We start from the raw sequence: 48,148 nt of genomic DNA on the forward strand, positions 1-48,148 counted from the left end.
GATCGAGGGGTCGATCGCGCCGTCGACCGGCCACGCGAAGTCGGTCGACGGCTTCACATGGAGGATGGTCTCCACGGCGCGCGCGGAGGACGTGTTGCTCATGTCCGTGTAGCGGTCGCCCGCCACCTTGTCCGCGAGGGGTTCCAGCAGGGCCAGTTCCCCGTCGGTGAGCGTCAGCCTCGTCGCGGCGGTGTTCTCCAGGAGCCGGGAGCTCTTCCGCGTGCCGGGGATCGGGACGACGGACAGTCCGTGGACCTGCGCCCGCTGCTGCACCCAGGCGAGGGCGACCTGCGCGGGGCTCGCGCCGTGGGCGGCGGCGATGGTGCGGACGGGCTCCAGGAGCGCGGCGTTGGTGCGCGCGTTGTCGCCGTTGAAGCGCGGCTGGGAGCGGCGGAAGTCGTCCGCGCCCAGCTCCTTGCCGGCATCGGTGAAGGAGCCGGTCAGGAAGCCGCGCCCGAGGGGCGAGTACGGCACGACGGTGACGCCCAGTTCGACGGCGGCGGGCACGGCGCTGCGTTCGGCGTCCCGGCTGAAGAGCGACCACTCCGACTGGAGGGCGGCGATGGGGTGGACGGCGTGGGCCTCGCGCAGTTCGGCGCCGGTGACCTCGCTGAGCCCGAGCTGCCGGACCTTGCCCTCGCGGACCAGCTCGGCCATGGCCCCGACGGACTCGGCGAACGGGACGGCCGGATCGCGGCGGTGCATGTAGTAGAGGTCGATGACGTCGGTGTTCAGCCGGCGGAGGCTGTTCTCGACGGCCCGGCGGAGGTACGCGCGGTCGTTGCGCACGCCCCGGTACGCCGGGTCGTCGTCGCGGCGCTCGATGGCGAACTTGGTGGCGAGGACGATCTCGTCGCGGTGCGCCCCGACGAACGGCGCGAGGAAGGTCTCGTTGGCGCCGCTGCCGTAGATGTCGGCGGTGTCGAAGAGCGTGACGCCCGCCGCCAGGGCCGTCTCCAGGGTCTCGCGGGCGGCGGCCTCGTCGGTGTCCCCGTAGAACTCGCTCATCCCCATGCAGCCGAGCCCCTGGACGCCCACCTGCGGGCCGTCCGTGCCGAGCTGCGTGGTCGCGATCTTCTGGTCGGTCATCAGGCACAGGGCCTTTCCGGCGCCCGCCGGGCGCCTGCGTAGAACTCGATCTTGTGGTCGAGGACGGCGAGGGTGTCCTGGAGCTCCGCGATCCGCGTGCGGACGTCGCGGCGGGTCGCCTCCAGCAGCTCCTGCCGCTCCTCGAAGGTGTGCTCGCCCTCGCGGATCAGCTCCGCGTACCGGACCATGTCGGCGACCGGCATCCCGGTCAGCCGCAGCTTGCCGACGAAGGCCAGCCAGTCGAGATCGCGGTTGGTGAAGCGGCGCTGCCCGGTGTGCGAGCGGTCGACGTGGGACATCAGCCCGATCCGCTCGTACCAGCGCAAGGTGTGGGCGGTCAGCCCGGTGAAGGCGGCCACCTCGCTGATGGTGTAGCGGTCCTGGCCCTCGGGCCGGGGGTGCGCCTTGGGTGGCGCCACGCACAGGTCCGTCCGCGTCGAAGCCGTCCCGGCCCTCGTCTCCGTCTCCGTCTCCATCACCGTCATGACCACCACGCTAAATCCTTCGAGTGCACTCGAAGCAAGCGGATTCGGAGGCAGGTTTCGGCCATCGGCAGGGAACCCGATTCAGGCCCTACCCTCGTAGGCATGCAGAGTCTGGCACTGATCGAGAACTGGCCCGTCCCCACCGCGGCGGCGGCCGTCGTCCGAGCGGACGGGACGGTCGTCGGTACGCACGGCCCGACCGCGCACCGCTTCCCGCTGGCCTCCGTGACCAAGCCGCTGGCCGCGTACGCCGCGCTGGTCGCGTACGAGGAGGGCGCGGTCGAGCTGGACGAACCGGCGGGCCCCGAGGGCTCCACGGTCCGCCACCTCCTCGCCCACACCAGCGGCCTCGCCTTCGACGAGCACCGGGTGACGGCCCCGCCCGGCACCCGGCGGCTGTACTCGAACGCCGGCTTCGAGGTCCTGGGCGACCACATCGCGAAGGCGACGGACATCCCCTTCGCCGAGTACCTGCGCCAGGCCGTCCTGGAACCCCTCGGCATGACCGCCACGACCCTGGACGGCTCTCCCGCCCGCGACGGCGTCTCCACCGTGGACGACCTGATCCGCTTCGCCTCGGAGGTCCAGGCCCCGAGGCTCCTCGACCCGCGCACGGTCCTGGAGGCCCAGACCGTCGTCCACCCCGGCCTCAAGGGCGTCCTCCCCGGCTACGGCCACCAGAACCCCAACGACTGGGGCCTCGGCTTCGAGATCCGCGCCCACAAGTCCCCCCACTGGACCGGCACCCGCTCCTCCCCCGCCACCTTCGGCCACTTCGGCCAGTCCGGCACCTTCCTCTGGATCGACCCGGCGGCAGGCGCCGCCTGCGTCGCCCTCACGGACCGCGCCTTCGGCCCGTGGGCGGCCGAGGTGTGGACCCCGTTCACGGACGCGGTGCTGGCGGAGCTGGCGTCCTCGTAACCTCTCCGGCCGGGCCGGCGGCGGTCAGGCACTCGAACCACACGGTCTTCCCGCCGCCGTCCGGGCGCGGTTCCACGCCCCACTTGTCGGCGACGGCGTCCAGGAGCAGCAGCCCGCGTCCGTCCTCGGCCAGTTCGTCCGCCTCCACGAGCACCGGCAACCGCGGGCACGCGTCCGCCACTTCGACACGGATACCGGCGCCGCCGGGCAGCCGGAAGACGAAGGTCTGGCACCGCCGCCCCGGCACGTGCCGCACCACGTTGGCGATCAGCTCGGTCAGCGCGAGCCCGGCCGCGTCGACCAGTTCCGGCATCCCCCAGCCCTTGAGGTAGAGCCACAGGATGCGGCGCAGATGGCGGGCGGAGTGCGCTCCCATGGCGAACTCCGCGCGGTAGACGGGTTCTTCGTGGCCCTCGGACTCAACGTCCGGGTCAGTTACGTGATTCATGTCACCATCCTGCGAGCGGATGACTACGCTCGGCTACGTACGGAACCGAACGCCGCAAGGCGTTGCACACCGGAGGTCCGCCGTGGCCAACATCCAGACGCTCGATCCCTTCGCCTCTCCCCTGGACTACTACGGCTCCGAATTACGCCGTATCCGCGAGGCCCACCACCTCAACCAGACCCAGCTGGGCCAGGTGATCTTCTGCTCCGGCTCCCTCATCGGCCAGGTCGAGACGACGAAGAAGGTCCCCACCCGCGACTTCTCGGAACGCGTTGACGCGGCACTGGGGACGGACGGGCACTTCTCACGGTTGGTGGGGTTGGTTCTGCGGAGCCAGTTGCCCACGTGGTTCCAGCCGCACGCGGAGATGGAGGCGAAGGCCGCGTACATCTGCACGTACCAGGCCCAGTTGGTCTACGGCCTGTTGCAGACGGAGGAGTACGCGAGGGCCGTGCTGGCCACAGGCATGCCCGACGATCTGGACGCGCTGGTCGCCGCTCGCATGGAACGCCAGCGCATCCTGGTACGTGACCGGCCGCCGCTGATCTGGGTCATCCTGGACGAGGCGGTACTGCACCGGCCGATCGGCGGCCACAAGGTCATGCGAGCCCAACTGCAGCGACTGTTGGACGCGGGCGCGAAACGGTGGATGCGGATCCAGGTCCTGCCCTTTGCCACAGGTGAACACGCGAGTCTGGCAGGCTCGTTCACCACGATGCGCTTCGATGACGATCCGGATCTCGTCTACACCGAGGACCTCATCTCGGGCCATATGACCGCCAACCCCGACACGGTCAGGGAGGGCGCGCTCCGATACGCTCAACTGCAGGCAGCGGCCCTCTCCGTGGAGGAGTCGGCGGCTCTGATCGCCCGCGTGATGAAGGAGCGTTATGGAGATCCGTCCCTACCTGACAAGCGCGCAGTGGCGTAAATCCAGCTACAGCGGAAACACCGGCGGCGAGTGCGTCGAATGCACCGTCACCGGCGGCGCCACGTGGCGCACGTCCTCGTACAGCGGCAGCACCGGCGGCGAATGCGTCGAAGCCGCCCCCGGCGCTTGCCCCACCGTCCCGGTCCGCGACAGCAAGCTTCCGGACAGCCCGGTGATCCTGGTCGGGGCGGACGCCTGGCGCGGGTTCGTCAGCGGGTTGCGCGGGGAGTGAGGCGAGGCGGTCCGGGGCCGAGCCCCGGACCGGGCGGGACATCGCTGGGGACCGGGCCCCCGTCGGCCGTCGTCACGCCACGGCACCGCGCAGGGCCGCGAGGCGGTAGTCGCGGGGCGTGGTGCCGTACGCGTGGCGGAACGTCCGGCTGAAGGCGGTCGCGCTGGTGAAGCCCCAGCGGGCGGCGATGGACTGGATGGGCTGCCGGCGCAGATCGGGGCGGGCGAGATCGGCGCGGCAGCCCTCCAGCCGTCGGCGGCGGATGGTCGCCGCGACGCCCTCCGGCTCGTCCTGGAAGAGCGCGTGCAGGGAGCGGAGCGACAGGTGGTGGTGGGCGGCCACTGTCCCCGGGGTCAGGTCGGGATCACCGAGGTGGTGATCGATGAAGGCCCTGACCTGCCGGAGCAGGGCATGGGCGCGCAGTTCGGCGGTCGGCTCCACCGGGGAGCCGAGCTGTCCGGCCAGCGTCGAGGCGGCCAGGTCCACGGCCATCTCGCCGAGCCCGTTCAGCTGGTCGGGGGTGCAGTCGGGACCGCTGTCGGCCAGGTTCGTCAGGAACCCGGCCAGGACGGCGGCGAGACCCGTCCCGGTGCGGATGCGGCGGGCGAGGAGCCGCTCGACCCGCTGGGACGGGAGCGGCAGCCGCGCCTTCGGTATCTGGAGGACGAGCACGTCCACGTCCAGGCCGTCCGCCCCCGAGCCGGACTCGTACGGGCGCGAGGTGTCCCACACCGTCATCCCGCCGACGCCGAGTTCCGCTCTGCTCCCCTCCTGCCCGAACCAGGCCGTTCCCCCGGCCACCAGCGCGAGCTGGTACTGCTCCGGGTCCCCCTTCCTGATCAGCGCCGGGGTCCTGCGCGAGCGCAGCGGCCCGTAGCTGAACCGGGCCAGTCGCGCCCCTCCGAGATCGAGCATCCCGCCCCGCGCGTCGAACGCGCCGGGATCCTCCGCGCGGAACGCGGTCGGCAGGAGGACGTCGGACACCACCTGCTCGAACCACGCGAACCGGTCCCCCGGCGCCGCTTCCGCTGCCGTCATCGTCTGCCACACCGTCACAACTCCCCCATCACGGCCGGTCGTTGCCGGAAAGGGTCAGTTTCCGGCCGGATGCAGTCTGAAGGATCGGCCAAGATCACGCCAGCGACACCAGGGAGTGGCGCCCGTTCTTCCGCGTTCCGGCTCCGCCGTGAGCCGGCCCCGTCCCGTCCCGCGCGCATGGTCAACAAGGGCCGCACGCGATGCACACGCGGGCGCCCCGGCCGCGCCTAGGCTCCCCTGCGACGTCCGAGCGGTGCGGCGGCGCGTACCGGAATCGACCGGACGGTCCGGGCACCGGGCCGGGCACCGTACGGTGCTCCGGCGACCCAGAGGGGGATCCCGTGAAGAAGAGAACGGCCCGGCTCCAGATGTTCGGCGCGGTCCTGGGCATGGCTGCCCTGCTGATCGGCATGCAGGCCCCCGGCGCCGAGGCCCGGAGCGGCTACCGCTTCAAGGTCCTCCAGAGCCAGAAGGTCCTGGAGATCGGCGGCTGGGCGACCAACAACGGCGCCACGGCCAACCAGTGGGACGTGACCGGCGGCGCCAACCAGGAGTGGACGGCCTACGCGTACGACACCGGCATCTGGGACTACATCAAGAACGCGCACAGCGGGAAGTGCCTGGAGATCGCCGACTGGCGCACCGACAACGGCGCTCCCGCGCGCCAGTGGGACTGCCACGGCGGCGCGAACCAGCAGTGGAACCTCTACTACATCGGTGACTACGTGATGGTCCTCAAGAACCGCCACAGCGGCAAGTGCCTCGAAATCGCCGACTACTCCCAGTCCAACGGCGCGTCCGCCCGTCAGTGGGACTGCCACGCCGGTCTGAACCAGCAGTGGGTCATGGAGTAGCCGACGACTCCCCGTTGAACCCGCTGCTCCGGGGCGGCGGCGTCATGGCGACGCCGCCGCCCTGTCGGCGTCCCCGGCGTGACCGTCAGGCCGTCGCGATGCGGCCCGCGTAGCGCTGGGTCCAGTCCGGGACGGTGTCCGCGGTGAGGACGACGTCGTAGTAGCCGTGTTCGGTGGGCCAGTCGACGACGGCGGAGGAGCGGCCGGGGACGGTGAGCTTGCGGGTGCCGCCCGTGTAGTCGTGGGCCCTGAGGGTGTAGCGGACGGGGCGGCGGCCGTCGTTGTGGAGGTGGAGGCGGACGACGGGGCGGCGGCCTCGGACGAGCCGGGCCTCGACGCGGGGGACGGCGAGGTGGCGGGTGTCGGCGTCGTCAGGGAGGACGCGGCCGGCGAAGGTGCGGAGGAATCCGTCGGGGCCGTAGACGGAGAAGGCGTAGGCGCCGTCGGTGAGAGAGGTGTCCCAGGTGTACGTGCGGGGGGTCTGGGCGCTGACCGTGTGGGGGGTGTTGGTGAAGGGGAGGTGGCGGTCGGGGAAGACCTGGAGGCTGACGGCCTTGCCCTCGGGGCCGCCGGTGAGGGTCATGTGGGCGGTGACGGTGCCGGTGGCGCGGTCCTCGGTGAGGGTGGTGTGGGGGTGGAAGGAGAGGCCGCGGGGTTCCATGCGGTCGCGCGGCGGCTTCGGCGGGGTGCCGGTGACCGGGTCGGCGATGACGACCGGGCCGGGGCGCGGGTGGGCGAAGTCGATGGCGCTGGTGAGGTCACCGGCGATCGAGCGGCGCCACGGGGTGATGTTCGGGCAGGTGAACGGCTTGCCGAGGTGGGCGGCCCAGGTCTCCAGGAACTTCACGGTCGAGGTGTGGTCGAAGACCTCCGAGGCGACGTAACCGCCCCGGGTCCACGGCGAGACGAGCAGCATCGGCACCCGGGGACCGAAGCCGTACGGGGTGGTGCCGGCGTACTCGCCGGGGGTGCCGGACTCGGGGCGCGGCGGCAGGACGTGGTCGAACTTCCCGTCGTTCTCGTCGTAGGTGATGATCACCAGGGTGTGGTTCCAGATGTCCTCGTTGCTCTGGAGGGTCTTGAGGACCTTGTTCATGTACCGCTCTCCGTGCACCGTGTCGAAGCCCGGGTGCTCGCTCCACGCGGCCGGCATGACCACCCAGGAGACCTCGGGCAGCGGGTGCTCGGCGCCCGGTTCGCAGGCGGCGATGAGGTCGCGCAGGACGGCGTCGAGGTTGGCCTCGGAGTCGTCGTTGGGGGTCGTGGCGCCCGCGTAGACGAAGGAGTTGGCCTTCCAGATCTTGCCGGTGCCCGGCGCGAGGTCGGCCTCGCTCGCGGTGCGCGGGTCGAAGGCGGCGAAGCTGTTGGTGACGTTGCAGCCGTACTCGCCGACGTAACCGCTCTGGAGGCTCTTGCCGACGCCGTTGCCGCTGTTGTCGGAGTAGACCCGCCAGTTGATGCCGGCCTGTTCGAGCTGCTCGGGGACCGTGGTCCAGCGGCGGGTGTAGTTGTTCTGGCCCGCGTTGGTCGTCTCGCCGCCCGCCGCGCCGCTCATCAGGTAGTAGCGGTTGGGGATGGTGGGGCCGTGCAGGGAGCAGAAGTTCATGTCGCAGACGGTGTACTGCGAGGCCAGCGAGTACATCCACGGCATGTAGTCGGGCGTGTAGTACCACATGCAGTGGTCGCCCTTGTCCTTCACCCAGGTGTCCCACCGGCCCTCGTTGGCCCCGTAGAAGTTGTGCTTGTCGCTCCACGTGGCCGTCGAGACGGCGGGCGTCACGATCGTGCCGTCCGCGTCGCGCTGCTGGAAGACGTTCGTCCCGTCCTGGAAGGTCAGGACCTGCTTGTCGTCGTGGCCGCGCACCCCCTTCAGCTGGCCCAGGTAGTGGTCGAACGACCGGTTCTCCTGCATGAGGATCACCACGTGCTTCAGATCCGAGATGTCGCCCTTGTAGCCCGTGGGCAGGCGGTACTCGGCCGCACCCGCCCGCGCCCCGCCGACCGCGTCGGCCACCGGGCCCGCCGCGATCGCCCCGAGCGAGACGGCCGCCGTCCGCAGCATCCGGCGGCGGCTGATCCGGAACTCGTCGGTGACGGCATCGGGCCGTACGCCTGCCGACGCGTCGACGGGGGCGTCGGTCTCCGGCGTGGAGCACGGCTGTTCGGTGATCTGGAGAGTCATCGGGGCACCTCTGGGGGGAGAGCGATCAGGGAAGGAACGTCGGGGCGTGCCTGCGCAAACTAGGGCGCCGTGACGAACGGGAGGCGAACCGTGCGCGTATTCCTGAGGCACCGGAAGATTTCCACGCACCCGCCCCGAGGTCGAGCCGCCGCACGGTGATAGCCGAAACTCGCGCCCCGTTGGCCGGTGGGCCGGTCTTGCCGCCCGGCGGCGCACTCAGGCCATTCGACGCAACTCGTCCGGTAACTGCCCTTGTGCAGAAGGCGGTTAGGCTTGCATACGCCGTGGGCGGGGTGACGCCGCCCGCACCCGGAAGCCCGCCGTACGCACCGAGGGGGAAACCGTGCACGACGAGGACGTGGAGCCGTCCGTCTTCCGGAAACTGGAGGCGAACGATCCCGTGCGGCTCGGCGGGTACACCCTGGTGGCCCAGCTCGGTGCCGGCGGCATGGGCAAGGTCTATCTGTCCCACACCCAGGCCGGGCGCCCCGTGGCCGTGAAGGCCGTCCGGTCCGAGCTGGCCGACGATCCGGAGTTCCGGCGCCGCTTCCGGCGGGAGGTGGAGGCCGCCCGGCAGGTGCACGGCCTGTACACGGCAGCCGTCCTCGACAGCGACACCGACGGCACGCCCCCCTGGATCGCCACCGCGTTCGTGGAGGGGCCGACCCTGGCCACGGTGGTCTCCCGCCACGGGCCGCTGCCGGTGTCCGCCGTCCTGCTGCTGACGGCCGGCATCGCCGAGGCGCTGCTCGACGTGCACGCCAAGGGCCTCGTGCACCGCGACCTGAAGCCGTCCAACGTCCTGCTGGCCTCGGACGGCCCCCGGGTCATCGACTTCGGCATCGCCCGCGCCGCCGACGCCACCGCGCTCACCCGGACCGGGATCACCATCGGCACCCCGATGTTCATGTCGCCCGAACAGGCCGTCGACGGGAACGTCGGCCCGGCGACCGACGTCTTCTCGCTCGGTCAGGTCGTCACGTACGCCGCGACCGGCTCACCGGCCTTCGGCGCCGGCCAGCCCCACGGGGTGCTGTACCGCATCGTGCACGAGGAGCCCCGCCTGGCCGATGTGCCCGCCGCCCTGCTGCCGCTGCTCCGCCGCTGCCTGGCCAAGGAACCGGACGACCGGCCCTCCCCCGCCGAAATCATCCAGCTCTGCCGCGCCGCTTCCGAGGGCGGCACCCTCAAACGCTCGGGAGGCTGGCTACCCCAGGCCGTCAGCGCCGACATCACCCGGCACCGGCGCATCCCCACGGACACGCTGAAGGACGAGGGGCCGGGGCCGGGCGAGGGGCAGCGGCGGGGCGAGGACCGAGAACAGAGCCGACAGCCGAACCGGGGGCAGGGGCCCGAGCAGGCAGCCCCCGCCACAGCCCGGACCGCGCCCCCGCCCGAGCAGGCCGACGCCGACACCGAGTCCGCCGCACACCGGACCGCACCCCCGCCCAAGCGGCCCGACACCGAGTCCGCCGTGCACCCGGCCGGACCCCCGACCGCCGCGCCGGACGGCGCAGACGGTGCTGCGTCGGGGCCGTCCGTGTCCACCCGGAGGCCCCGGGCCGCCCGGAGGTCCCTCCCCCGCAGGTCCGTTCTCGGTCTCGGCGTCACGGCCGTGACCGGTGGGGCCGCCGCGCTACTGCTGCGGGACGAGGGAAAACGGACGGCGTCGGTGATGACGGGGCACACGAAGCCCGTGCTGTCCGTGGCGTTCAGCCCCGACGGCAGGACCCTCGCCACCGCGGGCGACGATCTCGTCGTACGCCTGTGGGACGTCGCGTCCGGAAAGACCGTGGCCAGGTTCACCGGCCACACACGCGGCGTCGGATCCGTTGCCTTCAGCCCGGACGGCAAAGTCCTCGCCTCCGGCAGCCTCGATCTGACGATACGTCTGTGGAGCGTCGGCACGGGCAAGGCGGCCACCGTCCTCACCAACCACTCCGGCCCCGTCAACGCCGTGGCCTTCAGCCCCGACGGCAAGTCCCTCGCCTCCGCCAACGACGACCACACGGCGCGTCTGTGGAACATGAGCACGGGCGAGATCACGCGAACGTACAGAGGCCACACGGGCATCGTCTCGTCCGTGGCCTTCAGCCCCGACGGCACGGCACTCGTCACGGGCAGCTACGACAGGACCGCCCGGCTGTGGGACCTGCCCCACGGGACGACCGCGGCCACGTTCAGCGGCCACGCGGACACCGTCACCGCCGTGGCGTTCTCCCCCGACGGCAAGACCCTCGCCACCGGCTCGCTCGACCTCACGGCGCGCCTGTGGGACACGGCCACGACGCGCGCCAGGGCGACCCTCACCGATCCCACGAGCGCTGTCGGCGCCGTGGCCTTCCACCCCGACGGCACCACCCTCGTCACCGGCGGCCTGGACGACATGGTCCATACGTGGAACGCGGCCACCGGCAAGGCCGTGCGCACCTTCCGCGGTCACACGGACACCGTCAACGCCGTCGCCTTCAGCCCCGACGGCAGGACCCTCGCCTCGGGCAGCGCCGACCGCACCGTAAGGCTCTGGCATCTCGACTGAGCGGCCCGGCTCCTCCCCCGTGCACGGGTGTGGTCATCCTCCTGCGGCGACCGCTACCCTCCCCGCCCATGACCGACATCGTCCGCGCCACCGCCTCCGACGTCCCCGCGCTGGCCGGTGTGCTCGCCAGCGCCTACGCCGAGGACCCCGTCTGGTCCTGGCTGATGCCGCACGACCGGGACCGCAGGCTGCGGTTGCTGTTCACCGCGCATCTCGCCCAGCAGGTCCCGGCGGGCCGGGTGTGGACCGATCCGGAGCGGACGGTGGCGGCGATCTGGGCGGAGCCGGGGCGGTGGAAGCTGCCGGCGAGCTACCTGCTGCGGAACGCGGGGACGCTGCTGCGCGCGGGGCGGGCCCAACTGCCGCGTACGGGGCTGCGGTTGCTCGCCATGGAGCACCGCCACCCGGCTGGTCCCGAGCACTGGTACGTCGAGTACATCGGCACCCACGCCGACGCGCGCGGCACCGGGCGAGGCTCGCGGGTGCTGGGCGCGCTGCTGGAACGGGCGGACGCGGACGGACGGCCGGTGTTCCTGGAGTCGAGCAACCGCCGCAATCTGACCTTCTACGAACGGCACGGGTTCACGCTCCAGGAGGAGATGACCTTCCGCTCGGGGCCCCCGATGTGGTCGATGTGGCGGCACGGCGCCGCGTCCTGAGCGGTGCCCGCCGCGACACCCCGTTCAGTCCGGCAGATGCCCGCCGGGGCGCCCGTTCAGTCCGGCAGCTCCCACATCAGCACCTCCGCCGCCTCCCCCGCGACCAGCTCCAGCCCCGACTCCCCGGTGATCCGGGCCGCGTCGCCGGGCGTCAGCCGTTCGTCGCCGAGGGCCACCGCGCCGCGTACGACGTGGACGTACACCTTCGGCGCGTCCGGCACCGCCGTGCGCTCGCCCTCGGAGAGCCGGCGCACCTGGAGCATGGCGCCGGACTCGGGGAGGGCGTAGGGGGTGGAGTCCGCGATGCCGGGGACCGTCGTGTACACCGGGTCGCCGCCCGGTTCGAGGGGGGCCAGCCACATCTGAAGGAACGTCAGCGGGCCGTCGCCGTCGTTGCGTTCGACGTGGCGCACACCGGAGGCCGCGCTGAGGTGCTGGACGTCCCCGGGCCGTACGACGGTGGCGTGACCGGCCGAGTCCCGGTGGGTCAGCTCGCCCTCCACGACCCAGGTGACGATCTCGGTGTGGCTGTGCGGGTGCTCCTCGAAACCGGCGCCGGGGGCCAGGCGCTCCTCGTTGCAGGCCAGGATCGGGCCGAAGCGGAGGTTGTCGGGGTCGTAGAAGGAGCCGAAGGAGAAGGAGTGCCGGGACTCGATGCCGGCCGCCCCGTCCCCGCCCCGGAACCGGTCGCCCGCGCGGTGTACGGATATCACCCGTCCACGGTAGCCCGCCGGGGCCGGGAAGGACTCCCCCGCGACCGGACGGCACGAGCCGCCGGCGGCGGGAACAAGCCCCCGCTGCCGGACGGTACGACCCGCCGCCGGCCCCCCGGCGGCCCCGCCCCTTCGGGCACCCGTCCGGATAGGGCAGTCTTGTCCCCGTGCCCCGACCCGATCCTGAGCAGCCCGCTGCGAACGCCGCCCATCTCCATGCCGCGACCCTGAAGCGGCTGGAGCAGTCCTCCGGCCGGCTGGCCGCGAACGCGATCGCCCGCATGGACGAGTCGCTGCCCTGGTACCGGGCGATGCCGCCGGAGAACCGGTCGTGGATCGGCCTGGTGGCCCAGGCCGGTATCGCCGCGTTCACCGAGTGGTTCCGGCACCCGGAGACCCCGCAGGCGATTTCGACCGATGTGTTCGGTACGGCTCCGCGCGAGCTGACCCGCGCGATCACACTGCGGCAGACCGTCGAGATGGTGCGCACCACGATCGAGGTCATGGAGGCGGCGATCGACGAGGTCGCCGCGCCCGGCGACGAGTCGGTGCTGCGCGAGGCGCTGCTCGTCTACGCGCGGGAGATCGCGTTCGCCACCGCGCAGGTGTACGCGCAGGCCGCCGAGGCACGCGGCGCGTGGGACGCCCGGCTGGAATCGCTGGTGGTCAACGCGGTGCTGTCCGGGGAGGCCGACGAGGGCGCCGTGTCCCGGGCCGCCGCGCTCGGCTGGAACTCCCCCGAGCACGTCTGCGTCCTGCTGGGCACCGCCCCGGACGGGGACAGCGAACTGACCGTGGAGGCGATCCGGCGGGCCGCCCGGCACGCCAAGCTCCAGGTGCTCACCGGGGTGCTCGGCAACCGGCTGGTCGTGATCGCCGGCGGCAGCGACAACCCGCTCCAGGTCGCCAAGGCGCTGATCGGCCCGTACGCGGCGGGGCCGGTCGTCGCCGGGCCCGTGGTGCCGGACCTGCTGGCGGCCACCCGGTCCGCGCAGGCGGCGGCGGCCGGGCTCCGGGCCAGCGGGGCGTGGCAGGACGCGCCGAGGCCCGTACTCGCCGATGATCTCCTGCCGGAGCGCGCGATGGCGGGCGACCCGGCCGCCCGGGATCAGTTGGTGGAGGAGATCTACAGACCGCTCGAAGAGGCGGGTTCGGCGCTGCTGGAGACGCTGAGCGTGTATCTGGAACAGGCGAGCAGCCTGGAGGGCGCGGCCCGGATGCTGTTCGTCCACCCCAACACCGTGCGCTACCGGCTCCGACGTGTGACAGACGTCACCGGATGGTCGCCGTCCGACGTCCGCTCGGCGTTCACGCTGCGGATCGCCCTGATTCTGGGGCGTCTGGCCGACAGGGATACGCAGTCCTAGACTTTTGTCGGACATCAACAATTCCCCCTACGGTTCTTCGTCCCTGTCCCCACGGGTCTTCCGGACCGTTCACAAGAGAGAGTGTGAGGGTGCTCGTACTCGTCGCTCCCGGCCAAGGCGCTCAGACGCCCGGCTTCCTGACTCCCTGGCTCGAACTCCCCGGTGCCACCGACCGCATCGCGGCGTGGTCGGACGCCATCGGGCTCGACCTCGCCCACTACGGCACGAAGGCCGACGCGGAGGAGATCCGCGACACCGCGGTGGCCCAGCCGCTGCTGGTCGCCGCCGGGCTGCTCTCCGCCGCCGCGCTGGACGCGTCGCCGGGTGTCGTGGCCGGTCACAGCGTCGGTGAGATCACCGCCGCCGCTCTCGCCGGGGTCATCGGCGACGAGGCGGCGCTGCGGTTCGTCCGCACCCGCGGGCTCGGCATGGCCGAGGCCGCCGCGGTCACCGAGACCGGCATGGCGGCCCTGCTCGGCGGTGACCCCGAGGTCACCGTGCCCCATCTGGAGAAGCTCGGGCTGACCCCGGCGAACGTGAACGGCGGCGGGCAGATCGTGGCCGCCGGCACCGCCGAGCAGATCGCCGCGCTGGCCGAGGACAAGCCCGAGGGCGTGCGCCGGGTCGTCCCGCTGAAGGTCGCCGGCGCGTTCCACACGCACCACATGGCGCCCGCGGTGGAGCGGCTCCGGGAGGCGGCGACGGCCCTGGAGGTCTCCGACCCGACCGTGACGTACGTCTCGAACGCGGACGGGAAGACCGTCGCCACCGGCGCCGAGGTCATCTCCCGGCTGGTCGGCCAGGTCGCCAACCCGGTCCGCTGGGACCTGTGCATGGAGACGTTCCAGGAGCTGGGCGTCACCGCGCTCATCGAGGCCTGCCCCGGCGGCACGCTGACGGGGCTCGCCAAGCGCGCGCTGCCCGGTGTGAAGACCCTCGCGCTCAAGACCCCCGACGACCTCGACGCGGCCCGCGCGCTCATCGCTGAGCACGCGAGCGCCTAAGGAGCCCGAGAGCATGTCGAAGATCAAGCCCGCCAAGGGCGCCCCGTACGCGCGCATCATGGGCGTCGGCGGTTACCGGCCGACGCGGGTCGTGCCCAACGAGGTGATCCTCGAAACGATCGACTCGTCCGACGAGTGGATCCGCTCCCGGTCCGGCATCGCCACCCGCCACTGGGCCTCCGACCAGGAGACCGTCTCCGCGATGTCCGTGGAGGCGGCGGGCAAGGCCGTCGCCGACGCCGGGATCACCCCGGAGCAGATCGGCGCGGTCATCGTCTCGACCGTCTCGCACTTCAAGCAGACCCCGGCCATCGCGACCGAGATCGCCCACAAGGTCGGCGCGGGCAAGCCCGCCGCCTTCGACATCTCGGCCGGCTGCGCGGGCTTCGGCTACGGGCTGACGCTCGCCAAGGGCATGATCGTCGAGGGCTCGGCAGAGTACGTACTCGTGATCGGCGTGGAGCGGCTGAGCGACCTCACCGACCTGAGCGACCGCGCGACGGCGTTCCTGTTCGGCGACGGTGCCGGTGCCGTGATCGTCGGCCCCTCGGACGTCCCGGCCATCGGCCCGACGGTCTGGGGTTCCGAGGGCGACAAGTCCGAGACGATCAAGCAGACCGTGGCGTGGGACACCTTCCACACCGACCGTCCGGAGAAGTTCCCGGCCATCACGCAGGAGGGCCAGGCGGTCTTCCGTTGGGCCGTCTTCGAGATGGCGAAGGTCGCCCAGCAGGCGCTGGACGCGGCCGGGATCGCCCCGGAGGACCTGGACGTCTTCATTCCGCACCAGGCCAACATGCGGATCATCGACTCGATGGTGAAGACCCTGAAGCTGCCGGATCACGTCACGGTCGCCCGTGACGTGGAGACCACCGGCAACACCTCCGCCGCCTCGATCCCGCTCGCGATGGAGCGGCTCCTGGCGACCGGTCAGGCGAAGAGCGGCGACACCGCGCTCGTCATCGGCTTCGGGGCGGGTCTCGTCTACGCCGCGACGGTCGTTACCCTCCCCTAGGCACACCGGGTCTTTTCGCCCGGCCGTCCGAACCCAGCAGATACATACCGATAGGAGCGCCGACATGGCCGCCACGCAGGAAGAGATCCTCAAGGGTCTCGCCGACATCGTCAACGAGATCGCCGGCATCCCGGCCGAGGACGTCCAGCTGGACAAGTCCTTCACGGACGACCTGGACGTCGACTCGCTGTCCATGGTCGAGGTCGTCGTCGCCGCCGAGGAGCGCTTCGACGTCAAGATCCCCGACGACGACGTCAAGAACCTGAAGACCGTCGGCGACGCCGCCGACTACATCCTCAAGCACCAGGACTGATCCAGTCGGTTCGTGTGTCGCCACCCGGCGGTGGCGCCGCTGATTCACGACCCTCTACACGTGGAGAAGATTTTCCAGTGAGCCCGACCAATCGCACCGTGGTCGTCACCGGTATCGGCGCAACCACTCCGCTGGGTGGCGATTCCGCATCGACCTGGGAAGGTCTGATGGCCGGCCGTTCCGGCGTCAAGCCTCTTGAGGGCGAACGTTTCGCCGAGCTGCCCGTCCGGATCGCGGCCCTGGCGGCCGTCGACCCGGCGGACGTCCTGCCCCGCCCGCTGGCCCGCAAGCTGGACCGCTCGGCGCAGTTCGCGCTGATCGCCGCGCGCGAGGCCTGGGCGGACGCGGGCTTCACCGCCAAGGCCGGTGAGGACGAGAACATCCGCCCGGAGCGGCTGGGTTCCGTCATCGCCTCCGGCATCGGCGGTGTGATCACCCTGCTCGACCAGTACGACGTGCTGAAGGAGAAGGGCGTACGCCGCGTCTCCCCGCACACCGTGCCCATGCTCATGCCCAACGGCCCGGCCGCCAACGTGGGTATCGAGGTGAACGCCCAGGCGGGCGTGCACACCCCGGTCTCCGCCTGTGCGTCGGGCGCCGAGGCCATCGGCTACGCCGTGGAGATGATCCGCAGCGGCCGTGCCGACGTGGTCCTCGCCGGCGGCACCGAGGCGGCGATCCACCCGCTGCCGATCGCCGCGTTCGCCAACATGATGGCGATGTCCAAGAACAACGACGAGCCCGAGAAGGCCTCGCGTCCGTACGACACGGACCGTGACGGCTTCGTCCTCGGCGAGGGCGCGGGCGTCGTGATCCTGGAGTCCGCCGAGCACGCCGCCGCGCGCGGTGCCCGCGTCTACTGCGAGGTGCTGGGCCAGGGCCTGTCCGCGGACGCCCACCACATCGCCCAGCCCGAGCCGACCGGGCGCGGTATCGCCGCGGCGATGCAGAACCTGCTGGACCAGACGGACCTCAAGCCGTCCGAGCTGGTGCACCTCAACGCGCACGCGACCTCCACCCCGCAGGGCGACCTGGCGGAGCTGAAGGCGCTGAGCAAGGTCCTCGGCGACGATCTGAACCATGTCGCGATCTCCGCGACGAAGTCGATGACGGGCCATCTGCTCGGTGGCGCCGGCGGTATCGAGACGGTGGCGACGGTGCTGGCGCTGCACCACCGCATGGCCCCGCCGACCATCAACATCGAGCACCTCGACGAGGCGGTGGAGGCGGACATCGTGCGCGACAAGCCGCGTCCGCTTCCGGAGGGCCCGATCGCGGCCGTGAACAACTCGTTCGGCTTCGGCGGACACAACGTGGTGCTGGCGTTCCGCACCGTGTGATCCCCCGGCCGGACACGACGGAAGCCCGCCTCCCCCACGGGGGAGGCGGGCTTCCGTCGTGTCCGGCCCGCGTCGCGGGGGCGGCTCAGACCACCTGGTGGAGCCAGCGCACCGGGGCGCCCTCGCCCGCATGGCGGAAGGACTCCAGCTCGTCGTCCCAGGGCTTGCCGAGGAGGGCGGCGACCTCCTCCGCCAGCTCGCTCTCGCCGCGCTGGGCGCGGGCCAGCGCGGCGCGCAGCCGGTCCTCGGGGACCAGGATGTCGCCGTGCATGCCGGTGACGGCGTGGAAGATGCCCAGCCGGGGCGTGGAGCTGTAGCGTTCGCCCTCGGCCGCGGGCGAGGGTTCGGCCGTCACCTCGAAGCGCAGGAGGTCCCAGCCGCGCAGCGCGGAGGCGAGCTTGGACGCCGTGCCGGTGCTGGCCTCCCAGGAGAACTCGGCGCGCCAGGTGCCGGGCGCGGCGGGCTGTCTGATCCAGTCGAGCTGGACCCGTACGCCGAGTACGCCCCCCACCGCCCATTCGACGTGGGGGCAGAGCGCGCGCGGGGCGGAGTGAACGTACAGGACTCCACGTGTCGTCACCGGACCTCCAGTGTGGGACGAGGTTCGCCTTCCCCAGCGGCCTCGTGCCCGTACCACCTCTCACCGGACGGGCCCCGAGGCTGTCATCATTTAACAGCATCGGGAGTTAATATCCGGAAAGGGACAGGAACTGACGTGACGTGATGCACGGAAGCCACCCGAGTGGAGCCGGACGGCCGAACGAGCCACTGGTTCGACGGGGAAAAACTACCGTGCCGCGCCGTCCGAGGTGTGACGTACCGTCGGTCCCGGGTCCATGATTCGCGCTCCCTTCACCCGACGGGGCGCGCGGGCCCGCCGACCGGTGCCGGACAGGTGTGCCGGGGGCATGGGACAGGAGGGGACGAGGACATGCCGGATCGCTCCGCACGGCTCCGCCCGCGCGCCGCGCTGGCCGCGCTGGCCGCCGCGTCGCTCCTCGGCAGCGCGGTGCTGACGGGGTGCGACTCCGGGCCCGGCGAGACGACGAAGGGGGCCGCGGCCGGGGAGGCCAGGCGCCCCGCGCCCGCCCCGCCGGTCTGGAACCGCAGTCCGGATTCGGTCGCCGCCGTGGGTGACTCCATCACCCGCGGTTTCGACGCCTGCTCGGTGCTGGCGGACTGCCCCGAGGCGTCCTGGGCGACCGGCACGGACCGGGAGGTGCGCAGTCTCGCGGTGCGGCTGCTCGGCACCTCGGGAGCGCAGGCGCACAGCTGGAACCATGCGAAGACCGGGGCGAGGATGGCCGAGCTGCCGGAGCAGATGGCGCGGGCGGCGGAAGAGGGCCCGGCACTGGTGACGGTGATGATCGGCGCCAACGACGCCTGCCGGGACTCCGTGCGGACGATGACTCCGGTGGCCGATTTCCGTACCTCCTTCGAGACCTCGATGCGCGCGTTGCGCAAGACGGCGCCGAAGGCGCAGGTGTACGTGTCGAGCGTGCCGGACCTGAAGCGGCTCTGGTCGACCGGGCGGGGCAATCCGCTGGGCAAGCAGATCTGGAAGCTGGGCATCTGCAAGTCGATGCTGGCCGACGCGGACGATCTGGGCCCGGCGGCGGTGGCCCGGCGGGCGGCGGTGCAGGACCGGGTCGTGGCGTACAACCGGGTGCTGCACGAGGTCTGCGCGAAGGACGCGCGCTGCCGGGACGACGGCGGGGCGGTTTTCGACTACCGGTTCACCGGCAGGCAGCTGAGCCAGTGGGACTGGTTCCATCCGGGGCGCGACGGGCAGGCCAGGCTCGCCGAGATCGCCTACCGCACGGTCACGGCGACGCGCCCTCCCGCGTAGAGTTTCCGATCATGGACACGAGTTCGACCACGGTCACGCGCACGGAGCACTTCGGCACCCTCGGGGACGGCACCGCCGTGCACCGCTGGACGCTGGAACGGGCCGGCACCCGGGTGCGCCTGCTGACGTACGGCGCGATCGTGCAGTCCGTCGAGGTGCCGGACCGGGACGGCGCCGTCGCCCCGGTGGCGCTGGGGCTGCCGGACCTGGCCTCCTACCTCCAGTACACCGGGCCGTACTTCGGCGCGCTGGTGGGGCGGTACGCGAACCGGATCGGCGGGGCCGCGTTCACGCTCGACGGGCGGACCCACCACCTCACCCGCAACGAGGGCCGCAACCATGTGCACGGCGGGGCGACCGGCTTCGACAAGCGGGTGTGGGACACCCGCGAGGTGCCCGGCGGGGTGGAGATGTCGCTGGTCTCCGCCGACGGCGAGGAGGGCTTCCCCGGGCGGCTGGAGGTGACGGTGGCGTACACCCTGGACGAGGACGGGGCGCTGCGGATCGGCTACCGGGCGACGACGGACGCGCCGACCGTGGTCAACCTGACGAACCACACGTACTGGAACCTGGCGGGCGCGGAGTCGGGCAGCGCGCTGGGCCAGCGGCTGCGGATCGCGGCCGGGCGGATCACGCCGGCCGACGGGGAGTCGCTGCCGACGGGCGAGTTCCTGCCGGTGGAGGGGACCCGCTTCGACTTCCGGGAGCCGCGTCCGGTCTCCAAGGAGTTCGACCACAACTTCGTGCTGGACCAGGACGTGGACGGTCCGGTCGCGGAGCTGTACGACGAGGTGTCGGGGCGCGTCCTGACCGTCACGACGACCGAGCCGGGCCTGCAGCTGTACACGGCGGACCACTTCGACGGCCGGCCGTTCGGCCCGTGCGCGGGGATCGCGCTGGAGACCCAGCACTACCCGGACTCGCCGAACCGGCCGGAGTTCCCGAGCACGGTGCTGCGGCCGGGCGAGACGTTCGCGTCGAGCACGGTCTACGGCTTCGCGGTGCGCTGACCCACCGGTCCACCGGTCCGCCAGACCACTGCTCCACGGTGGGCAGGAACGGTTCCACCTGCGAGAACGCCGCCTCGGGCGGCAACGCGGCAAGATCGTCGGTGGCACCTGCGGGTGATTCCGGGCGGATCTACGCGCGTTCGCGCAATGCGCCCCGTTCCGCGCCCCTCAGGGTGTCGGCATGACCAACGAACCCTCCGGACCGACGTCCGCCCTGCCCTCCCGCCGCACCCTGATCGCGGGGGCCGCCGCGGGCGCCGCGGCCGGTGCCGCCGCCCTCGCCACCACCGCCGCGACCCCGGCGGGCGCCGCCGTCCCCGCGGCTCCCGCCGCCCCGGTCGCGGCCCCCGGCTCCGACTGGAACGCCTGCCTGGGGGTCGCGCGCGCGATCCTCGTCCGGGACGAGCAGGACCGTTCACTCATCCCGCACTACCGCGACGTCCTGCTGACCAAGGGGCTGCCGCGCAGCCGCAAGGCGCCCAAGAAGGTGCTGGTCGTCGGCGCCGGCCCGGCCGGACTGGCCGCCGCCCGGCTGCTCCACGAGGCCGGGCACAAGGTGACCGTCATCGAGGCCAACGGCAACCGGGTCGGCGGCCGGATCAAGACCTTCCGCGCCGGCGGCCACGAGCACGCGAAGGCGCCGTTCGCCGATCCCCAGCAGTACGCCGAGGCCGGGGCGATGCGCATCCCGGACAGCCATCCGCTGGTCACCGGGCTGATGGACGGCCTCGGCCTCAAGCGCCGCCGCTTCCACCTCGTGGACGTGGACCCGACCGGGAAGCCCGTCAACCACACCTGGATCCACGTCAACGGCATCCGGGTCCGCAAGGCCGACTACGCGAAGAGGCCGCAGGCGGTCAACCGCTCCTTCGGCGTCCCCGCCGCCTTCGAGAACAAGACCGCGGCCACCATCGTGCGCGAGGCGTTCGCCCCCGTGCGCGCGGAGTTCGAGGGCAAGGAGGGCTCGGAGCTGGTCGAGGGCTGGGCCCGGGTCATCCAGCGCTACGGGCACTGGTCGATGTTCCGCTTCCTCACCGAGGCCGCCAAGCTCGACGAGCGCACCATCGATCTGATCGGCACCGTCGAGAACCTCACCTCCCGGCTGCCGCTGGCCTTCGTGCACAGCTTCATCGGCGCCGCCCTGATCAGCCCCGACACCGCCTTCTACGAACTGCCCGAGGGCACGGCGACGCTGGCCGACGCGATGTACGCGCCGGTGAGGAAGCTGGTGCGCCTGGACCGCCGGGCGGCCCGGATCAGCCACGGTGAGGACGGGGTGCGGGTCGAGACGGTGTCGGAGGGCCGCGACGGCACGGTGGTGCGGGAGACCTTCACCGGGGACCGCGCGATCATCACCGTGCCGTTCTCCGGGCTGCGCCACGTCGCGGTCGCGCCCGCGCTCTCGTACGGCAAGCGGCGGGCGATCACCGAGGTCCACTACGACGCGGCCACCAAGGTGCTCCTCGAATTCAGCCGCCGCTGGTGGGAGTTCGAGGAGAAGGACTGGAAGCGGGAGCTGGACGCGATCCGGCCGGGCCTGTACGACGACTACCGGCTCGGCAGGGCCCCGGCGGACGGCTCGCTGCTGGGCGCCCACCCCTCGGTGCCGGCCGGCCATCTGCCGCCCAACCAGCGCGTCCACTACGCCGCGTACCGGGCGACCGCGCGCAACCAGCCCGAGGCCGCCCACGTCATCGGCGGCGGCTCGGTCACGGACAACGCCAACCGCTTCATGTACCAGCCCTCCCACCCCGTCCCCGGCAGCAAGGGCGGTGTCCTCCTGGCGTCCTACAGCTGGGCCGACGACGCCCTGAAGTGGGACTCCCTGGACGACGACGAGCGCTACCCGCACGCCCTGGGCGGGGTGCAGGACGTGTACGGGCAGCGGATCGAGGTCTTCTACACGGGCGTCGGCGCCACCCAGTCGTGGATGCGCGACCCGTACGCGTACGGCGAGGCATCCGTCCTGCTGCCCGGCCAGCACACCGAACTCCTCGCCGACATCCGGTCGGTGGAGGGCCCGCTGCACTTCGCCGGCTGCCACACCTCGGTCAAGCCGGCCTGGATCGAGGGCGCGCTGGAGTCGGCGGTGCGCGCGGCCCTGGAGGTGCACGCGAGCTGACGCGCGGCTAGTCGCCCTTGTCCTCACCTTCGCCGTCGCCCGAGCCGTCCCCGGCCGCGCCCTCGCCCACCAGGTCGCGGGCGAGCAGGGTCGCTCCGGCGACGGCTCCGGGCATCAGGACGACGGCGACGAAGGGGACGAGGAAGGCGAGCCCGAGGGGGACGCCGAAACCGAGGGTCAGCAGCCGCCGGCCGCGCAGCAGGACGAGCCGCTCCTTGAGGGCCAGGCCCCGGCGCTGGAGGGCGACGGCGGTGAGCTCCTCGGCGAGGAAGTAGCCGGTGACGCAGAAGCCGATGACCGGGACGACGGTCTGGCCGGCGACCGGGACGAAGCCGCACGCGAAGAGCAGGACGGAGTAGAGGGCGACCCGGACGAGGACGCGCACGCTGTCCCGGGCCGAGATCCACAGCTCCCGCCAGAACGGCAGCCCGGACTCGGGGGCCTCGCCGCCCTCGGCCCGGTCGACCTCCTCGGACAGCGCCTCGTAGAAGGGCTGTCCGACCAGGAGCGTCACGGCGGTGAAGGTGATGACGGCGAGGAAGAGGCCGAGGGCGAAGACGAGCACGGTCAGCGTGGTGCGCAGCAGCGAGGTCCAGGGCGAGGACCAGTCGTCGGCGAAGGGGGTCGCCCAGCCCACCAGGTCGTCGGCCCCGTAGCCGAGGCCGACCAGGGCGCCCGCGTACAGGACCAGGGTGATCAGGCCGGGGAGCAGCCCGAAGCCGAACCAGCGGCCGTGCCGGGCGACCCAGCGCTGACCCTTGACCAGATAACCGAAGCCCGCCCCGAGATCACGCATGGGCGTCAGCGTAACGGGGCCCCGCGGGGCCCCGTCCGCCGCCCGTCAGGCCAGGCGGATCATGTTCCAGGACATCGGTTCCAGCACGGCGTGGAGCACGCCCGCCTCCAGGGTCGTGCCCTCGGCCGGGTGGGGCGCGACGCGCTCGGGCTCGTCGAGGGTGTTGCGGGCCTCGGGGTCGGCGTCGGCGAGGACCTGGTGCTCGGTGACCTCCGTCAGCTCCAGTCCGTGCAGGGCGATGTGGAGGGGCAGGGCGGTGTCCCGGCCCCGGTTGACGGCGAAGACGGTGACCGCGCCGGTCTCCGGGTCGTGGACGGCGGTGGCGTGCAGCAGGTCCGTCTCGCCGTACTTGGCGGTGTCGTACGTGGGCGAGTCGACGCGGACGTCGAGGACCCGGCCGCGTCCGTGGCGGGCCGTCAGGGCGAAGGGGAAGAAGGTGGTCTGACGCCAGGCGGGGCCGCCGGGTTCGGTCATGATCGGGGCGATCACGTTGACGAGCTGGGCCAGGCAGGCGACGGTCACCCGGTCGGCGTGGCGCAGCAGGGCGATGAGGAGGCTGCCGACGACGACGGCGTCGGTGACGGAGTAGTTGTCCTCCAGCAGCCGGGGGGCCTCGGGCCAGTCGAGCGGGTGGTCCTCGGCCTCCTGGAGGCTGCGGGTCATGTACCAGACGTTCCACTCGTCGAAGGAGAGGTTGATCTTCTTCGCGGACTTCAGCCGGGCGCCGACGTGGTCGCAGGTGGCGACGACGGCCTCGATGAAGGACTCCATGTCGACGGCGGAGGCCAGGAAGGAGTCGCGGTCGCCGCCGGTCTCCTCGTAGTAGGCGTGGAGCGAGACGTAGTCGACGAGGTCGTAGGTCTCGGCGAGCACGGTCGCCTCCCAGGCGGCGAACGTGGGCATGGCGCGGCTGGAGGAGCCGCAGGCGACGAGTTCGACGGAGGGATCGATCTGGCGCATGGCGCGGGCCGTCTCGGCGGCGGTCCTGCCGTACTCCTCGGCGGTCTTGTGGCCGGTCTGCCAGGGGCCGTCCATCTCGTTGCCCAGGCACCACAGCCGGATGCCGAAGGGGTCCTTGTCGCCGTGGGCGACGCGGCGGTCGGACCGTTCGGTGCCGGACGGGTGGTTGGCGTACTCCTGGAGGGCGAGGGCGTCCTCGACGCCCCGCGTGCCGAGGTTGACGGCCAGCATCGGTTCGGTCTGCGGGCCGGCCTTCCGGAGGAAGTCCATGTACTCGGAGAGCCCGAAGCGGTTGGTCTCGGTGGAGCGCCAGGCGAGGTCGAGCCGGCGGGGCCGCTCGTCTACGGGGCCGGTGCCGTCCTCCCAGCGGTAGCCGGAGACGAAGTTGCCGCCGGGGTAGCGGATGGCGGTGACGCCGAGTTCGCGGACGAGCGCAAGGACGTCGGTGCGCAGTCCGGCCTCGTCGGCCGCGGGGTGGCCCGGTTCGTAGATGCCGTCGTAGACGCAGCGGCCGAGGTGCTCGATGAACGAGCCGTAGAGGCGGGGGTCGACGTCTCCGACGGTGAACGCGGGGTCGAGCGTGAAGCGGGCGGTGCGGGTCATGACGTCCTTCGGGGTCCGGCGCACCGGGCGGCGCGCGTACGACATGTTCGAGATTTCGGATAGCGACCGTAACTTCGAACGGACCGTAGAATCGAAGCGCTTGCGCGTCAATGGCCCGCACCGGAATTCCGCCCCGGGAGTCCCGGGGCACGCGAAAGGGGGCCGCACCCCGTGGGGAGTGCGGCCCCCTTCACGGGCGGGCGCGGATCAGCCGAGAGTGACGATCATCTTCCCGGTGTTCTCGCCGCGGAGAAGTCCGGCGAAGGCGTCGAAGCCGTTCTCGATGCCCTCGACGACGGTCTCGCGGTACTTCAGCTCACCGGAGGACAGCCAGCCCGCCACCTCGCGGACGAACTGGTCCTGGAGGCCGTAGTGGTCACCGACGAGCATGCCCTGGAGGCGCAGCCGCTTACCGATGACGAGGGCGAGGTTGCGCGGGGCCGGGGTCGGCTCGGTGGCGTTGTACTGCGCGATCATGCCGCAGATGGTGGCCCGGCCGTGCACGTTGAACGAGGAGATCGCGGCTTCCAGGTGCTCGCCGCCGACGTTGTCGAAGTAGACGTCGATGCCGTCGGGGGCGGCCTGGCGCAGCTGCTCGGCCACGGGGCCGTTCTTGTAGTTGAAGGCCGCGTCGAAGCCGTACTCCTCGGTGAGGAGCTTGACCTTCTCGTCGGAGCCGGCCGAGCCGATGACCCGCGAGGCGCCCTTGATCCGCGCCATCTGGCCGACCTGGCTGCCGACCGCGCCGGCCGCGCCGGAGACGAAGACCGCGTCGCCCTCCTTGAAGGAGGCCACGTCGAACAGTCCGGCGTACGCGGTGAGGCCGGTCATGCCGAGCACGCCGAGGTAGGCGGAGAGCGGGGCGAGGGAGGCGTCGACCTTCACCGCGTGCTCGGCGGGCACCGAGGCGTACTCGCGCCAGCCGAGTCCGTGCAGGACGTGGTCGCCGACCTGGAAGCCCTCGGCGTTCGAGGCGACGACCTCGCCGACCGCGCCGCCGTCCATTGGGTGGTCGAGCTTGAACGGCGGGACGTAGGACTTCACGTCGTTCATCCGGCCGCGCATGTACGGGTCGACCGAGAAGTGCAGATTGCGCACGAGGACCCGGCCCTCGCCCGGGGCCGAGACCGGCGCCTCGCGCAGCGCGAAGTCCTCGGCCTTCGGCCAGCCGTGCGGACGGGCGACCAGGTGCCATTCACGGCCGGACGCGGGAAGGGTGAAAGACATCGCTCGGGGTCTCCTCGGAGTGCGGGGGTGGAAGCCGCGCCACGGGGGCGCAGAAGCTTCATGAGGTGAAACAACCATGCGCCCAGATATTTCATGTTGTCAAGTAACCAGGTATCCTGACCGGCATGGCGTCCCCCCGAACAGACCCGCTGACCCTCGAAGTCGTCGAGCTGATCGGCACCGTCGTCGCGCGCTACTACGAGGAGTACGAGCAGGCCGCGTCCGCGCACGGGCTCACCGGCGCACAGGCCCGGGTCCTCGGTCTCCTCTCCCTCGATCCGCTGCCGATGCGCCGGATCGCCCAGAAGCTGAAGTGCGAGCCGTCCAACGTGACCGGCATCATCGACCGGCTGGAGGCGCGCGGCCTCGTCGAGCGGCGCCCCGATCCGGCCGACCGCCGGGTCAAGCTCGCCGCCCCCACGGAGCTGGGCGCCCGCACCTCCCGGGAGCTGCGGGACTCGCTGGACTTCGCGGGCGAACCCCTCGCCGGTCTCTCCGAGGCCGACCGCGCCACCCTGCGCGATCTGCTGCGTCGGATGCTGGGACTGGACCCGGCCGCATCCCACTGAGGGCAGCGCGCCGGGTGCGGGCGGGCGGACGTCGATGCGCTGACGGTCCGCGCGCCGGTGTGCGAGCGTGGGGCCATGACCCCCGCCGCCCCCTTCGGCCCCCGTGAGTTCCAGCTCGTCCTGCTGCGCCGGATGGCCGACCACCAGCCCGGACTGGTCGAGGACGCCCGGCGGGCGCTCGGCGCCCCGCTCTCGGAGATGCGGGAGGCGAACCGCCGCTGGCAGGCGATGAGCCGGGCGCCCCGGGGGCGGGGCGCGCTGGGCCGCTACCGCTCGGTGCTGGGCGAGCCGGAGGTGTCCGAGCGGCGCGTGATCGGGGACCTGGAATGCGACGCGCTGCTGTGGCCGGTGCCGCTCTGGCCGGAGCTGCGGTTCGAGGTGATGGCCGCGCCGGGCGGCGCGGTGTGGAACGCGTGGCTGGTCCGGGCGCCCGGCGCGCCCTCCCCCGCCCTCGGCCCGGCCGCCTCGCTGCCGCCCTGGTCGTGCACGGTGGACGAGGTGGCCCGCGCCTTCGCCCCGGCCCGCCCGATGGAGGGCAGCGCGCCGACCCGCTGGGCGCTCGCGTTCACCGACCGCGCCACCGGCACCCCGTGCGTCGCGGAGTTCACCTGGGGCCTGTTCCAGCGACTGCTGCCCGGCCGCGCGGAGGGCCGATACGCGGGCGGCTGATCCGGGGACGGCTGATACGCGGACGGGCGATCCGGATCCGGACCCGGGCCGCCGCCACCGTCGTACGAGCGGACGATCCGAGACCTGTTCCGGGCGCGATCCCCAGGCCCGGTCCCCCGGCCGCCACCACAGCCGTACGGACGCCTGATCCGGGGCCTGACCCCGACCGCCGCCCCGGCCGCCCGACCGCCCGGAGCCGGGCCCGACACGCCGTCAGCTCCGTCCCTCCTCCGGCGTATCCCAGCGCGCACCACGCCCACGAACGGCGCACGATGCGAAGAGAACCGGCTGCCCGTCGGTTCCCCCTCAGCGCTCTCGGGAGAACCTGCCGTGACCGTCAGCCTTGAGCAGTTGCGCCGTTGCCATGTCGCCGTCGACCTCGGGGCCGCCCGGACCCGGGTGTACGTCAAGGGGCTCGGGCTCGTCGTGGACGAGCCGAGCGTCGCCGCCGTCAACACCCGTACGGGCTCGCTCATCGCGGTCGGCGCGCTCGCCGACCAGATGACGGGACGTACGCCCCAGTACATCCGGGTGGTCCGTCCGGTCTCCGGCGGCACCGTCGTCGACATCGAGATGGCCCAGCGCATGCTGCGCCATCTGCTGGGCGAGAAGCTCCGCCGCCAGCTGCGGCGCAAGCCCCGGCTGCGGGCCGCCGCCTGCATTCCGCACGAGAGCGATCCGCTGGCCCAGCGCGCCGCGGTCGAGACCCTGGTCGGCCTCGGGGCCCGCCGGGTCGAGCTGGTCGACACGCTGATCGCGGCGGCCGTCGGCTGCGGGCTCCCGGTCGAGCAGCCGACCGCCACCATGATCATGGTGTGCGGGGCGGCGACCACCCAGATCGCGGTGCTCTCGCTCGGCTCGATCGTGACCGCCGTACGCATCCCGATCGGCGGCGAGGCGATCGACGCCGCGGTCATCCAGCATCTGCGCCAGCACCACGAGCTGATGCTGCCGAGCCAGTCCGTGCGCCCGCTCCAGCTGGCCCTCAGCGGCAACGGGCTGACCACGCAGGGCCCCTCCGTGACCGAGATCCACGGCCGGGACGTGGCCACCGGCCTGGCCCGTTCCGTGGAGGTCGACACCGCCGCCGTGCGCCAGGCCATCCACACCCCGCTGACCGCCGTCCTCGACGGCCTCGGCAAGGTGCTGCGGGACTGCCCGCCCGATCTGGTGGCCGATCTCGCCGACTCCGGGATCATGATGGTCGGCGGCAGCGCGCTGCTCCCCGGGCTGGACCAGATGCTCCGGAACGCCACCGGCGTGCCCGTGCACATCGCCGAGCGCCCCGACACCTGCGCGGTCCTCGGGCTCGGCGCCATGCTGGACGGCAAGATCAGCCCGATGGTCCTCGACCCGCTCGCCGGCTGAGCCCCGGGCGCCGATGAACGGTCCCGGGGAGGAGGAAGAGGCGGCGACGCCCGCTCCCGGCGTCCCCCGGTCGCCGCTGCTGCCGAGACTGCTGGAGGCGGTGCTCGCCGTCGGCACCGAACTGGAGCTGCGGGCCACCCTCCAGCAGATCATCGACACCGCCACCGCGCTGACCGGGGCCCGCTACGGGGCGCTCGGCGTCCTCGGCCCCGGCCGCACCACGATCAGCGAGCTGTACGTGACCGGGCTGAGCCCGGAGGAGAAGGCGGCGGTCGGCCCGCTGCCCAACGGCCACACCGGGCTGCTCGGCGCCCTCATCGAGGAGTGCCGGCCGCTGCGCTCGGACGATCTGGCGTCCGATCCGCGCTCCTCGGGGGTGCCGCCCGGCCATCCCCCGGTGCACTCCTTCCTCGGCGCACCGGTCCGCGTCCACCGCAGGGTCTTCGGGAACATCTACCTCGCCGACAAGCGGACCGGGACCTTCACCGAGACGGACACCACCCTGCTGCGGGTCCTCGCCGACCAGGCGGGCATCGCGATCGGCAACGCCCGGCTGTACGAGAGCGCCCGGCAGCGGGAGCGCTGGATCGAGGGCGCGGCAGCGGTCACCAACACCCTGCTGACCGGCGGGAACGTCTCCGACGCGCTGACGACGGTGGCCGAGCGGGCCCGGCTGCTGAGCGACGCGGCGGCCGGGGTGATCCTCCAGCCGACCGAGGAGGGCGGCATGGAGATCGTCGCCGCCTCCACCCCGGAGGACCCGGCCGGCCTGATGGGGACGACGATCGCACCCGGCTCCCCGGTGCTGGAACAACTCCTGGGCGGCGAGGCCGTCTTCATCGACGACTCCGCGACCGATCCCCGGATGACCACCCCGGTCCGCTCGTGCTTCGGCCCGAGCATGATGCTGCCGCTCCAGAGCGGCGGGCGGCTGATCGGCACACTGGCCCTGCCGCGCGGGCGCGGGGCCCCGCCCTACACGGACGTGGAGCGGCTGCTGGCCGCCCAGTTCGCCTCGCAGGCCGCGCTCGCCCTGGTGCTGGCCGACTCCCAGCACGACCGCGAACAGCTGGCGGTCTACGAGGACCGGGATCGGATCGCCCGCGATCTGCACGATCTCGTCGTCCAGCGGCTCTTCGCCACCGAGATGATGCTGGAGTCCACCCGGCGGCGGACCGCCGCCGCCGAGACGGACGACCTGCTCGGCCGGGCCGTGGACGAGCTGGACTCCACGATCCAGGAGGTGCGGACCGCGATCTTCGCCCTTCAGCAGCCGCCGGCCGAGGCCCCGACGACCTTCCGGGGCCAGGTGCTGCGGGAGACCGGCGGGGCGGCCGCGCTGCTCGGCTTCCCGCCGTCCGTGCACTTCGACGGGGCGGTGGACGCCCTGGTCGGCGGGGCCGTCGCGGACCGGCTGCTGGCGGCGCTGCGCGGGGCGCTGGCCGCCGCGCACCGGCACAGCGGGGTGTCGGCGATCGAGGTGGAGGTGGACGCGACGGCGGTGCTGCCGGACGGCCGCCCGGCAGTCCGGCTGTCGGTCGCGGACGACGGCCGGGGGCCGGACGGTGCGTGGGTGCCTCCGGTGACGTGGCAGGAGGCGCTCCAGGAGTCCTGATCCACGGCGGCCCTGATCACGGCCCTACCACGGCCCGGATCACGGCCCGGTTCCGGCCCTGAGGGCGATCCGGGTGCTGGAGTGGGCGACGCCCGCCTCGCGCTTGAGGCGGCGCAGCAGCCCGTCCAGTGCGGCGGTGTCGGCGGCCGTGGCCCGGACGAGGTAGTCGTGGGCGCCCGTCACGTGGATCACCTCGGTGATCCCGGGGAGGGTGAGCACGGCCCGTTCGAAGACCTCGTGGGTGGTGTCCGTCCGCAGGCTGACGTCGATGAAGACGACGAGGCCGGTCCGGGTGTCGGCGGCCGGGTCGATGATCACGGTGAAGCCCCGGATGACGCCGTCGCGGCGCAGCCGGCGCACCCGGTCGGCGGCCGCGTTGGCGCTCAGCCCGACCCGTGCGCCCAGGTCGCGGTACGAGATCCGTGCGTCCTCCTGGAGGGCGCCGAGGATTTCCCTGTCCAGACGATCCATACCGCGATTGTCCCAGTTTCTTCCGGATTGCGACTGCGGAGGGGGTTGAGCCTCGCCCCCGGCGGGCCTCAGCCCTCTCCGCAGGGCCCGCCCCGGCCGCCGTCCGGCCTCCCCGCACGACCCGCCTTCGTCCCCCGCGCGACCCGCTCCCGGCGGCCGTCCGGCCTCCCCGTTCGGCCCAGTCCGGCGGGCCGGTGACCGGCACCGGCCCTTGACTGTTGCTGTGGAAACAGCCGCCAAGCAGCCCCTCGCCCCGGCCGGCGCCCCGCCCTCCGGCGCCTACCGCAACCTGGTGATGGCCACGATCGGCTTCGCGCTCACCTTCTGGGCGTGGAACCTGATCGCGCCGATGTCCGCGGACTACAAGGACCGGCTCGGCCTCAGCTCCTTCCAGCAGTCGCTGCTGGTGGCGGTGCCGGTGCTGGTCGGCTCGCTGGGCCGCATCCCGGTGGGCGCGCTCACCGACAAGTACGGCGCCCGGCTGATGTTCCCGCTGGTCTCGGCGCTGACCATCGTGCCGGTGGTGCTGCTGATCCCGGCGAAGGACTCCTACGGCGCGATGCTGGCCGTGGGCTTCCTCCTGGGCCTGGGCGGCACCACGTTCGCCATCGGCATCCCACTGGTCAACTCGTGGTTCCCGCCCTCCGACCGGGGCCTGGCGCTCGGTGTCTTCGGCATGGGCATGGGCGGCGTCGCGCTCTCCGGGTACTTCACCCCGCGCATCGCCAAGCACGGCGACAACCTGCCGTTCCTCGTGGTCGCCGGCGCCCTCGTCGTGTACGCGGCACTCGCGGCGGTGCTGGTCAGCGACCATCCGGACCGCAAGGTGCCCACGGACTCGCTGGCCAAGCGGCTGGGCTCGGCGAGCAGACTGCGGGTGACCTGGGAGCTGTCCGCGCTGTACGCGATCGGCTTCGGCGGCATCGTGGCGTTCGGCGTCTATCTGCCGACGTACCTGAAGACCTGGTACGAGCTGACGCCGACCGACGCCGGTACCAAGGCGGCCGGGTTCGCCCTGGTCACGGTCATCTTCCGGCCGATCGGCGGCTGGCTCTCGGACCGGATCCACCCGGCGGTCGTGACGTCCGCCGCGCTGGGCCTCGCGGCGGTGACCGCGATCGTGCAGGCATTCGACCCCGATCTCTCGCCCGGCGGCACGATCGCGCTGCTCTGCATGGCGGCCGGCCTCGGCACCTCCAGCGGCAGTGTCTTCGCCCTGGTCTCCCAGGTCACCCCGCAGGCCAAGGTGGGCAGCGTGACCGGCATCGTCGGCGCCATGGGCGGCCTCGGCGGCTTCGTGCCGCCCCTGGTGATGGGCGCGATCTACAGCGCGAAGGGCTCGTACTCGATCGGTTTCATGCTGCTGTCCGATCTGGCACTGGCGGGCTGCGTGTACGCGTACGGACGCATGCGGAACATCCGGCGCGACGCCTGACCGGCCATGCCCGAACGGCCTGCGCCTGACCTGACCGATCTGTGCCAGAGCCGGCTACGCCTGACCTGACCGGTCCATGCCTGAACGGTCCGCGCCTCAAAAGTCTCCGCCTGAACGGCCTTCCCTCCGCGTACGGGAACGGCGGCGCCCCGGTCGTCCACCCCGGAGCCCACCCCTGTCGGGGCGTGCTTCGAGGCACATTCGAGGGTCGGAAGCGCTTCACCGCTCTAGGGTGCGCAGGGTGATGCCACTTCTGCCTGCACTCCAGGACCCGACCGGATCCGCGGGGGCCCGCGAGGCCGTCCGCTTCGACGAAACCTCCCTGTCCTACGCGCGGTTGGCCGCCGCGGCGGACGCGCTGGCCGCCGAACTCCCCACTCCGGGACCGGTAGCCGTGTGGGCGCTGCCCACCGCGCACACCGTGGTCGCGGTGGTGGCCGCGCTGCGCGCGGGCGTGCCCGCCGTCCCCCTCAACCCGAAGACGGGCGCGCGCGAGCTGGCCCACATCGTCGCCGACAGCGCCCCCGCCGCCGTGCTGGCCGCCGAGGGCGAGACCCTGCCGCCCGCGCTGGCCGGACTGCGGCGCATCGACGTGGCCACGACCACCAAGGACCCGGCCGGCCCGGCCCGGCCCGAGCCCTCCCCCGAGTCCCCGGCCCTCATCGTCTACACCTCCGGCACCACCGGCCCCCCGAAGGGCGCCCTGCTGCCGCGCCGGGCGATCGCCGCGTCGCTGGACGCGCTGGAGGACGCCTGGCAGTGGACCGGCGACGACGTCCTCGTGCACGCGCTGCCCCTCTTCCACGTCCACGGGCTGATCCTCGGTGTCCTCGGCCCGCTGCGGCGGGGCGGCTCGGTGCGCCATCTCGGCCGGTTCTCCACGGAGGGCGTGGCCCGGGAGCTGAACGACGGCGGCACGATGCTCTTCGGCGTCCCGACGATGTACCACCGGCTCGCGGAAGCGCTTGCGGACCCGGCCGGTCCGGACGGTCTGGCCAAGGCCCTGGCGGGCGCCCGGCTGCTGGTCTCCGGCTCGGCCGCGCTCCCCGTCCACGACCACGAACGGATCGCCGCCGCGACCGGCCGCCGGGTCATCGAGCGGTACGGGATGACGGAGACCCTGATGAACACGGGCGTACGGGCCGACGGCGCGCCGCGCCCCGGCACGGTCGGCGCCCCGCTGCGCGGCGTGGAACTGCGCCTGGTCGAGGAGGACGGCTCCCCGCTGGACGATCCGTCGGCCATCGGGGAGATCCAGGTGCGCGGGCCGAACCTGTTCACCGGCTATCTCAACCGCCCCGACGCCACCGCCGCCGCGCTCACCGAGGACGGCTGGTTCCGGACCGGCGACATGGCCACGCTCGACCCCGACGGCTACGTACGGATCGTCGGGCGCAAGGCCACCGACCTGATCAAGAGCGGCGGCTACAAGATCGGTGCCGGGGAGATCGAGAACGCCCTGCTGGACCACCCGGGCGTCCGGGAGGCCGCCGTCACCGGCGAACCGGACCCCGATCTGGGCGAACGCGTCGTCGCCTGGGTCGTCCCGGCCGATCCGGCCGCCCCGCCACCGGCCGACGAACTGGCCGCTCATGTCGCCGCCCAGCTCTCCCCGCACAAGCGCCCCCGCACGGTCCGCTATCTGGACGCCCTTCCCCGCAACGACCTGGGCAAGATCATGAAGCGGTCGCTCCATGGCTGAGCGGGCGGCGGGCGGGACGGCCCGCGCGGCCGTCGCCGCGCTCACCGACGACTTCACCGAGTCCACCGCCCCGGTCGAGACCACCGCGGGCGACGGACCGCTCGGCTGGGAGGGGTACGCCTACTCCCGCGACCGGGCGACCGCCCGCACCGGCGAACGGGAGTCCGTCGTGCACGGCCTCGCCACCGTCGGCGGGCGGCGCTGCGTCCTGATCTCCTTCGAGTTCGGCTTCCTCGGCGGCTCGCTCGGACAGCGCACCGGCGACCGTCTGGAGGCCGCGTACGAGGAGGCCGCCCGACGGGGCCTGCCCCTCGTCTCCCTGATCGCGACGGGCGGCAGCCGGATGCAGGAGGGCATGATCGCCCTCACCCAGCTCCACCGGGTGGCCCGCGCCTCGGCCCGCCTCCGGGCGGCCGGCCCGCCCCAGATCGCGGTGGTGCGCGACCCCACGACCGGCGGCGGCTGGGCGACCCTCGGCGCGGGCGCCGATGTGATCCTCGCGCTGCCCGGGGCCCAGGTCGGCTTCGCCGGCTCCCGCGTCCGGCCGCCCGACGCCGACCCGTCCGCGTACACCGCCGAGGGCCAGTTCGCCGCCGGCCAGATCGACGCGATCGTGGCGCCGGAGGAGCTGCGGGAGGCGGTCGGCCGTTGGCTGCGCCTGCTGGAGCCGGCGGGCGCACGAGGGCCCGCCGCCTCACGCCCCTCACCCGCCCCTGTCCCCTCCGCCCCCCTCGCGACGGAGCTGCCCCGGACCGGATGGGACGCGGTGCTGCGGGCCCGGAGCGCGGACCGGCCGCGTGCCCGCACCTATCTGGACGCCTACTTCGACCTGCGGATGGAGCTGAGCGGCGACCGCTGCGGCGGCCGGGACCCGGGCCTGCTGTGCGGCTTCGGGCTGCGGGACGGCGCACCCGTGGCGTACGTCGCGCAGTGCGGTACGGCGACCCGGCCCGCGGGCTACCGGACGGCGGCCCGGGTGATCCGGCTGGCCGACCGGCTGGGCGTCCCGGTCCTCACCCTGGTCGACACCCCGGGCGCGGCCAACGACGCGGAGGCCGAGCGGAGCGGGGCGGGTCCGGCCATCGCGGACGCCTTCGCGGCGATCGCGGCGGCCCGGGTCCCGGTCACGACCCTGGTGATCGGGGAGGGCGGTTCGGGCGGGGCGCTGGCCCTGGCGTCCCCGGACAACACCCATGTGACGGCGGACAGCTACTTCTCGGTCATCGCCCCCGAGCTGGCCGCGGCGATCCTCAAACGCTCCCCCGACCGGGTGCGGGCCACCGCCGACCAGCTGCGGCTGCGCCCGCAGGACCTGGTGGAGCTGGGGGTGGCCCGCTCGGTCGTCGGGGCGGCGCCCACGGAGGGCGGGAGCGCGTCGGCGCGCGAGGGCAGGCCGGGGTGAAGAGGGCCTTTCGTTCGCATCAGGCTGGATCAGGGAGCGGGGTGTGGTGCGTGGGGCTGCAAGGCGGAGGAGGGCGTCAACGCGGAGCGTTGGCAACCGACGACAACGCCGCAGACACGCGTGCCACACCCCGCGAGCCCAGCATGATCCGAACGAAGGCCCTAACGTGGCGAGGGGGGCCGTCCATCGACTGACGACTGAGGAGATGACCGGTCATGGCCGCAGAGCCGGAGGGCACACCGTGCTGGGCCGACGCGACGTTCGCCGACCTCGACGCCGCCAAGCGCTTCTACGGTGAGCTGCTGGGGTGGACGTACGGCGAGTCGTCGCCCGAGTTCGGCGACTACACCCAGGCGTTCGTGGACGGCAGGGCGGTCGCCGCGCTGATGCCGCCGCCTCCGGACCACGACGTGCCGTCGGCGTGGTGCCTGTACCTCGCCTCGCCGGACGCCGGGGCCACCGCCGCGAAGATCCGCGAGCACGGCGGCACGGTCCTGGTGGAGCCGATGCGAGTCGGCGAGTTCGGCACGATGGTGCTGGCGGCGGACCCCGGCGGGACCGCCTTCGGCGTCTGGCAGCCCGGCACCCACCAGGGGTTCGAGGCCCGCGCGGTGCCCGGCGCCTACAGCTGGGCCGAGATCTTCACCCGGGAGCCGGAGAAGGCCGACGCCTTCTTCCCGGCCGTCTTCGGATACGGCGTCAAGCGCATGGAGGACGACGCCGTCGACTTCACCCTGTACGACCTGGGCGCGGATCCCGTGCTCGGCCGGATGAAGATGACGGAGGACTTCCCGCCGGAGGTTCCGCCGTATATGAACGTGTACTTCACCGTGCCCGACTGCGACGAGGCGGTGGCGAAGGCGCAGTCCCTCGGCGCGACGCTCCGCTTCGGCCCGCTCACCATCCCGTTCGGCCGCTTCGCCGCCCTGACCGACCCGCAGGGCGCCCCGTTCTCGCTGATCGACGGCACGACGACGGGCGGCGACATGCCGGCACTCACGGACGTGTCCTGACCGCGCGGCCTGTGTCCGGCCCCGGGCTCCGGCCCCGGTTCAGGTCTCGGGGGGCGCGGGCGTCCTCACGGGCCGCCGGGGATGGACGGGGCCCGGCCGCGAGTCAGACTCGGGGCGCGGCCTCACGTACCCGGAGCCGAGCCGGCCCGGGGGCGACAAGTCAGGCTTCGGGGGGTGCACGGCCTTACGTACCCCGGAGCCGGACCGGGCCCCGGGGTGCGCCTCAAGCCGGGGGCGTACGGCCGCCTCACGTACCCGGAGCCGAGCCGGCCCGGGCCACGGGTCAGGCTTCGGGGGCGCGCGCGTCGTAGCGCGCGAACCCGGGCCACCGTAGCGCCAGCAGTCCCACGGCGAGGACGCACGCGATCCCGCCGCCGGTGACGGCCCAGCCCGGCGAGGCCAGATCCGCGACGGACCCGGCGAGGAAGTCACCGAGCCTCGGGCCGCCCGCCACCACGACGATGAACACCCCCTGGAGCCTGCCGCGCATCTCGTCCGGCACGGCGGCCTGGAGCATGGTGTTCCGGAAGACCATCGAGGTGGTGTCCGCGGCGCCCGCGAGCGCCAGGAAGACCAGCCCGAGCCAGAGCTGCCGGGTCAGCCCGAAGACGGCGACGGCCGCGCCCCAGCTCGCCACGGCGAACAGCACCGCCCGCCCGTGCCGCCGGATCCGCCCGAGCCAGCCGGAGAACACCCCGCCCAGGAGCGCCCCGAGCGCCGGAGCCGCGACGAGCAGCCCGGTGGTCTTCGCGTCGCCCCCGTACCAGAGCCCGGCGACTACGGGGAACAGGGCGCGGGGGTGGGCGAGCACCATCGCGCACAGGTCGGTGAAGAACGTCATCCGCAGGTTGGGCCGCGTGCCCAGGAAGCGCAGCCCGTCCAGGACCGAGGCCCGCTTCGCGGTCCCCGCCTCTCCCTCGCCCCGGTCGGGGAGCATCGCGGGCAGCCGCCACATCGCGTAGAGGGAGGCCGTGAACGTGATCGCGTCGACCCCGTACGCCGCCCGGTACCCCCACCAGCCGACCACCAGCCCGCCCAGCATCGGCCCCAGCAGCATCCCCGTCGTGCTGGTCATCGAGGACAGCGCGTTCGCCGCGGGCAACTGCTCGGCCGGCAGCAGCCGCGCGATCATCGAGCTGCGCGCCGGCGAGTTCAGCGCGAAGCACACCGCCTGGAGCGCCACGACCCCGTACAGCAGCCCCACGCGCTCCACCCCGGCCACGGTGACCCCGAACAGCCCGACGGACAACAGAAACGATCCGGCCGCACTCACCAGCCCCAGCTTCCGCCGGTCCACCGTGTCCGCGATCGCCCCGCCGTACAGCCCGAACACCACCAGCGGCACCAACGAGCAGAACCCGATCAACCCCACCGAGAACGCCGACCCCGTCAGGTCGTACACCTGCAACGACACCGCCAGCGAGGTCATCCCCTGCCCCACCCACGACACCGTGTTCCCGAACCACAGCCGCCGGTAGTCCGGCGAGATCCGCAGGGGCGTCAGGTCGGCGAGTATCCGCCGCCGCGGCGTCGGCTCGTCGGCCGCATCGGTGGGCTCGGTCAGGGATTCGGTCACAGGGGATGGTATCGACGGGACGGCCAGACACCCCGGCCCCACCCCCGCGAACAGGGCCCGGCAGTCCCACCGTCTCCCCACCCCGGTGTGTCCCGCTTCCGGCTCCGGACCATCCCCGCAGGCGCGGGGCCGACCGCGCGGCGGACATGGTGGCGCGCGACGGCGTCGGACCATCCCCGCAGGCGCGGGGCCGACACCTGCTGAGCGCCGCTGGACGAGTCGCCGTCAGGACCATCCCCGCAGGCGCGGGGCCGACTGGGTGCCGCGCCCGCGCGGGGTGGCGAGGACCGGACCATCCCCGCAGGCGCGGGGCCGACTCATGGCACTACGGAGAGGTGCTGCATACACCCGGACCATCCCCGCAGGCGCGGGGCCGACGCACTGGCCGCCGCCGAGCGCGGCTGGCACGTCGGACCATCCCCGCAGGCGCGGGGCCGACGGGGAGTGCGCCCCGTGGGCCATGCCCGGCCACGGACCATCCCCGCAGGCGCGGGGCCGACGACAAGCTGGGCAAGTTCCCGACGCTGGTGTCCGGACCATCCCCGCAGGCGCGGGGCCGACTCCTGCGCCCGCCGCGCCGACGCCCTCCCGTTCGGACCATCCCCGCAGGCGCGGGGCCGACACTTCTTGAGCTGGGGTTCTATCGGGCCGAAGGGCTGTTTTCATTCAGTTGCTTCTTGGGGCGGGCCGAGAGGATCAGTCCGTCGAAGTCGACAGGCTGCCAGCGGTCTCGGCCTGCGGTGCGGACGGCCCATCCCTGTTCGTTGGCCGCTGGTTCGATGAGGATGGCTTGGCCGTCGCCGATACGCGTGGCCAGCAGTTCCCAGAGACGATCGCGGATGCGACGGCTGGGGTTGCCGACGAATACGCCGGCGCTGGCTTCGACCATCCACCGGGTGAGGTGCCCGCGAAGGCCCTCCGGGGCCGCGACGAGAATGATCACGGTCATGATGCGGCTTCGGGGTCGTCGAGATCGGGTCCGATGATCGCGATGTGGTTGTCGGGCATTCCATGTGCCGACATGTCATCGGTCCGGTCGGCGTAGTTGGTACCTCCGGGAACGGACCCCCGGTTCTCGTCCCACAGGAGATTGGCCTCGGGATCCTCGAAGTCCGCTCCCTCCGGGGTGAGCAGATTCTTGACGTCGGTGACGATACGGCCGAGAAGCTTGTCGCGGGCGATGAGGTCACGGAGCCCAAGTCGGGCGTCGCGTTCCTCGGTGAGGCCCTGCGCGGCCAGGTCGAAGGCGAGTGGAATGGTGTACTCGGCCTTGTAGAGGTCGGCGATGTCCAGGACGAAGGATGTGGCTTTGCCCGTGTGGACGAAGCCGAGCCCCGGGCTGGCGCCCAGTCCGATGATGACGGCATGGCAGATGCCGTAGAGAGCGGCGTTGGCCGCAGACAGCAGCCGGTTGAGGTCGTCACCCGCCGCGAACGCGTCCCCGGGTTTGTAGACCCGGCCGTTCCAAGGGACTCCGGCCCGGTCGGCCTGGGCCTTGTACAACTTGCGGATGCGTGTGCCTTCGCGTCCGCGGAGTTGCTGCATGGTGAGGGCGGAGACGTCCTCGCCGGGAAAGCGCATGCTGTACATGGCACGGGCGACGGCAAGGCGTTCCTTGGGCCGGGTGACGAGCCATGCCTGGCGGTGCAGAAGGCCGGCGCCCCTGCTGGGCCCGAGCCCGGCCGCGTACATACGGACGCCCTGTTCACCCACCCAGCACACAGCGGTGCCGGAATCGGCGAGCAGGCGGATCGCTCCGTGGGTGACGCGCGTTCCGGGGCCGAGAAGCATGACAGCAACCATGGCCGCCGGTACCCGGACGGTCTGCCGCTTGTTGATGATGACGACGGCGTTCTCGTCCCGGTCCAGATGACTTCGCTCGACGTAGACGCTGGAGACACGGTCGACGAGACGGTGCAGGTCCTGGGGGTCGGCCTTCCACCAGATGTCGGGCACGGGTGTTCATTCCCTTCCGGGGAGAGGGGCAAGGGTGAGCAGCCCGCATCCGTAAGCCTTGGAGGGGCCGATGCCGCCGAGGAGCCGCTCGGCGAGAACGTCCGGATCCGTGATCCGCAGGCTTCCCTCGAAGGTGACGGAGTTCATGACGACATGGGCCTCCTTCCCCGTCGGCGTTCCCGTTCCCGTTGCCCTTCCCGTTCCCGTTCCCGTACCCGTTCCCGTCGCAGTTCCCTTCCCGAATGAACGGCGACTGCGGGCGATGATGCGGATGTCGCGCGGCGGTGCCCCGGCCGTGTCGTGGGTTCCGTCGAGGCCCGGGGCCGCGGGGATGTCGAAACCCCATCGAGACGCACGGGTGAGGAACCACGTGAGCTGCGCTTCGGCAGTGCGGTGGCCGAGGCGGAAACCGCGCCGGTAACCGGCGTCGACGCGTGCTTGCTGGTGCGTGGTGGGCTTGTCGGGCCGATTGGTGTTCTGCACGGGGTTGGCGGTGAGCCGGAAGGCGAAGCTGCGGCCGGGCGCGAGCTGTCGCAGGAGCGGGGCGTAGTCGCGTACGGCGTAGTGCTCGCCGTCGGCGTCGGGCCATCCCGCCCGCTCGACCAGGTGGGACCAGTCAGGTCGGTCCTCGGTGAGAACGAACAGCTGGGGACGGTAAGGGTTGTCCGGGTCGAGCCGCCACAGAGTACGCGACTGGCCGGGCTCGCCGGGGATGCCTGCTTGGACCGCGCCGTGCATGGCTCGTGGACTGGCCAGGAGCTTGCGGCTCTCGGCACGCAGGGGGTTGATGCGGATGCGGGAGAGATAGGGCATGTCAGTTACCAACCGAGGAGAGCAAAGGGGTCGTGGCCGCCCGTGGTCGGGGGGTGCTCGGGGTCGGGGGTGAGCCCGGTGGGAGCCGCGACGTAGGTGTGCCGGATACGGCGAGTGGTGAACGTCCGGTTCGTCGGGGCGAAGGACAGCGGGACGTCGTCGCGGGTCTCGTCCCCGGCCGGATCGTCAAGCGTGGCGGAGAGGTCCACGTGAGCGGCGTTGCCGTTCCTGCGCCCCCACCGGTCGCGCACCGCCCTGCTCACCTGCCAGGGCTCCGCGCGCAGCACCTCTTCGAGCGCGCCGGCGCGCTGCCCCAGCACCAGGGGCTGGGCCGGTACGCAGGACCGGCGGCCGAGCGAGAGCGGGAAGGCCGGGTGACGTACGGCGTATTCGAGGGCCGTGATGAGTTCGCCGGGGCCTTCGACGGCTGCGAGGAAGACGGCGTCCTGGAGGTAGAAGCGTTGAGTGATATGCGTCCGCTTGGCCGGTGAGGTGGGCTTCTGCGCGCCCTTGGCGGACACCGCGGCGGACAGCAGCGGCCGGCCCCGGTAGTCGCTGACGGTGTGGTAGTCGCGCAGGAGACTGCCGGGCTGGTCGACCCGGATGCCGAGACCGAGTCCGGCGAGGTCGTCCACGTCGGCGTGGCGGGATCGCCCGGCGGCAGCGGCGAGGAGCCCCACGACCCCGGACTTGGTCGGCTCCGGGCGTGTCTCGCGGCGGTTGAACGTACTGCGGTCACCCCACGACTGAAGGGGAGCGGCGAGGCGCAGCAGGAGTACGGAGGTGTGGCCGGGCGGCGTCACGCCTCTTCCCCCAGGGCGGAGGCGATGCGGGTGCGCACGGCAGTGCGCAGGTCGGCGAAGGGCACGGATTCACCGAACGCACGAGCGAGGGCTTCAGCCGTGTCCTTGGTACGCGGTTCGTCGATGGTGAAGATGTGGCTGGCCGCCTCGTAGAGAGGGGCGTCGCCCCATGTCCTTGCCTCGTCCGTGTACGCCACGGCCAGGCGGCGGGCGGATTCGGCCTGGATGCCGGCCTTGGCCGCGACGGGATCCTCGAAGGCGGAGACAAGGTTGACCGGCTGGTCCCCGCGCACGACGACGGAGACAAGACTCGGCCGGGTGCGGTGGGCGAAGGAATTCTGATAGCCGGTGGGAGCGGACAGGACGAAGCTGCCGAGGAAGCCGTCGAGGGCATCGAGCGCCGCTGGGGTGTCACCGCCGAGGTTCTCGACGAGCTGGGCGAACCCCACCGTGGCATAGCGGTAGAGGGTCGCGGAGTTGAACCCGATGGTGCCGATCATCCCGGCCCCGGTCTCGCCCCGTTCGTTCTGGTCGTCGACGGCGGTGAAGTAGTCGAACTCGAGCTGCGTCTCGTGGGTGGAGATCGCGTGGGCCACCTGCACGGCGGCGTCCACGTTGAGCTTGGGGATGTCGGCGACCATGCGGCCGAAGAGCGCGACGCCCACGGGGTGGCCGGTGCTGAAGCTCTCCACGACGGGAAGCTCCTTGACTTCTTCGGCCAGGGCCTTGTCGTCCAACACCACGAGGTCGGCCGCGCGGCCGGCCACGAGGGCTGCGACGGCGTCCAGTTGGGCGTTCCCGTAGAAGAGGAGGTAGGCGGTGTCGCTGGCCTTCTTGCCCTGGCTCAGGCCCAGTTGGGCAAGCAGGGCCTCGGCGAGACGGGCGGATTCGTCGCGCTCCAGGCCCGTGTTCCGCGCGATCCGTGTCGTGAGTTCCTGGGAGATGCGCTTGGTGCGGGTGGCGCGGTCGGGCTCGGGAACCTGCGTGTCGAAGTGCTGACGGGTCGCCCGCTTCCACGCCTGCGAGGACACCCGGGAGCGGCGCACACCACCGAAAACGGCTTCCTTGGGGTTGCCCTGGTCGTCCCGGTTGAGGTTGGCGGGCGGCACGGTCTGGACGACGTGTACGTCGATGTAGAGGCGCTGAGTCATCGGATTGCTCCAAGTCGTGTACGGGTGAACAGATAGTGGCCGGGCGGCCGGCACCTGGCGGGCACGGGGCGCGCGGGAATGGCGCCCGTCGCGAACACCGGAGGCAGTGGGGGTCAGCCGTCGGCGCGCCGGCCCGTCGCGCCCTGCGTCCAGCCGTAGTAGTCCAGGCCCCAGCGGCGGCGTACGCGCGAGCGTGAATCGGGCTGGCGCCAGTCGTGGATGTCGGAGATCAGCCGGTTGTAGTCGACGGGCTGCTTGATGTCCTTGAGCTGACTGATCACGCCACGCAGCCGCAAGGCGAGCGTGTCCGTGGAGGTGGCGGAGAACACCTGCTGAAAGCGGGAGTCGACCGCCTCCTCGCTCGTGCGCTTGTGGCGCCGGAGCCCGAGCACGGCCCGGCCGAGCCCCACTCCGTCACGGTGCATCGGCTGTTCCTGGCTCTGCTGGTGCAGTCCGTAGAGGGCGAGCGCGATGTGCTCGGCTTCCTGCTCGGCCGAGACCTCTCCCCGACGTGCGGCGTAGTCGTCGACGGGGCAGGTGTAGAACGGGAACATTTCCAGCACGGTTCCGGCGGGGCGGCCCAGACCTCGCCGGAGAACCGCGAGATCCTCACCGGGCGGGCGCTTCTCCGCCGCCGTGCCCTCCTTACGGCGCCAGGTACCGTCCGCGGCGGTGTAACGGTGCCAGATCCTCGGCTTCGCGGGCTCTTCTTTGCTCATGATCATGTCCAGACGTGGTGAGGATGCGGTATCGCGCGAGGCATGCCGTGCGGCTTCGGGGCCGACCCGGCCGGGACAGCGGCGAGGCCTCACGGGCACGAATGCGGGGCGGGTCTTCGCCCCGCTCACTGACCGCCGGGGGCATGGTCGTCCTTCCGTGCGCCGTCGGCCCGGTGCAGGATCTCCGCTCGGCGCTTGAGGAAGAACGCTTCGGCCGACGAAACGCGGTGCGTCCGCTCCGGCTTCCCCTCTCCCTGGGAGACGCTTCTCCCCAGAAACGCCCCGACGGGGACCGCCTGCAGGAGACGATCGGCCACCTCCCAGGCCCTGCGCCAGGCAAGTTGCTCCCAGGCGAGCTGCCCCGCCTCGATCCGCTCCGGGTCGTCCACGCCTCTCATACCGGCCAGCAGGCGTCGCACCAGTGGGTCCAGGGCATGCAGCACGAGCTCGCCCGGACGTTGCCCCTTGTCCCACGGGATCGGTTCCGTGCCGAGAGCACGGCGCAGATCGGCCGAGAGGTGGTTGACGGCCGCGGCCAACTGCTCGGCCTGCTCCGCGACTTCGAGAAGCGCGGAGCGTACGTCGCTGTCCTCCCCCAGCGCGGCCACGGGGAGGGGCAACGCGTCGAACATCACGTCGTCGATGACGGCCGACTGATTCCCGTAGGCGATACCGGAAAGCTCCACACGCAGCGGGTACGCCTCGTCAAGGTAGAAGGACAGGGCGCCGGCCTGGTCCAGCACCCTGCTCGTGGCGAATCCGCTCGTGTTCTGCCCGGCCTCCCTGGACTGCCGCTCGGGCGCCAGGAGCGCGTCGAGTCCGCGCCACGCGGCCTTCCCGGGCTGGAGACGCATGGGGCGGCGCGGGGGCGTGGCCGCTCGCTTGCCCTTGCCCGCCCCTCGGCCGCCGGTCGGCTCGATGCGCCACATGGTGTGCGGCTCGGTCTCGGGCGTACGGGGCATGCGGTCCCCCGCGGCCACCAGTACGCGCGTCACCCGCACGCCCTCATCGGTCGCCTCCGGGAAGAGCCGAATCCGGCGGGCCTGCCAGGTCCACAGATCCAGCAGTCCTTCAGGCACCCGCTCCTGCCACTGCGGGGTGCCGGCCGCGTGCGGATGCGTGGGTTCACGCCTCCTCCACTGCGGAAGGTCGGTCGACGTCGGCGGTGCGCCCACCGGCAGGTTCAGCAGCAATGTCTCGAACAAGGTCTTGCCGACCAGCAGGGTCACGCCCATCTGCCCAAGCGGACCGGTCGGATTCCCCACCGTCTTGCCCGCCTTCGCCTTCGGATCACCGACAACGCCGGTCTTGATCGCGGCGGTGTCCCAGCACTGCGTGTGGAGCAGCCAGTGCGCCGCTTGTGCCGGTGTCAGCGAGAAAGCGTCCCCCTCCGTACGGGAGGCGAACAGCGGGACGTTGTTGCCGGTCGCGGCGGTCGCAACGATCAGTCCGGCGTTCTTCGTCTCGTCCTTGGCCGTACGCATCCCGGCGACCTGGCCGAAGGGCTGCACGGGGTCGAAGAGGTCGAACAGCCCGCTGTGCGCATCCAGGTACGCGCCGAGCTTCAGGCGCTGTTCCCGCGACCACTGGCCGGCCGAGAACCACTCCATCCACGCACGCTCGTCGGCCGGGCGCCCCAGAGCGTCCAGCACGACGGGCAACAGAACCTGACGGAACACCGCTGCCCTCTGGGTCGGGATCTCCACCACCAGGTCACCGAACTCATGCGCGTCCAGCAGCGCGGTGCGCAGCGGCTGATCGTGTGCCGGCCCACCCGCAGCCGGCGGCAGGCGTAACCATGGGGCGTCCGTCAGGGAAAAGCCATACGTCATCAGTCCCCCCTCAGATGGAACGTTCTCTGTTTAACGCTAGCGCTCTGCCTGGGCATGCGCACGGTTTCTCCACAATCAGGTGCGAGAATCCGGTCGTTGACCCCACCGCCGCCGACCCTCACGGGTCGGGGCGAGGGGATGGTCCTGTTCTCTGTTTGCACAAGGAGCCGGGAATCACGTCGACCCCGCGCCGCGCGGGGCCCCGAGCCGCCGGGCCCTTGCCCGGCGGCTCGTCCGCGCTCACGACTCAAGCCCCCACCGGGCAGGCGGATATGAGCACGCTCACACCTCCCGGAGCCCGAACTCGTTGTCGTACGACACCGTGGCCTCCCCCAACCGGGCCGTACGGGAGGCGTTCAGAACCAGAGCACGGCTCCGCCGTAGCCACGGATGCCCGTGCCATCCGGGCAGAGGCGAAAGGCCGGATGCCTCTTGAGCGAACTTCGACGGCAGCCGCACCACCGAACCGAGCACTTCGTCCAGCACCTCGGGCGCGACATCGCCGTTGACACTGAGGGCTCGCCCTGCCAGCGTCCGGAACACCTCGTCGCCCTCTTCCCTGACCACCAGAACGACCTCGACGGATTCGTCGCCGTCACGGACCGCCGCCCGCAACGAGCTCTCGTCACTGCCCGTCGTGGAGCCGCCGTAGTGCAGACCCGCCAGGGTCCGCTTCTCGTGCTCGCCGTGCGGAGTCAGCAGGAACTGCCGCGCGTCCTCGGCACGGCTCCGGTTCCGTTCTTCCTGCTCCCGCCGGGCGGCTTCACCGGCCTCGCGCCACTCCGCGGGAAGCAGGGCCGAGTCCGCTCCGTACACCTGTTCCACCAGCCGGGGGACGTCTCCCGGCACCGACCACGTCTCACCGGCTTCGGGCAGCACCGCGGCAGTCCGGAGAAGCAGATGGCTTCCGTAGATCTTCTCGCTGGCGTAGACGAATGCCGGCTCGCGGCATTCACGTGGCTGGAAGCCCGTGACGAACACCTTGGGTGTCCGCAGTCCTTCCGGACGCCATGTGCCCGCGTGGCGATGCAGTCGGCCCACCCTCTGCAGCAGCAGGTCAACGGGGGCCAGGTCCGTGACCAGCACGTCGGCATCGACATCGAAGGACTGCTCGGCGAGCTGTGTTGCCACCAGGATCAGCCGGCCGTCCCTGGGCCGTGGTGTCTGCGGCCCCAGCAACCGCAGGCACTCCTCCGTGAGATCGGCACGTCTGGCGACGGTGAATCGTGAATGGAGAAGACGCACTTCGTCGTGCGCGAACCTCTCGCGCAGCATTGCGTAGAGGTTCTGGGCTCGCGCGACGGAATTACGGATGACGAGCGCGGTTCCTCCGTCGATGAGCTCGCCCGCCAGCAGATCGCCCACCCGTGCGTCCGCCTCGCCCTGCGCTCGTTCCCGCTCCGCACGGGAGGCCCCCGCACCGGGGACCGCCTCGGGGACGACCCGCACCTCGACGGGAAGGTCCTCGCGCCAGCTGTCCGTGGCCTCCACCTGAAACTGCGGCTCGCCGGAGGCCGACAGCCACGCCGCTGTGACGCTCGGATAGCCGGACGGCTTCGGAACCCCAGCCCTCAGCTCCTCCCGGGAAGCGGCGCCGGCCATGTACGCGTCGATCAGTCCTTGGCGTTGCGCCGGGGCGAGCGTCGCCGAAAGCGCGATCACGGGTACCCGGGCCTGCCCCAGCCACCACAGCGCCTCGTGGAGGAACTGGCTCATGTAGATGTCGCACGCGTGCACTTCGTCGAGGATCACGACCTTGCCGGCCAGGCCGGCCAGGCGCAGCATCACATGCCGCGTGCGGGTAGCGGCGTACAGAAGCTGATCGACCGTGCCGACCACGAACGGAGCGAGCAAGCCGCGCTTCGCCCCCAGGAACCACTCGGCAGGCGCCTGCCGCTCCGGCGTCTCCCCGCCGGCGGATCCCGAGCCGTACGGGTCGTCAGCCAGCCCGAACTCATCCACGCCGCAGTACGTCTCGTCGGCGTACGAGTCCGCGTCCTCCAGGAGCGCCTTCCACTCCCGGTTGAACGCCCGCTTGCCGTGCAGCAGCACCACCCTGGAGGCGAGGCGCTCGTCCACAGCCCCGACCCACCGGCGCGTGCGGGTGAACATGGGGTCGCTGGTCGCCTGAGTGGGCATTCCCACGAACACTCCGCCCTCGCCGAACGTCGCCGCGAGGACGTGAGCCGCCGCCTGTGCCGCCTCGGTCTTGCCCTCCCCCATGGGCGCTTCGACCACCACGATTCCCGGGCCGGTCATCCGGTGTGCGGCCTCGATCACCATCGTCTGTGAGGGGCGGGGCCCGTATCCGTATCGGTCGCGGAACTCATCGGGCCCCGGCACCTCCAGAGCGCCCCAACCCCCGTGCAACCCCAGCGCCTTCCACGCCGAGACGGCCCGCTCGCGAGAAGCGCTCAGACCCACCAGCGCCAGGTCGTCCATGCCCACGAAGAAGCGCTCGTCGCTCGCGATCCAGTCCGCCATGACGACCAGACCGCTGAGCTGCAGCTGAAGCGCCCGGGACGGAGCCACCACCGGTTCCGCCTCACGGAGCCCCGCAAACCCGAGCTCTCGTGTGAACACATCGAGTAGTGCCTGCTGAGCCCGACGCCAGACCCCCTTTCCCCTCAGCTGCCCCTTCGCGTGGGACGGCTCCCCAACATCCCGGAGCGAAGGAAAGGCACCGTGGTGCCCCGCCACCAGGGGCCAGACCCAATCGACCTGCTCGCCGCCCCAACCCGCTTCGGCCAGGAGCTCGCGCGTCATCAGTCCACCGGCCCAGTCGTGACGCCAGCGCCGTTGCTGCTTCGCCCCCGCGACGGCGCTCCTCTCCACCCACGTCAGCCCGGCCCGCCCCACGGCCTCGGCGCCTTCCGGCCAAAGACGCTGATGTGTCGGCGTGGCCTTGCCGCAATCGTGAACGCCGCAGATCCAGGCGAACAGCCGCCGGCCACCCTCGGGCCCGCCCGCGACGCCGTCCAGGGCCGACCGCGTCGAGGGCGCGAGGAAGTCGTCCCACAACAGCTCCGCGACCGCCGCCGTATCCAGCAGGTGCGCCATCAGGAGGTTCGTGCTTCCCCCGGCCCGCTCCCGCGACTTCCCCCACAGCGTCTCCAGTGCCCGTACCACAACCGGCTCGTAGAGATCGCTCAGCTTCCGCAGGTCCACACCGTGCCTCCACGAACTGGTCTCAGGTCTGAGTTCCAGAGCGTAGAGGCGAGCACTGACAACCCACCCAAGTCACGGAAGCCTGCCGTTTCTTGAGCATAAAGACGTATTATTCCGCGCCGCCGCCACCGATCCACGCCGCAGAGACCGGCTACCGCACGGCGTACACAACACGAAGCCCCAGCCCCC

The 48,148-nt window shown here is 72.1% G+C and carries 42 protein-coding genes and 1 CRISPR repeat array; of the genes, 22 read left to right on the top strand and 20 right to left on the bottom strand.

Annotated elements, in window-relative coordinates; genetic code table 11:
• Both ACWCXC_RS34555 and ACWCXC_RS34560 read right to left on the bottom strand, forming a co-directional pair.
• Nucleotides 1-1,089: aldo/keto reductase (locus ACWCXC_RS34555; RefSeq protein ID WP_450891550.1), on the bottom strand; the 1,089-nt coding region annotated here is incomplete at its 3' end.
• Nucleotides 1,089-1,574 carry a MerR family transcriptional regulator gene (locus ACWCXC_RS34560; RefSeq protein WP_450685690.1) on the bottom strand — a complete coding sequence of 162 codons (486 nt, stop codon included), beginning with the start codon at nt 1,572-1,574 and terminating at the stop codon, nt 1,089-1,091. The genes ACWCXC_RS34560 and ACWCXC_RS34555, both read right to left, overlap by 1 nt.
• A 102-nt stretch (nt 1,575-1,676) precedes the next feature.
• On the opposite strand from ACWCXC_RS34560, the gene ACWCXC_RS34565 reads away from it, so the two are divergent.
• A complete protein-coding gene (locus ACWCXC_RS34565; protein WP_450891551.1) occupies nt 1,677-2,495 on the top strand; it encodes a serine hydrolase domain-containing protein in 819 nt (272 codons plus the stop codon).
• Here the strand turns inward: ACWCXC_RS34565 and ACWCXC_RS34570 are convergent.
• Nucleotides 2,458-2,943, bottom strand: a complete 486-nt coding sequence (locus ACWCXC_RS34570) for an ATP-binding protein (protein ID WP_450891552.1) — start codon at nt 2,941-2,943, stop codon at nt 2,458-2,460. The genes ACWCXC_RS34565 and ACWCXC_RS34570 overlap by 38 nt on opposite strands.
• Before the next feature lie 82 nt (nt 2,944-3,025).
• Between ACWCXC_RS34570 and ACWCXC_RS34575 the strand changes: the two genes are divergently transcribed.
• Nucleotides 3,026-3,874 carry a helix-turn-helix domain-containing protein gene (locus ACWCXC_RS34575; RefSeq protein WP_450891553.1) on the top strand — a complete coding sequence of 283 codons (849 nt, stop codon included), beginning with the start codon at nt 3,026-3,028 and terminating at the stop codon, nt 3,872-3,874.
• Nucleotides 3,834-4,106: a DUF397 domain-containing protein gene (locus tag ACWCXC_RS34580; RefSeq protein ID WP_450685686.1), complete on the top strand. Its 273-nt coding sequence runs from the start codon at nt 3,834-3,836 to the stop codon at nt 4,104-4,106. The genes ACWCXC_RS34575 and ACWCXC_RS34580 overlap by 41 nt, the downstream gene beginning before the upstream one ends.
• Nucleotides 4,107-4,178: 72 nt before the next feature.
• On the opposite strand, the gene ACWCXC_RS34585 is transcribed toward ACWCXC_RS34580, so the two are convergent.
• Nucleotides 4,179-5,144, bottom strand: coding sequence for an AraC-like ligand-binding domain-containing protein (locus ACWCXC_RS34585; protein ID WP_450685685.1), 966 nt, complete (start codon nt 5,142-5,144; stop codon nt 4,179-4,181).
• A gap of 341 nt (nt 5,145-5,485) precedes the next feature.
• Here ACWCXC_RS34585 and ACWCXC_RS34590 point away from each other — a divergent pair, with 341 nt between their 5' ends.
• A complete protein-coding gene (locus ACWCXC_RS34590) occupies nt 5,486-5,998 on the top strand; it encodes an RICIN domain-containing protein (RefSeq protein ID WP_450685684.1) in 513 nt (170 codons plus the stop codon).
• An 85-nt stretch (nt 5,999-6,083) separates the two neighbouring features.
• Here the strand turns inward: ACWCXC_RS34590 and ACWCXC_RS34595 are convergent, their stop codons facing one another.
• Entirely contained in the window at nt 6,084-8,180 is a 2,097-nt protein-coding gene (locus ACWCXC_RS34595; RefSeq protein WP_450685683.1) for an alkaline phosphatase family protein, read from the bottom strand.
• Nucleotides 8,181-8,523: 343 nt separating this feature from the next.
• Here ACWCXC_RS34595 and ACWCXC_RS34600 point away from each other — a divergent pair, with 343 nt between their 5' ends.
• Entirely contained in the window at nt 8,524-10,719 is a 2,196-nt protein-coding gene (locus ACWCXC_RS34600) for a WD40 repeat domain-containing serine/threonine protein kinase (protein WP_450685682.1), read from the top strand.
• A 68-nt stretch (nt 10,720-10,787) separates the two neighbouring features.
• Nucleotides 10,788-11,378, top strand: a complete 591-nt coding sequence (locus ACWCXC_RS34605) for a GNAT family N-acetyltransferase (RefSeq protein WP_450891554.1) — start codon at nt 10,788-10,790, stop codon at nt 11,376-11,378.
• Between the two features lie 56 nt (nt 11,379-11,434).
• Here ACWCXC_RS34605 and ACWCXC_RS34610 read toward each other — a convergent pair whose 3' ends face one another.
• On the bottom strand, nt 11,435-12,091 hold the full coding sequence (locus ACWCXC_RS34610; RefSeq protein WP_450685680.1) for a pirin family protein: 657 nt from the start codon (nt 12,089-12,091) through the stop codon (nt 11,435-11,437).
• 167 nt (nt 12,092-12,258) lie between these two features.
• Here ACWCXC_RS34610 and ACWCXC_RS34615 point away from each other — a divergent pair, with 167 nt between their 5' ends.
• The 5 genes from ACWCXC_RS34615 (at nt 12,259) to fabF (ending at nt 17,130) form a co-directional block, all read left to right on the top strand.
• Nucleotides 12,259-13,458 carry a PucR family transcriptional regulator gene (locus ACWCXC_RS34615; protein WP_450685679.1) on the top strand — a complete coding sequence of 400 codons (1,200 nt, stop codon included), beginning with the start codon at nt 12,259-12,261 and terminating at the stop codon, nt 13,456-13,458.
• 89 nt (nt 13,459-13,547) lie between these two features.
• Complete coding sequence (locus ACWCXC_RS34620) at nt 13,548-14,462, top strand: ACP S-malonyltransferase (RefSeq protein ID WP_450685678.1); 915 nt, start codon at nt 13,548-13,550, stop codon at nt 14,460-14,462.
• 13 nt (nt 14,463-14,475) lie between these two features.
• A complete protein-coding gene (locus ACWCXC_RS34625) occupies nt 14,476-15,477 on the top strand; it encodes a beta-ketoacyl-ACP synthase 3 (RefSeq protein ID WP_450685677.1) in 1,002 nt (333 codons plus the stop codon).
• 64 nt (nt 15,478-15,541) lie between these two features.
• On the top strand, nt 15,542-15,790 hold the full coding sequence (locus ACWCXC_RS34630) for an acyl carrier protein (protein WP_383632907.1): 249 nt from the start codon (nt 15,542-15,544) through the stop codon (nt 15,788-15,790).
• Between the two features lie 77 nt (nt 15,791-15,867).
• Entirely contained in the window at nt 15,868-17,130 is a 1,263-nt protein-coding gene (gene fabF, locus ACWCXC_RS34635) for a beta-ketoacyl-ACP synthase II (RefSeq protein WP_450685676.1), read from the top strand.
• Nucleotides 17,131-17,215: 85 nt separating this feature from the next.
• Here fabF and ACWCXC_RS34640 read toward each other — a convergent pair whose 3' ends face one another.
• Nucleotides 17,216-17,710, bottom strand: a complete 495-nt coding sequence (locus ACWCXC_RS34640; protein ID WP_450683976.1) for a DUF3145 domain-containing protein — start codon at nt 17,708-17,710, stop codon at nt 17,216-17,218.
• A 351-nt stretch (nt 17,711-18,061) separates the two neighbouring features.
• Between ACWCXC_RS34640 and ACWCXC_RS34645 the strand changes: the two genes are divergently transcribed.
• The 3 genes from ACWCXC_RS34645 to ACWCXC_RS34655 all read left to right on the top strand — a co-directional run bounded on the left by ACWCXC_RS34645 (nt 18,062) and on the right by ACWCXC_RS34655 (nt 22,111).
• Nucleotides 18,062-18,979: an SGNH/GDSL hydrolase family protein gene (locus ACWCXC_RS34645; protein ID WP_450891555.1), complete on the top strand. Its 918-nt coding sequence runs from the start codon at nt 18,062-18,064 to the stop codon at nt 18,977-18,979.
• 11 nt (nt 18,980-18,990) lie between these two features.
• Nucleotides 18,991-19,989, top strand: coding sequence for an aldose epimerase family protein (locus tag ACWCXC_RS34650; RefSeq protein ID WP_450683974.1), 999 nt, complete (start codon nt 18,991-18,993; stop codon nt 19,987-19,989).
• A 181-nt stretch (nt 19,990-20,170) separates the two neighbouring features.
• A complete protein-coding gene (locus ACWCXC_RS34655; protein WP_450683973.1) occupies nt 20,171-22,111 on the top strand; it encodes a flavin monoamine oxidase family protein in 1,941 nt (646 codons plus the stop codon).
• A 7-nt stretch (nt 22,112-22,118) separates the two neighbouring features.
• On the opposite strand, the gene ACWCXC_RS34660 is transcribed toward ACWCXC_RS34655, so the two are convergent.
• From ACWCXC_RS34660 to ACWCXC_RS34670, 3 genes are all read right to left on the bottom strand, one after another.
• Nucleotides 22,119-22,907, bottom strand: a complete 789-nt coding sequence (locus ACWCXC_RS34660; RefSeq protein ID WP_450891556.1) for an EI24 domain-containing protein — start codon at nt 22,905-22,907, stop codon at nt 22,119-22,121.
• Nucleotides 22,908-22,952: 45 nt separating this feature from the next.
• On the bottom strand, nt 22,953-24,470 hold the full coding sequence (gene arfA / locus ACWCXC_RS34665) for an arabinosylfuranosidase ArfA (protein WP_450891557.1): 1,518 nt from the start codon (nt 24,468-24,470) through the stop codon (nt 22,953-22,955).
• A gap of 207 nt (nt 24,471-24,677) precedes the next feature.
• On the bottom strand, nt 24,678-25,697 hold the full coding sequence (locus tag ACWCXC_RS34670; protein ID WP_450683970.1) for an NADP-dependent oxidoreductase: 1,020 nt from the start codon (nt 25,695-25,697) through the stop codon (nt 24,678-24,680).
• A 125-nt stretch (nt 25,698-25,822) separates the two neighbouring features.
• Here ACWCXC_RS34670 and ACWCXC_RS34675 point away from each other — a divergent pair, with 125 nt between their 5' ends.
• The 4 genes from ACWCXC_RS34675 (at nt 25,823) to ACWCXC_RS34690 (ending at nt 29,918) form a co-directional block, all read left to right on the top strand.
• Entirely contained in the window at nt 25,823-26,266 is a 444-nt protein-coding gene (locus ACWCXC_RS34675; protein WP_450683969.1) for a MarR family winged helix-turn-helix transcriptional regulator, read from the top strand.
• 75 nt (nt 26,267-26,341) lie between these two features.
• Nucleotides 26,342-26,935 carry a hypothetical protein gene (locus ACWCXC_RS34680; RefSeq protein ID WP_450683968.1) on the top strand — a complete coding sequence of 198 codons (594 nt, stop codon included), beginning with the start codon at nt 26,342-26,344 and terminating at the stop codon, nt 26,933-26,935.
• A 330-nt stretch (nt 26,936-27,265) separates the two neighbouring features.
• Nucleotides 27,266-28,303 (top strand): rod shape-determining protein, encoded by a 1,038-nt coding sequence (locus tag ACWCXC_RS34685; RefSeq protein ID WP_450683967.1) that lies wholly within the window; start codon nt 27,266-27,268, stop codon nt 28,301-28,303.
• Between the two features lie 13 nt (nt 28,304-28,316).
• Nucleotides 28,317-29,918: a GAF domain-containing protein gene (locus ACWCXC_RS34690; RefSeq protein ID WP_450683966.1), complete on the top strand. Its 1,602-nt coding sequence runs from the start codon at nt 28,317-28,319 to the stop codon at nt 29,916-29,918.
• 39 nt (nt 29,919-29,957) lie between these two features.
• On the opposite strand, the gene ACWCXC_RS34695 is transcribed toward ACWCXC_RS34690, so the two are convergent.
• Nucleotides 29,958-30,389, bottom strand: a complete 432-nt coding sequence (locus ACWCXC_RS34695; protein WP_450683965.1) for an Lrp/AsnC family transcriptional regulator — start codon at nt 30,387-30,389, stop codon at nt 29,958-29,960.
• Between the two features lie 295 nt (nt 30,390-30,684).
• Between ACWCXC_RS34695 and ACWCXC_RS34700 the strand changes: the two genes are divergently transcribed.
• The 4 genes from ACWCXC_RS34700 (at nt 30,685) to ACWCXC_RS34715 (ending at nt 35,941) form a co-directional block, all read left to right on the top strand.
• On the top strand, nt 30,685-31,824 hold the full coding sequence (locus ACWCXC_RS34700) for an MFS transporter (protein WP_450683978.1): 1,140 nt from the start codon (nt 30,685-30,687) through the stop codon (nt 31,822-31,824).
• A 244-nt stretch (nt 31,825-32,068) separates the two neighbouring features.
• The gene (locus ACWCXC_RS34705) at nt 32,069-33,526 is read left to right on the top strand and encodes an acyl-CoA synthetase (RefSeq protein ID WP_450683964.1); all 1,458 of its coding nucleotides are present in this window, start codon (nt 32,069-32,071) and stop codon (nt 33,524-33,526) included.
• Nucleotides 33,519-34,928: a carboxyl transferase domain-containing protein gene (locus ACWCXC_RS34710; RefSeq protein ID WP_450891558.1), complete on the top strand. Its 1,410-nt coding sequence runs from the start codon at nt 33,519-33,521 to the stop codon at nt 34,926-34,928. The genes ACWCXC_RS34705 and ACWCXC_RS34710 overlap by 8 nt, the downstream gene beginning before the upstream one ends.
• A gap of 215 nt (nt 34,929-35,143) precedes the next feature.
• On the top strand, nt 35,144-35,941 hold the full coding sequence (locus ACWCXC_RS34715; protein ID WP_450683962.1) for a VOC family protein: 798 nt from the start codon (nt 35,144-35,146) through the stop codon (nt 35,939-35,941).
• A gap of 283 nt (nt 35,942-36,224) precedes the next feature.
• Here the strand turns inward: ACWCXC_RS34715 and ACWCXC_RS34720 are convergent, their stop codons facing one another.
• The 9 genes from ACWCXC_RS34720 to cas3 all read right to left on the bottom strand — a co-directional run bounded on the left by ACWCXC_RS34720 (nt 36,225) and on the right by cas3 (nt 47,959).
• Nucleotides 36,225-37,517: an MFS transporter gene (locus tag ACWCXC_RS34720; RefSeq protein WP_450891559.1), complete on the bottom strand. Its 1,293-nt coding sequence runs from the start codon at nt 37,515-37,517 to the stop codon at nt 36,225-36,227.
• A 105-nt stretch (nt 37,518-37,622) separates the two neighbouring features.
• Nucleotides 37,623-38,139: a CRISPR direct-repeat array (repeat unit 29 nt; unit sequence CGGACCATCCCCGCAGGCGCGGGGCCGAC).
• An 18-nt stretch (nt 38,140-38,157) separates the two neighbouring features.
• On the bottom strand, nt 38,158-38,466 hold the full coding sequence (gene cas2e, locus ACWCXC_RS34725; RefSeq protein WP_389098958.1) for a type I-E CRISPR-associated endoribonuclease Cas2e: 309 nt from the start codon (nt 38,464-38,466) through the stop codon (nt 38,158-38,160).
• Complete coding sequence (gene cas1e / locus ACWCXC_RS34730) at nt 38,463-39,473, bottom strand: type I-E CRISPR-associated endonuclease Cas1e (protein WP_450891560.1); 1,011 nt, start codon at nt 39,471-39,473, stop codon at nt 38,463-38,465. Before cas1e ends, cas2e begins: the two co-directional genes overlap by 4 nt.
• 6 nt (nt 39,474-39,479) lie before the next feature.
• On the bottom strand, nt 39,480-40,286 hold the full coding sequence (gene cas6e, locus ACWCXC_RS34735; protein WP_450891561.1) for a type I-E CRISPR-associated protein Cas6/Cse3/CasE: 807 nt from the start codon (nt 40,284-40,286) through the stop codon (nt 39,480-39,482).
• 5 nt (nt 40,287-40,291) lie between these two features.
• Nucleotides 40,292-41,089, bottom strand: coding sequence for a type I-E CRISPR-associated protein Cas5/CasD (cas5e, locus tag ACWCXC_RS34740; RefSeq protein WP_450891562.1), 798 nt, complete (start codon nt 41,087-41,089; stop codon nt 40,292-40,294).
• Nucleotides 41,086-42,240, bottom strand: coding sequence for a type I-E CRISPR-associated protein Cas7/Cse4/CasC (gene cas7e, locus ACWCXC_RS34745; protein WP_450891563.1), 1,155 nt, complete (start codon nt 42,238-42,240; stop codon nt 41,086-41,088). Before cas7e ends, cas5e begins: the two co-directional genes overlap by 4 nt.
• A gap of 113 nt (nt 42,241-42,353) precedes the next feature.
• Nucleotides 42,354-42,959 carry a type I-E CRISPR-associated protein Cse2/CasB gene (gene casB / locus ACWCXC_RS34750; protein ID WP_450891564.1) on the bottom strand — a complete coding sequence of 202 codons (606 nt, stop codon included), beginning with the start codon at nt 42,957-42,959 and terminating at the stop codon, nt 42,354-42,356.
• 125 nt (nt 42,960-43,084) lie between these two features.
• Nucleotides 43,085-44,791 (bottom strand): type I-E CRISPR-associated protein Cse1/CasA, encoded by a 1,707-nt coding sequence (gene casA / locus ACWCXC_RS34755; RefSeq protein ID WP_450891565.1) that lies wholly within the window; start codon nt 44,789-44,791, stop codon nt 43,085-43,087.
• A 282-nt stretch (nt 44,792-45,073) separates the two neighbouring features.
• Complete coding sequence (cas3, locus tag ACWCXC_RS34760; RefSeq protein WP_450891566.1) at nt 45,074-47,959, bottom strand: CRISPR-associated helicase Cas3'; 2,886 nt, start codon at nt 47,957-47,959, stop codon at nt 45,074-45,076.
• Nucleotides 47,960-48,148 lie beyond the last annotated feature (189 nt).

The organism is Streptomyces sp. NPDC001515 (assembly GCF_053597115.1).

Excerpts from the sequence above, each read along its gene's own strand:
- ACWCXC_RS34660 (WP_450891556.1), bottom strand. The coding sequence starts at position 22,907 with ATGCGTGATCTCGGGGCGGGCTTCGGTTATCTGGTCAAGGGTCAGCGC.
- ACWCXC_RS34605 (WP_450891554.1), top strand. The coding sequence starts at position 10,788 with ATGACCGACATCGTCCGCGCCACCGCCTCCGACGTCCCCGCGCTGGCC.
- ACWCXC_RS34565 (WP_450891551.1), top strand. The coding sequence starts at position 1,677 with ATGCAGAGTCTGGCACTGATCGAGAACTGGCCCGTCCCCACCGCGGCG.
- ACWCXC_RS34585 (WP_450685685.1), bottom strand. The coding sequence starts at position 5,144 with ATGACGGCAGCGGAAGCGGCGCCGGGGGACCGGTTCGCGTGGTTCGAG.
- ACWCXC_RS34675 (WP_450683969.1), top strand. The coding sequence starts at position 25,823 with ATGGCGTCCCCCCGAACAGACCCGCTGACCCTCGAAGTCGTCGAGCTG.
- ACWCXC_RS34690 (WP_450683966.1), top strand. The coding sequence starts at position 28,317 with ATGAACGGTCCCGGGGAGGAGGAAGAGGCGGCGACGCCCGCTCCCGGC.
- cas2e (WP_389098958.1), bottom strand. The coding sequence starts at position 38,466 with ATGACCGTGATCATTCTCGTCGCGGCCCCGGAGGGCCTTCGCGGGCAC.
- ACWCXC_RS34570 (WP_450891552.1), bottom strand. The coding sequence starts at position 2,943 with ATGAATCACGTAACTGACCCGGACGTTGAGTCCGAGGGCCACGAAGAA.
- arfA (WP_450891557.1), bottom strand. The coding sequence starts at position 24,470 with ATGACCCGCACCGCCCGCTTCACGCTCGACCCCGCGTTCACCGTCGGA.
- ACWCXC_RS34625 (WP_450685677.1), top strand. The coding sequence starts at position 14,476 with ATGTCGAAGATCAAGCCCGCCAAGGGCGCCCCGTACGCGCGCATCATG.
- cas6e (WP_450891561.1), bottom strand. The coding sequence starts at position 40,286 with ATGCCCTATCTCTCCCGCATCCGCATCAACCCCCTGCGTGCCGAGAGC.
- ACWCXC_RS34595 (WP_450685683.1), bottom strand. The coding sequence starts at position 8,180 with ATGACTCTCCAGATCACCGAACAGCCGTGCTCCACGCCGGAGACCGAC.
- ACWCXC_RS34710 (WP_450891558.1), top strand. The coding sequence starts at position 33,519 with ATGGCTGAGCGGGCGGCGGGCGGGACGGCCCGCGCGGCCGTCGCCGCG.
- ACWCXC_RS34560 (WP_450685690.1), bottom strand. The coding sequence starts at position 1,574 with ATGACGGTGATGGAGACGGAGACGGAGACGAGGGCCGGGACGGCTTCG.
- ACWCXC_RS34630 (WP_383632907.1), top strand. The coding sequence starts at position 15,542 with ATGGCCGCCACGCAGGAAGAGATCCTCAAGGGTCTCGCCGACATCGTC.
- ACWCXC_RS34650 (WP_450683974.1), top strand. The coding sequence starts at position 18,991 with ATGGACACGAGTTCGACCACGGTCACGCGCACGGAGCACTTCGGCACC.
- ACWCXC_RS34695 (WP_450683965.1), bottom strand. The coding sequence starts at position 30,389 with ATGGATCGTCTGGACAGGGAAATCCTCGGCGCCCTCCAGGAGGACGCA.
- casA (WP_450891565.1), bottom strand. The coding sequence starts at position 44,791 with ATGACGTATGGCTTTTCCCTGACGGACGCCCCATGGTTACGCCTGCCG.
- ACWCXC_RS34655 (WP_450683973.1), top strand. The coding sequence starts at position 20,171 with ATGACCAACGAACCCTCCGGACCGACGTCCGCCCTGCCCTCCCGCCGC.
- ACWCXC_RS34680 (WP_450683968.1), top strand. The coding sequence starts at position 26,342 with ATGACCCCCGCCGCCCCCTTCGGCCCCCGTGAGTTCCAGCTCGTCCTG.
- cas7e (WP_450891563.1), bottom strand. The coding sequence starts at position 42,240 with ATGACTCAGCGCCTCTACATCGACGTACACGTCGTCCAGACCGTGCCG.
- ACWCXC_RS34670 (WP_450683970.1), bottom strand. The coding sequence starts at position 25,697 with ATGTCTTTCACCCTTCCCGCGTCCGGCCGTGAATGGCACCTGGTCGCC.
- ACWCXC_RS34645 (WP_450891555.1), top strand. The coding sequence starts at position 18,062 with ATGCCGGATCGCTCCGCACGGCTCCGCCCGCGCGCCGCGCTGGCCGCG.
- ACWCXC_RS34705 (WP_450683964.1), top strand. The coding sequence starts at position 32,069 with ATGCCACTTCTGCCTGCACTCCAGGACCCGACCGGATCCGCGGGGGCC.
- ACWCXC_RS34715 (WP_450683962.1), top strand. The coding sequence starts at position 35,144 with ATGGCCGCAGAGCCGGAGGGCACACCGTGCTGGGCCGACGCGACGTTC.
- ACWCXC_RS34700 (WP_450683978.1), top strand. The coding sequence starts at position 30,685 with ATGGCCACGATCGGCTTCGCGCTCACCTTCTGGGCGTGGAACCTGATC.
- casB (WP_450891564.1), bottom strand. The coding sequence starts at position 42,959 with ATGAGCAAAGAAGAGCCCGCGAAGCCGAGGATCTGGCACCGTTACACC.
- ACWCXC_RS34580 (WP_450685686.1), top strand. The coding sequence starts at position 3,834 with ATGGAGATCCGTCCCTACCTGACAAGCGCGCAGTGGCGTAAATCCAGC.